The following is a 57,671-nucleotide window of genomic DNA, read 5'->3' as shown; positions in this document are numbered from 1 at the left end:
CCTCCTCTACGAGGCGGTGATGACGGCCGTGGTGGCCGCCGCCGGCCTGGTCTCCCTCTCCGTGAGCGCCCTGATCATCCTCGGGCCGTCGGCGAGCGGATACATCACCGCGTCGGTCGTGCTGCCCGTCGTCCTGGCCTACCTGGGCCTGTCCGTCCTCTACCAGCTGCTGACCCGGCTGTGGATGCTGCTGGGGCTCAGCAGGATGGCGGGCATCCTCAACGTGCTGGCCCTGTTCGCGGTGCTCGCGTACTACTTCGCGCAGATGACGCCGATGATCCGGGACGTCTCCGGCGCGTACCTCCGCAAGCGGACCGAATACACGTGGGTCACCTCGGTGTCCTGGGCGTGGAACGAACACGGGCCGTGGCTGACGACGGCCGCCGCGGCTGCAGTGTCGTCCGTGCTCGTGGCGCTGGTCTTCGCGCTCGCCCCGAACCAGCACGTACGTCAGGCCCGTTACCTGAAACTCCCCGGAAGCGTGCGGCTGCGGGCCGTTCTCGGGCCCTACGACTGGTGCCTGCTGCGCAGCGCCCAGACCGTGGCCGCCGCCGCGATGGCGCTGGCCGTGTTCGCCTACCTGCTGATGACCGGATCCCCGGTGCACCCCCTGTGGGGTCTCGCCGCCCTGTCCTTCGGCGGCCTCTACCAGTTCACCGCCACACGGCAGTTGAGGGCGCTGCCCGGCGCGGAGGAACCGGCCTGGCGGGTGTACGTGCGGCTCATCAGGGCGCAACTGGTCCTGCTCGCCGTGTTCGCCGTGCCCGCTCTCGCGATCACAGTCGCGGTCTTCCCGCACCGGTTCCTCTCCGGCGCGGTGGCGCTGGCGTCCTGCGTGGGCGGAGCGGGGGTGACCACGTGCATCAGCATCGTGTTCCCGGCGGAGAAGGACAACCCGTTCTCGGTGTTCCTGGGGCTGTCCGTCTTCATCGTCGTTCTCGGCCTGTCGGTGATCGGGCTGGGTCTGCTCAGCCTTCCGCCCTGGGCGGTGATCCTCTGCCTTGCGGGGGGCGCCGTCGCGTTCGTCTGGTACGCGATCCAAGGAATCCACACAAGCGAGTCGAGGAGAAGGAATGATCAAGGCCATGTCGGTAGTGAAGTCCGCCATAGGGGCCGCGCTGCTGACGCTGGTCACCGCAGTGGTGACCCTGCTCAGCCTTATGTTCTCAACGGGCCCTGACCAGATCGTCGAACGGAAGGCGTTCTTCGGGTCGATGGTCTTCGAGACGGCGAAGAAGGACAACGGTGCACTGGGCATCACCACCGGAGTCGACAACCCTGTCCCGCTCATCGTCCTGTTCCTGGTGCTGACCGCGTTCCTGACGGTGACCCAGGCCATCTACCGGGGGTTGAAGCAGCGCCGTGAGCAGCTCCTCAGCGCGTCCGGCAGATGACCTGAAGGTCCGCACCGTCGCCTGGGCGGTGGCCGCGCAGGTGTGGCCGCTGCTGGCGTTCGTCGGTGTCCTCTGGGCCGCGGCCCTGGTCTGGATGGCGCGCTCGGGCGACTCCGTGCCGGCCACGATGGCGTGGGTGCTGCTCGTCAAACCGGCCGCCCTGGGCCTGGTGGCCGCGTTCGCTCTGCACGAGTCGGCGCACGTCGTCGTCCTCAAGCGGATCGGCACGGTCACGCACATCGCGGTCGAGCGCACGGTGTTACGCACGTCGGTGGTCCCGGAAGGGACCATGACCGCGCGACAGGCGGCCGCGGTGGCCCTGTCCGGGCCATCCGCCTGCTTCGCGGTGGGCGCCGTCCTGTGGCTCTCCGGCCTCGACCGGTCCCTGTCCTGGTGGTACCTCGCGCACATCGTGTTCCTGCTGCCGTTCTTCGGCGACGGCCGCGCTCTCCGGCAGAGTCTGCGTGCGGACGGCAAGGCGGCGGACGGACGGTGACGGACGGGCCCGGCCCCGTACCAGACCCGGTCACGTACCAGGGGGCTCCCGCGCCACGGACTCCCGTACCACGTACTCCCCCGCCACGGGCCTCAGCAGCCGCCGAACAGCGGGCGTTGCGCGCACCCCGCCCGGTGCGCGAACTGCCTGAACCTCCCGACCGGTTCGCGAACTCCCCGAACCCCCCGGCCGGTTCGTGAACTCCCGTGCACTAAGGGGCCGTACGGGAACGGCACGCTCACGCCGGCGCTGAACCCCTGCGAGCGGACCTGGCAGAGGGGGGCTCTGCTGCCTCAGGACGGGGGACGCAGGGCTGCGAGGACCAGGTCCACGGCGTTCTCCGCCCAGCCCGGCCAACCGCCCCGGCCGGCCATGTAGTCGGCGTAGAAGGGACCCAGCAGCGCCGAGACGACGGTCTCCAGGTCGGCGTCCGCGACGATCTCCCCGCGCTCACGGGCCTGTTCCAGTACGTCGCGCAGCATCGCCCGGCGGGGCAGCACCGTACGCTCGCGCAGCAGTGCCAGCAGCTCGGGGGTGTGCGCCTCCTCGGCGAGGCAGGTGCCGATCATCGCCATGCCGCGTACCTGTTGCACCGTCGTCGCGAAGTCGTCCAGGATCGCGACGAGGTCCGAGCGGACGTCCCCGGTGAGGGGCTGGGCGCTGACCATCCGCGCCGCTTCCAGGGCCGCGGTGACCAGGTCCGCCTTGGTCTTCCAACGGAGGTGGATGGTGGACTTGCTGACGCACGCTGCCGAGGCGACCTGGTTCAGGCTCATCCGGGTGTAGCCGTGCGAGGCCAGCAGTTCCAGTGCCGCCCGCAGGATCGCCGTGTCCTTCTCCGCCGACCGCGGCCGTCCCGCGCTCCTGGCCCCACGGTCATCGCTCACGCGGGCAGGATAGGGCATAAGCGAACCGAGTGGCTCGGGACGGATAACCGCGCGGGTGGGAGGGTGCGCTTCCGGAGTGCGGGACGCGCGGCAGGACGCGCGGCGGAGCGCTCGGCCGGGCACTCGGCCGGGCACTCGGCCGGGCCTTGCCTGTCGCGACGTCGCGATGTCGCACAGTCGCCCGGTTTGACGTTCTGACATGATGAACGTATAGTGTCAGCATGTTGGACGACGAGCGAGTGGGAAAGATTCTCGATGCCGCCTACGTGTGCTTCACCAGGCACGGAGTGCGCCGCACCACCATGGACGATCTCGCACAGCAGGCAGGCATGTCCCGCCCTGCGGTCTACCAGTACGTCCGCAACAAGGAGGACGCCTTCCGGCGCCTCGTGCGGCGGATGCTGGACGAGGCGCTGACGGCCTCACGCCGGGCCGCCGCGGGAAAGCCGGACCTCACCGGGCAGCTCACCGCCGCGCTCGAGGCGAAGCTCGACCTGGTGATGACGGTGTGGCGGGACAGCCCCGCACACGCCGCCGAACTCCTCAGCATCGACGCCCGCGCGTCCGCGGACCTGATCACCGAGTACGACGAGGCGATGTACGACCTGCTCGCCGAGACCCTGGGGCAGGCCCACCCGGACATCGACTCCAGGGAGGTCGCCGAACTCCTGCTCGCGCTGACGCGCGGCCTGGAGGCCGACCTCTCCGCACCCGAAACACCGCTGCGCCGGCTGCGCCAGGGAGTGGCGCTCATCGTCGCCGGCCTCGACACCCTCAAGGATCCGTCATGACCAAGACCGTACTGATAACCGGCACGTCCTCCGGGATCGGCAGAACCACTGCCGAGCGCCTTGTCCGGCGCAAGGACCTCACCGTCTATGCCACGGCCCGGAGCACCGCGTCCCTGTCGGCTCTCGCCGATGCCGGAGCGCACACCCTCGCGCTGGACGTCACGGACGAGGCGTCCATGCAGGCCGCCGTCAAGGAGGTCGAGGACGCACACGGAGCCGTGGACGTGCTGGTCAACAACGCCGGCTACGGCGAGTACGGCACGATCGAGGAGACCGGACTGGACGGTGTGCGCCGCCAGTTCGAGACCAACGTCTTCGGACTCTCCCGCATGACCCAGCTCGTCCTGCCGGGCATGCGCGCAGCAGGCCGCGGCCGGATCGTCAACGTCGGTTCCATGGGCGGGCGTCTGGTCTTCCCCGTGGGCGGTTACTACCACGCCAGCAAGTACGCGGTGGAGGCCATCACCGACGCCCTGCGCTTCGAGGCGGCACCTTTCGGGGTCAAGGTCAGCCTGATCGAACCCGGTCTGATCCGCACCGCGTTCGGCGCCACCGCGGCCGAGACGATGGCCGCCTCGGCCACCCCGTCCGGCCCGTACGCCGCCCTCCGCACGGCCAACGAGAAGCAGATGGAGACCTCTTACAGCTCGAACCTGTTCTCGGCCACCCCCGAGACCGTCGCCAGGACGATCGAGCACGCAGCCACCGCGCGCCGTCCCCGCACCCGTTACGTCGTCACGCCTGCCGCGAAGCTCCTCGTCCACACACGCCGGCTGCTGGGCGCCGGCGTGTTCGACGCCTACCTCCGCATGCAGTTCAGGACGGGCACGTGAACACCGGGCACGGCTGGCCACGCGGTTACGAACCGGCCCGCAGCCCCGTCTTCTCGCACAACGAGATCCGTACGAGCCTGCCGCCCGAGCGGCTGTGGCCCGTCCTCATCGACGCCGCGAACTGGCCGCGCTGGTACTCCAATTCACGCAACGTCTCCATCGAGCCCGGATACGACCGGCTCGGCGACGGCAGGACGTTCCACTGGACCACCTTCGGCCTGCGCGTCACCAGCACCGTGCGGGAGTTCCTCCCGCCGGGCCGCCTGGCCTGGGACGGCAGAGCCCTCGGCTCGCGGGGATACCACCGCTGGGAGATCCGGCCCGCCGGCGACGGGGGCAGCGTCATCGTCACCGAGGAGGTCCAGCGGGGCCTGGCGGCCAGGCTCATCGCCCCGCTGATGCGCCGAGGGCTGCACCGCCAGCACCAGCGCTGGCTCGAAGGACTCGTACGGACCGCGGAGAGGGCCCCGGCATGACCGCCCTGATCTACGGCGTCACCGGTTACATGGGACGTCTCACCGCGGCGCGCGCCGCCGAAGCGGGCCTTCGTCCCGTGCTCGCCGGACGTGACCCCGACAGGACGGCCGCGATCGGGCGTGAACTCGGCCTGCCCACACGGGCGTTCGCGCTCGACGACCCGTCAGCCGTGAGGAGGGGACTCGCGGACGTCACGGTCGTCCTCAACGGCGCGGGCCCCTTCGGCCGGACCTCGCGGCCTCTGATCGAGGCCTGCATCGAGACCGGCACCCACTATCTGGACTTCGCCGGCGAGGTCCCCGAGTTCGAGATCGCCGCCGGCCTCGGCGAACGCGCCCGGCAGGCAGGGGTGATGCTCCTGCCCGGCGCCGGCTTCGGCGTCGTACCCACCGACAGTCTCGCCGTGCACCTGCACCGGCGCCTGTCCGGTGCCGACCGTCTCGAGATCGCGTTCCAGACCGTGGGCGGCCTCTCCCGCGGCACCGCCTCCACGCTGCTGCGCGATCTTCCGCGCACCGGTGTGCGCAGGCAGGGCGGTTCCTACGTCCGCCATCGCGCGGCGGCGGTCACGAAGAAGGCGGACTTCGGTGCCGGTCCCGTCACCGTGGCGTCCAACCCGTGGCGTGCCGACCTGCTCACCGCCGCGCACTCGACCGGCATCCCCACGATCGACACCTATACGGCGCTGCCCGCGCCGGTGCGGGTGCTGATGCGCCTCGCCGCGCGCCTGCCCCGGCTCTTCGGCTCGCGGGCCTGGTACCGGCTGCTCGACCCGCTGGTCCGCCGTCTTCCCGCGGGACCGGACGAAGAGGAACTCGCCAAGGGCAGCAGCCACATCTGGGGCCGGGCCACAGCTCCGGACGGACGCCGCGTGACGGCCACGATGCACGGGCCCGAGGCCTACGAGTTCACCGCGCGGACGGCCCGCCTGCTGCTCCAACGTGTCCTCGCCGGCGAATTCACTCCGGGCTTCCAGACACCGGCATCCGTCTACGGGCCGGACCTCGTCCTCGAGATCGACGGAGTCCGGCGCACGGACGTGATGTGAACCCGCGCAAGCCGGTGCGCCGCCTCATGGCGTTCCGGCACAGGGGCAGCCTGCCGGAGCCGACTCGCTCCCCGGCGGCGGTCTCCCGCTGCCGGGGCAGTAACTTCCCACTGCCGGGGTTCTCCCGCCCTACGCGCCGAGTTCGTTGATGTCGCGGGTCTCCAGTACCCGCTTGGGCGCGCCCGTCCTGGCGACGGTGACCATCGCACGCCCGACCCGGTCGCTGCTCGTCACACTGTTCGGCAGGAGCCTGCGCAGGACGGGATAGAGGGGGCGGGTCACCGCGTACACCGCTCTGTAGAGCTTCGTCCCGGACGTGACACCGCGCGGCTGGATGTAGCCGGGGCGGAACATGTACGCCGAGAACGGCAGGTCCAGCAGCGCGTTCTCCGTCGCACCCTTCACCCGTGCCCACATGCTCCGGCCGCTCTCGGTGCTGTCGGTGCCCTGCCCGGAGACGTAGACGAAGGTCATGCCCGGGTTGTGCTCAGCAAGGACGCGGGCCGCCGCCATGGTGATGTCGAAGGTGACGCGCCTGTAGGCCGCTTCGTCCATGCCGACGGCGGAGACGCCGAGGCAGAAGAGGCAGGCGTCATACCCGGAGAGTTCACCGGAGATGGCGGAGAAGTCGTGGAAGTCCCCGTGCACGAGTTCGCGGACCTTGCCGAAGTGCCGTCCGGTGGAGCGTCGTACGACCGCGAGGACGGAGTCGACGCCGGGGTCGAGCAGACATGCCTGCAACACCGCCTGCCCGACCATGCCGGTCGCTCCGAAGACGATCACCTTCACGCCGTGCCGCCTTCCTGGAGTCCCTCCGTACGCCCTGCACGGGGGCGTTCCGCTTCGCCGTCCGGGACGGCGGTGGCCTTCTCCAGCACATGCAGGACGGTGTCACGCAGCAGGCCGACCTTGTATCCGGTCTGCGGAAGCGGGGTGCATCTGCTCGTCGCCGTCGCCGCGGCGGCGAGCAGGTTCTCCGGCGTGGCCGCTGCTCCCGTCAGCGCCGCTTCGACCTCGGGCAGGCGCAGCGGGGTGTGGGCGACACCGCCGACGGCGACGGCGGCGCTGGTGACGGTGGTGCCGTCGAGAACGACCCGCGCGACGGCCTCGACCAGCGGCCACTCCGCTTCCGCCCGGCTGATGGCGCGGTGGTAGGCGGCCCGTTCGCCGGGCACCGGCGCGGGGAGGTCGACGGCGAGGAGCACGTCGGTGGGCGGGAGCAGGTGGTCGCGGGTCGGGTCCGTGCCGTCGCCGTAGAGGTCGCGCACCGGCATACGGCCCCGGTTGTGGACGTCCGCGTGCGCGTCGTAGGCGAGCAGCGCCATCGCGATCGAGGACGGGTGCGGCGCGATGCAGGGGCCCTGCTCGACGACTGCGGAGTACAGGTGAAGGCCGTCCCTGCTGGGGCAGGTGTCGCCGCCGGTCTGGAAGCACGTGAAGTGCGGATTGCGGTAGTACGCGCAGCGGTTGCGTTGCAGAAGGTTCCCGCCGAGGGTTCCGGCGGTGCGGATCTGCGGCGTGGCCAGCGCTCCGGCGGTGGCGGTCAGTGCGGGGTAGGCGGCGCGCAGCCGCGGATCGTCGGCCGTCTCCATGACGGTGGTCATTGCGCCGACGCGCGCGGAGCCGTCCGGACGCCAGGTGACGCCGCGCAGGGCAGGCACGCCCAGCAGGTCGACGAAGGGGCCGGCGGTGCGCCTGACGCGCCGACGTGCCATGACGTCGGTGCCGCCGGCGCGCAGTTCGCCGCCGCACTCGCCGATGGTGCGGACGATGTCGTCGAGGTCGGATGGCGGTTTCACTGGCCTGTCCCTTCGAGGAGCCGGTCGGGCCGTATCGGCAGGTCACGGGGGCGCCAGCCGGTCGCGGCGTGGACGGCGTTGCCCACGGAGGCGGCGACGCCGATGGTGGCGACCTCACCGAGTCCGACACCGTGGCCTGTGACGTGGTCCCAGCCGTCGTGGTGGAAGTGGATGTCTATCTCGGGGGTGTCGCCGATGCCGGGGATGCGGTAGTCCTCAAGGTTTTCGGTCAGCACGATCCCGGTCCCCGGGTCGGTGTGCCGCTGTTCGTACAGCGCGTAGCCGATGCCCTGGATGACCGCGCCCTCGCACTGGCTCCGGGCGAGCTGTTCGGCGTAGATGTGGCCCACGGCGATGCCTCCCCACACCCGGGTGGCGCGTGTCTTGCCGAGCAGGGTGTCGACCTCGACCTCCGTGACGTGCACGGCGCCGCTGAAGCCGCGGCCGAGGGCGAGGTCGTCGAGCGCGAACGGGGTGACGTAACCGCCCCGGTCCCGCGCCCGGTTGCCGACGACGCGCAGGCCGTCGGCCTCGTCGAGCAGCGGCAGCAAGGACGCGGCGTCGGAGCCGTCACCGGCGCCGGCGGTGTCGCGTGAGCTGAGGGCGGCGCGCAGCCGGCGGGCGGCGTCACGGGCCGCGGGTGCGACCGAGGTCGTGGTGCGGCTTCCGCCGGAGGCGGGGCCGTGGACGGTGCCGGTGCTCCCCACCTCGACGCGGACCCGCTCGGGCGGCAGGTTCAGTTCGGCGCGGACGACGCCGTCGATGACGGACCTGATGCCGGTGCCCATGTCCTGCGTCGTCGTACGGGCGCACACCACACCGCCGGAGACCGTGAGTTCGACGGAGGTGCCGGGGTCGAGGAAGTAGAGCCAGTTGGCGGCGGCGACCCCGACTCCCCTGCGGAACCGTCCGTGCTGCGAGCCCGGTGACGGGCGCTTCGCCCAGACGGGAAGTGCCGCCGCCCAGTCGTACAGGGCGTGCCGCTTGGGGTTGCCGTCCCACCGGCGCCGCAGGGCTATGGGGTCCTCACCGAGGCGGTGCGCCATCTCGTCGACGGCCTGCTCCAGCGCCCACGCCATCGGCGGGCCGCCGGGCCCGCGGAACGGCGTGCCCGGAGGGTGGTTGGTGACGACGTCGAAGTCGCGCAGCCGGCGCGGGGCGTTGCCGTAGATGAGCCGGGCCAGGGAGGCCACGGACGAGGCCACCGACACGCCGCCGTGGCCGTAGACGTCCATGGTCAATGCGGCGAGGTTGCCTTCACGGTCGGCGAGCATGCTCAGCTCGGTACGGGTGCCGGGCCGGTTGCCGGTCGCCGTCAGCTCCTCCGAGCGGTCCAGGACCACCCTGACCGGGGCGCCGTGGGAACGGGCGAGTTCGACGGCGGCGACGACCTCGGACGTGAGCGCGAGCTTCGCCCCGAAGCCGCCGCCGACGTGTTCGGCGACGGCGTGCACCTGTTCCGGGCGCAGGTTCCACCGCTTCGCCGCCTCCTTGGCAACGACGCCGACGGCCTGGCTGGAGACGTACAGGTGCAGGTCGCCGTCCTCGTCCCAGCGGGCGACGCAGGCGTGGGGTTCCAGTGGGGTGTGCGTCTGCACGGCGGTGGTGAACGTCCCCGAGACCAGCCGGGAATCGCCGCCCCGCCGGGCCTCGTCGACCCGGGTGGCGGCCGTGCGGCCGTGCCGGCTCATCGAGGTCGGCCCGCGCACGTTGCCGTGCCATCGCGCCGGCATGACGGGCCCCTCGGCGGACACCGGCGCGTCGCGCCTGCTCGCCTTCGACGGGTAGATGACCGGAGCGTCGGCCTGTGCCGTATCGAGCGCGGCGGGCCGTTCGTCGTACTCCACCTGTACGCGGGCGGCCGCGGACCTGGCAGCGGCGAGGGTCGGTGCGGCTACCGCGGCGACCGGCTGCCCGGCGTAGCGCACGGTGCGGTCGTCCGGCAGCAGGTCCACCACGGTCATGCCGGGGGCGCTCACCGAGCGGACCACGGCGTGGGCTGCTGTGGAGCGGACGATGACGCCCTCGAGCTGGCCGTCGAGGCGTACGTCGGTGGTGTAGCGGGCCCGGCCGGTGACCTTCTCCATCGCTTCCACCCGCGGGCCCCGGGAGCCGGGCAGTTCGAGGTCATGTGCCCCGGTGCACGCGGCCGCGACGGCGGCGTAGATGCCCTCGTAGGCGCCGCACCGGCAGAGGTGACCCGCCATCGCGTCGGCGATCTCGGCGCGGGAGGGGGCCGTGTCACCGTTGCGGGCCCGCCAGCGGTCGACGAACGCGGCGGCCTCCATGACGAAGCCGGGGGTGCAGTACCCGCACTGGAGTGCGTCGTGCGCAGCGAAGGCTCGCTGGACGGCATGGTCGCCGGCCAGACCCTCGACGGTGGTCACCGAGCGGCCGTCGACCGCGGCGCAGGGCAGCAGGCAGCTCGCCATGGGAGCCCCGTCCACCTGGACGGTGCAGGCGCCGCACACACCCGCGCCGCACACCAGCTTCGTCCCCGTCAGCCCGAGTGTGTCCCGGACCATGCCGACGACCGAGTCGTCTTCCGTCTCTCCGTCGACCGCGTGCCTGCGGCCGTTGACGGTCACTGTCACGTGGTCTTCCCTGCGCTCCTCCGACATTCTGTCACTCAAAGCTAAAAGTGTCAGACTGTCAAGGGACTTGGAATGAATCGCAGACCATTCGCACTGGGCCGGCCCCGGGGGGGGTGTCCGTGCGGGCACTCCCCCGGGGCCGGGGCGGGACAGACCTGCAGCAACCGGGTATCTCGCGCGTCCGGACCAGTCGGCCAACCGGCCACCGGGGCCGGGGACTTGCGACGGTCCGGGCGGTCAGGCGGCAGTGTGTCCGCCCTGGATGTGGAAGTTGAAGTCGGCGTGACCGACCGCGCCCCACAGGCGCAGCCAGATCGGGAGCAGCATCTCGGTGCCGCGGGCGGCGTCGATCGACCCCAGATCGAGGATGCTGCCGTGCGGCCAGCCGAAGGAGACCAGTAGTTCGCTGACCGCCTTCTTGGCATCGGCGTCGTCGCCGGCGACGAACACGGTGTGCTCCCCGGACACTCTCGCGGGGTCGACCATGACCTGGCAGTTCATGGTGTTGAGGGTCTTGACCACCTTCGCCTGCGGGAAGAGCCGCTGGATCTGTTCGCCGAGGCTGTCGGTGTTCACCGGGTTCAGCGAGGGCGGCATTCCCTGGGAGAAGTCCAGGGGGTTGGCGATGTCGACCAGTGTCTTTCCCGCCAGGTTCGCCGCGCCCGCGGCATCAAGGGCCTGCAGGCTGCCGGCGCCCGAGGTGGCGTTGACCACGCTCTCGGCCCAGGCGGCCGCGTCGGCGAAGGTCTTCAGGCGGACCTGTTCGTGGGCGGCCTTCCAGTGGGCGAACGGCGGGTTGCCGTAACCGTCGGGTTCGCTCCGGGCCAGGGTCGCCTCCGGGTCGCGGGTGCCGACGGCGACCTCGTGGCCGAGGGAGGCGAGCTTGCCGGCGATGACCTGCCCGACGACGCCGGTGCCGAGAACTGCGTAACGCATGGGGTGGCCCCTTCCAAGGGATGTGCGTGACCGTGTTGGCTAAAATCTAAACCGAGTGGTTCGGTATTGCAATCTCAACGGTGTCGCACCCACAGCAGGCATTGCGTCGTGCCCGCCGAACCGGCCGGCCCTACGGGCGCTGACGGACCGGGGCAGGGGTGAAAGCGGAACGATCACATCGGGGGGCCGGAAGCTTCCTGAACCGCGATGCCCAAGGCCGCGGCGGACGGCGAAGGGCAAAGCCACCCACGGCACGTCACGCTCACGCCGGCACTGAACACCTGCGCGCGGGTGCGCACTTGGGGTGCACGGGACTGGAGGCCACGGCGGAGCACACGGGGACGGGCGATGCCCTCGGAGCAGCGGGCGGCAAGGAAGGAAGACGAGCGGCGGCGGGCGGATGCCGGGCGCCGCTTCACCGGCTCGACGGTGCGCCGGCTGTACGGCGGGCCTTCGGGGGAAAGGCGATGCTCAGGCGTGCACCCGCCGCCGGTGCGCCCGGCGGCGGGTGCCGCTGCATCGCTGGTCGCGGAACAGGTACGTGTCAGCCTGGCAGGCCGGGGAAGGCCGGCTTCCCCGGGATGTAGTCGAAGTGCGGTGTGAGCGTGCCCAGAGGCGTGCCTCCGTCGGGAGCGTCGATGTCGCTGTGCGCCTCGATCAGGTCTTCGACCTCTTGTGTGAAGTAGAAGGGGATCTTCTCCAGTCGGAAACCGGTCGGGCTGGGGCGGGCGCCCTTCATCGCCTCGAAGTAGTCGGTGTCGGCGATCTGCGTCTCTTCGGAGAACGTCCGGCCGTTCACCTCCAGGCCCGCGGAGTACCCCGGCCGGGGCATGACACGAATCCACGTCGGCTTCAGGGTGACCGTCTGACCGGATTCGGCGTGGTGGAGCCTCAGACCGCCGGGGTAGTAGATGCGGCCCTTGGAATCGAGGCCGTCGCCGGCCGTCGATCCGATCGGCATGCTGAAGCCCTTGCCGTCGGGGTGCATTGTGAACGGGCTGATGGCCTCCAGGGCGATGCCCTCCTTCTGCAGCCACCGCTGGGCCTGCGGGGAGATCTCAACGTCCGCGCTCCCCCAGGGCGAGATGTACGCGCCGGGAATCGGCCCTTCGGCGGACGCGGTTGTCGCCGTGGCGGGCGTGACGGCGCCCGCTTGGGCGATCCCGAGCGGCAGCAGCAGCGCCGTCGCGGAGGCCAGCAGGGCAAGACGGCGACGGAGTCCGTGCTTGAACATGAACGGTGAACCCTTCCGAAATCGGGACAGGTCAGGCCGGTGCCGGGCGGCGGCGAGCCACGGCATGACGGGAACCGTGAAGCCGCCCGAACAGGCCCTCGTGGAACCGGCGTCGAGGCACCGCCGTGCAACCACCGCGGCTGCACAGCGGTCCACTCGCCGGCTGGCACAGTCCATGAGTAAGCCCCTCATGACCGCAAAGCCAGACTTGCCGGAGAAACCAGCTATTTCGGGTGTTGCTCCTGTCGTCCCGGCCTTCCTGAAGGGACCGCGGGCCCCGTCGAAACCGCAGCACAGAGGCACTCTTCGGGAGGCGACGCCCGATGACCCACCGCACGTCCGTTCTTGACGGGCCGTCAATGCGCCGCCTGCCGGGTCAGTCCTCCCGGCGCAGTAGGTACCTCACACGTGTGGTGTCGGCGGAGAACAGCTCGGCAAGATCCAGCTGCGCGACACGCTGTGGCTCCGGGATGCCGTCCTCAACACCTGGAGCACTCAATGCACTTGTTCCGCAGGCCCTGGGCCGCCGGCCCGAGCCGTCGCCGGATCGCTCTCCTCACAGGTGCGACCCTCGTGACCGGCGCCGCCCTGTCCGGTCCGCTCTTGTCCGTCAGCCAGGCCGGCGGTCACGTCGACGCCCCGTCGTCGCTGGCCGACGCACCGGCCGACATCACGGATGTCTACGCCTTCACCAGTCCCGACGACCACGACATGGTCACCTTGATCGCCAACGTCCGTCCGTTCCAGCTGCCGGGAAACGCGACCAGCTCGGTTGCCGACCACCCGTTCGCCACCGGGGCCCGGTACGAGATCGACACGGACGCCGACGGCGACGGCACTCCGGACACCACCTACCGCTGGACCTTCGCCGATGACGACCGCAGGCCGCTCAAGGCAGGCCCCAAGGTCGGGCCCGGGCAGGTCACTTCGCTCGACGACAGCTCCCTGAGAGTCCGCCAGACATACACGCTGGAGCGCGTCCGCAGCGGAGCGAAGCCCGAGACGCTCGTCGGCGACGGCGTCGCCGCCCCCACACACGCCGGCCGTGCACTCATGCCCGACTACGGCAGGCTGCGAGAGGAAGCCGTCCGGCAACTGCCCGGCGGCGGACGGACCTTGGCCGGTCAGTCGGCGGAGGCGTTCAAGGCGGATTCCCAAGTGTTCGGGCTCTACACCGTCGGCACGGCCGGACCGGTACGCGGCTGGCTGCCCGACGCGCAGCCCCTGTCGGCGCTGAACGTCAACAGCCTTGTCGTCCAGGTGCCCAAGAAGTCGATCGCGCTGCGCAACGATCCGCAGCGCAATCCGGTCGTCGGCGTGTGGGCCTCGGTCTCCCGTCCGGGCGCGGACCTCAGCAGGGGCCTGTCCTCGCAGGAGCCGGTGTTCCGTCAGGTCTCCCGGCACGGCAACCCGCACCTGGCGTTCGGCGTCTTCGGCTCGACCGTCGGGCTGGCCCGGCCCGGCGGCCCCGAGGACCGCTTCCAGCAGCGTGACCCCGAGGACGACCACCTGGAGAAGGACTTCCTCGCCGCGGTCAACGACCCGAAACCGCCGCACCGCATCGAACGGGCCCACGGGGTCGAGGCTCCGGCCGCACCGCGCAAGGACATCGAGGCACTGTTCCTGCGCGGCATCGGAGAGGACAACGGGGCGAAGTTCGGCTACGACCTCAACACGCACGCCATGAACGCCGACGCCGACCCGTCGAAGATCGTCCCGGCGGAGGAACTGCGGCTGAACCTCACCACCCCTGTGACGAGGAACCCGAATCCCGACGGCCTCATCGACGGCGACAAGCAGGGCTTCCCGAACGGGCGCCGGCTCAACGACACCATCGACGGGCCCCTGATCCGCATGCTCATGGGTGAGCCCGCAGGCCCGTCCGCCGAACACCTGTTGCCGACCCCGGACTTCAAGCTCCAGCCCGCGGACGCGCAGGACACCTTCCCCTACCTCAATCCGCCGCACGCGGCACTGTGAGGCTCATGTGAAGCGCCGGGGCGCGGCAGTCGGCGGAGCGTGCGCCGTCGCAGCATGCGTCGCGGGACTGCTGGCCATGGGGCCGGACGGTTCCAGCGACGACGTTCCGTCCCCTGCTCCGGGGCCGCGCACCGCGCACCGGGCCGGGGCCTACGATCCCCTCTCGGTGGCGCGCCGGGCGGTCGACAAGGCACCGGAAGACCCCGGCGCCTGGTCGGAGTTGGCGCACGCGGAGCTCGAAAGAGCCCGCACCACGCTGGACTCCGGACGGCTCGATGCGGCCGGGAAGGCCCTGCGCCGGTCGCTCACCCTGAAGCGCACGGCCAACTACCCGGCGGCCACGGGCATGGGGCAACTCGCCAACGCACGGCACGAGTTCACCACAGGGCGCAGATGGGGTCTGCGCAGCACGCGGATGGCACCCGACCGCGCCGAGGGTTACGGAGTGCTCGCCGACGCCGAGATCCAGCTCGGGCACTACCGCGCCGCCCGTACGGCCGTTCAGCGCATGCTCGACCTGAAGCCGGCCACCGCCGCATACAGCCGCGCCGCCTACGACCTGGAGACCCACGGCCGCAACCAGGACGCCGCCCTCGCCCTCCGACGAGCCGCCGAAAGCGCCCAGACACCCGACGAGACGGCCTTCGCCGAGTCCCGGCTCGGCGAACTGGCCTGGTCACAAGGCGAACTACCGCGTGCCGAACGGCACTTCGAGCGCGCAATCGCCACGGTGCCGGACCACCCCTACTCCACGGCCGGGCTCGCCCGGCTTCAGGCGGCACGCGGACACCGGGCGCAGGCTCTCAGGACGTACGACCGGCTCGTCGAACGGACGCCGCTGCCCCGATTCCTGCTGGAAGCCGCGGAACTGCGGCTGGCACGGCCCGGCTCACCGGACAGGGGCGCACTCGCCGGACTGAAAGCGCAGGCGCGGGTACTGCGCGCCACGGGCGGCCCCGTCGATCCCCACCTCGCCCTGTACGAGGCCGACCACGGCGACCCGGCGACCGCGGTCGCACTGCTGCGACGCGAGTGGAAACGCTCGCGGAGCGTCATCGTCGCCGACGCGCTCGGCTGGGCGCTGCACCGCACGGGACGCGACGCCGAGGCACTGACGTACGCCAGGGCCACGGCCCGCACGGGGTGGAAGAACGCGCTCTTCCACTACCACCGGGGAGTGATCGAACACCGGCTCGGGCAGGACGCCGCGGGCGACCGCCACCTTCGGCAGGCGCTCCGGCTCAACCCGCACTTCTCGCCCTACCACGCTCCCCGCGCCGCCCGGCTGCTCCACCGAGCCGGCGGCGCCACCGCCGAAGAGCACGGTGACCGCCGGTGATCCAGCATTCTGGTACCCCGCTCCGCGTCCTCATGACGACGATCTTCGCGATGCTGATCTGCCTCGGAGCTGCGCCCGGCGCGCACGCGCACCCGTTGGGCAACTTCAGCCTCAACCACCACGACGGACTGCGGCTGTCATCGGGGCACATCGAGGACACCGCCGTCGTCGACAGCGCGGAGATCCCCACCGCCCAGGACCGCGAGAAGACCGATACGGACGACGACGGAGACGTCTCCCGGGCCGAGGCCGCCACCCGCGCCCGGCAACGCTGCTCCCGGCTCGCCGGCGCCTCCCAGGTGACGGTCGACAGCCGTCGCCGCGAATGGCGTGTGCGCTCCAGCCGCCTCACATACGGCAAGGGCACAGCCGGTCTGCCGATCGCCCGGCTCACCTGCCGCCTCCGCGCCGAGGCCGATCTGTCACGGGCGGCCGTCATCACCTTCGTCTCGGGGGCGGACCGGCGCCGTACCGGCTGGAAAGAGATCACCGCCACGGCCGGAAACGGGGTGCGGCTGACCGCGTCGTCCGTCCCGGAACGGAGCGCGAGCGCGGGGCTGCGCCGCTATCCCGCGGGCGCCGCCGACGAGCCGCCGAACCAGACCACGGCAAGCCTGCGCACGCGCCCCGGCGACGGCCGGCCCTCCACCGGCACGGACGACGCCGCGCCCGGCACGGGCCCCGCAGTCGCGGCCGGCACCTCCCTCTTCCCCGCTCTGGAACGGGAGTTGACCGCGCTCACCACAAGCCGCGACCTCACTCTTCCGGTAGGGCTCCTCGGCGTCCTGCTCACCGTCCTCCTGGGCGCCGGTCACGCCGCCCTGCCCGGACACGCGAAACTCGCCGTCGCAGCTTGCCTCGCCCGCCGCACGGGCGGCGTCCGGGCCGCCTTGACCGTCGGCGCGACCGTGACCGCCACACACACCACAGGCGTGCTGGTCGTGGGCCTCGCCCTGACCCTCTCCGGAAGCCTGCTGGGAGATCGGCTGCTGGGCTGGCTGGGCACGATCAGCGGCCTGATCATCGCGACCATCGGCGCGTGGCTGGTCATCACGGCCGTACGCGCCCTCAACACCGCCCGCCCGCCGACCAGTTGGCACCACCGGCACCACCACCCGCACGATCACACCCATGCGCACGGCCACGGTCACGGTCACGGTCACGCGCATCCACGCCCCGGGAAGGAAGAGGCCCGCAAGGCCACGGGCCTGCCCTCCCTCCTCGGCGTCGGCCTCGCCGGCGGACTCGTACCAAGCCCCTCCGCCCTGGTCGTGCTGCTCGGCGCCGTCTCCCTCAGCCGCACCTTCTTCGGAGTGCTGCTCGTCCTCGGCTACGGGCTCGGCATGGCCGCCACCCTCACCGCAGCCGGACTGCTGCTCTCCGGCAGCGGCAACCGCCTCAGCACGCTCGCTGAGCGACGCCTCCCCGCATGGTCCCGCTACACCCGGTACGGCACCCTCCTCACCGCACTCGCCGTCCTGACCGTCGGCCTCGCCCTCACCCTTCGCAGCCTGTCACCGCTGTGACATGGAGCGCGGCAACGGGAACCCGCCCTTGAGCCCCTGACCGACTAGCTCGCCCGGCCGACCACTCACGTCGCCCGAGGCGAGCGACGAGGAGATCCGCGACGCACTGCAGCGGGTCTCCCGCGGTTTCGGCCAGGACTCTTGGCCGCTCGCCGCTGAGTAGCAACCCGGCTTGACGTGCCACCGATCGCTCCGCTCGGCAGAGCCCCGTGCCCATCGCGGACGGGCTCTGTCCGTTGAAATTCGTCTGTGCCCTGTTAACGAAGCAAAATGGAGATACGGACCCGACAGGTGCAGACGCCGGGCCCTGCGATAGCTCTCGAGAGGTGGAAGCGATGTCGCAGCAGGTTCTCGGCCGGGGTCACACGACGACCGCAGAGGCATTTTGGTACGTGTTCGGATGCCTGGCGTTCGGCGCGTCCTACCTCGCCAAAGTTCCCGCAAAGAAAGCGCTCAGCGAGTACGGCCTGGTCGAAAGGACGGACGCTGAGAAGTTCTGGTACGTGGTGATGAACATTGCCTTCGGCTCCGGCTACCTATCTAAGGTGATCACCAAGAAGGCTCTGTCCGAGGTGGTGCACAACGACGGTAGCGCCGCCCCCGACGATTGGCGGGCCTACAGTCCCGTCGAGCGCTCCGAGCCGGAGGTCCCGCAGAGTCACCGCCGCGAGAGGTCTGGCTCGCGGTGACTGGCGTCGCTGCTGTACTTCACTGCTGTACACCACGCAGAGGCCCCGTTCCGATCACGGAACGGGGCCTCTGACCTGCTACTTCTCCGGAGCCGCCTGTCGGATTCGAACCGACGACCTTCTGTTTACAAGCGCGTTGGTGGGAGTCGCGGGGGTCGCTCACCTGGCGTTTCTCGCTGCGTTCCACCCCATCAACTGCCCGACCTGCACCTTTATGCGCTCGACGTTGCGGAGGACCATTAGCACCTCGTTAGCAAGCCTCAAGATCACTTGGATCGTCGACCACTCGGCCGGGATGCCCCTCGACCTTCACCGAGAGCGACCGTTTCGACAGGTCTATGGACGTCGGTGTGGCACGCCCCAAAGGGAGCAGGCACTTCTTCTTCATGCCTCGTACCGGAGCCGAGCCTCGGCCACAGCCCGTCTCGCTCAGACCAAGGTCAGTCACTCTCGCGCGTGCGACAGATGCCCGCGAAGTCACAGCCAGCGCAGGACGAGCACCAGTTATCAAGGCGGGGCAGCCGGTTCGTTCGCAGGGAATCCGCGGCCTCCGTGACCCGCTTGCCGAGCGAGGTCATGACCTTGGGGTCCACCACCTCGCGGGTGTCACGTCCCGCCTTGTCGAGGTTGAGCACTTCGACGACATCCGCGTTCTCACCGGTCAACTCTTGGTAGCCAAGCACGTACAGATGCAGCTGGTCGCGGGTGAGATCCTCGGCCTGGGCGCGTTCGCTCGACTTGAAGTCGACGACTGACGTCTCATTGGTGTCCAGTCGTTTAATCAAGTCGACGCGGCCGGTCACGGTGACGCCCGGAACTGGGTGGATCTCTACAACCTGCTCGGAGTACCTCGTCTGGTGCAGGGTCGCACCATGGCGCTCCAGGTAACGCCGCACAGCTATCTCAGCAGCGGGGCGGAGTTGGTCGGCGGCCGCCTTGTTCGCAAAGGGAAGGTTCAGATGACGGTCCACGAGATCTGCCGCTTCCTCTGAAGCGGCGATGTCACCCTCGATGGCGCGCTTGTGGATCTCCGCCATGACGTCGTGCAGAGACTTGCCGAAGCCGAGTTCCTTCTGCAGGGGCGAGTCGAAGCCGTAGAGCAGACGGAGCTTGAAGGAGTACGGGCACTCGAAAAGGTACTTCAGGTCCGAGAAGGACATGACGACCTCGGGGATGCCGCGCATGGGCGCAGGCGTGAGTCGGCCGTCGGGGGACGGGGATATCTCGCGGGTCAGGAGGGTGTGGACCTGCGTGGCCTCGTTGAAGAAGCCCGAGCGCTTCTTGCCGGTGCGCTTCTTGCTGGGGGCGAAGGTGAGTGCCAAGAACTTCTGGGCACGAGTGACTGCGACGTAGAAGAGACGACGCTCGTCCGCTTCCGTGCCACGGTAGCGGGCTGCGCCTGGAACGAGGTTCTCCTCGACCACGTGAAAGACGCCGAGACCACCCCGGCCGGAGGCGGGAAAGGTGTTCTTGCGCAGGGCGGGCAGGAAGACGGCAGGCCACTGCATGCCCTTGGCCTGATGGACAGTGGCGATGACGACAGCGTTGGGCTGAGCGTAGCCGTTGTCCCCGTCGGACTCCTCGTAGTAATTGGGCGCCTGGTACTCGACCCACTTCGCGAACGCGTCGAACCGCTGCTGAGGTTCGCTGGTGAGGTGGATGCGCTCGAAGTCTCCGATCGCGGTGGAGAGCCGGCCGAGGTTGTAGTAGACGAGTTCGCCTCGCTCCTGCGGGACACGCTCCTCGCGCAGCCCCACGGCTTCTAGGAAATCAAGGAAGACGCCTTGGAGTGTGGTGGAATCCCAGGGCTTGGAGGCGTCCCACTGCATGGTCGTGGTGAGCACGGGAAGTCCGGCTCGGACGTCGGACTCCGCTAGCCCGACGCCGGCGTCGAGCCATGCGTCGATGACGTCCTGCTCATCAGCTTCTCCGGCAACGAACCGGAAGCAGGCGACGGCGGCCTGCACCTCCGGTGTTTCGAAGAGCTTAGTAAGGCCCTTGATGACGTACGGGATGTCGCGGCGGCGGAGCTCTTCGACGAGCGGGCCGGCGTCAGCCCTGACGGAGCGGAACAGGACGGCGAAGTCGGACCAGTCGAGTCCACGCGGATCGCCGCCTTCGCGGTCCTGGAACGCGACGCCGCGCAACCGCTCCATGCGATCGACGAGCCAGGCGGCTTCGGCATCCGTGTCGGGGAACTCGAGCGCCAGTAGGTCGCCGCGCTCGAATGTCTGGTGGCCTGCGGCCGTCATCGCCTTACTGAGGCGCTCGCCGAGGGGAATCTCCTCGACGATGCGGCGTGCGAGGTCGACGATGGCGGGGCTGGAGCGAAAGTTCTCATTCAGAGTGACACGTCGGACATCCTCGTAGCGGTTCTCAATCGTGAGGATGTTCTCGACGGCGCTGCCGCGCCACTGGTAGATCGTCTGGTCGTCGTCGCCGACCACGCAGAGGTTCGCCCCGTAGCGGGTGAGCCCACGGATCATCTGTTCCTGGATCGGGTTGGTGTCCTGGTATTCGTCGACGACGACGTACTTGACGGTTTCCTTGACGTGCCGCTGGAGGCTCAGCACGGACTCGTCACATTCCTCGTTGTCGTCGTTCAGCAGAACAGCGGCGTTGTGGAGAATGGCCGTGTAGTCGAAGTACGCGCGCTCGCTGAGGAGCCGCATGTACTTGTCGAGTCCATCCGCTACATCGGGGCGGAGTCTGTCCAGGTCCACATCGTCCTCCCGAAGGATCGACATGACCTGCTGGTACAGCTTGGAGTTGACCCAGCGCCGCAGGGGCTTCGAGGTGCCGTTGACGACTGCGTTTGTCGTGGTCAGTCCTGACCTGGTGCTGTACTTGTCGATGATCAGTCGGGTCTGCACGTCATTGAGGACGTTGTATTTGAATGCCTCCGGCACGTGGCTGTGCAGCAGGTCCAGTGCGTACCCGTGCATGGTGCCGATGTACATCTCAGCGAGGCCGTGCACCTCGCCGTGGAGTTCACGGATCCGCGCGTGCACACGCTCCTTCAGCTCGCCTGCGGCCTTCTCGGTGAAGGTGAAGGCGACGATGTGCCTGGGCTGAACGCCGGGCCGCCCGATCAGGCCGGCGATCCGCTGTGAGATCACCTCCGTCTTACCGGAACCTGCGCAGGCAACGATGAGAAGGTCATCGTCGTGGGTGCCGATAGCGGTGCGCTGGGCATCCGTGAACTGCATTGTTCCCCCCGGATTGGCTGAAGTTGGTGCCGTGACCTGATGCCTTCGTGCGGCGAGTGCCCGGCGGGGTGGGCGTGCTGAAGACGCCTCGCCACGCCTAACGCGACGTTAGACCTCGATGGCCTTGAGGACTTCGTCGCCGAGGTAGTTGACGACCTTGACTGCGATGCGGCCGGAGTCGGGCTTGGGGAAGGGCCGGGACTTTGTGGTGAACAGGGTGGCCAGAGCCTCGTCGTCGATCTGCCCCTTGAGCGCCTTGCCGAGCCGCTCGTACGGGTTGAGACCGGTGGACTTGCCGTTCTCGCCCGAGAAGTAGACGTGGCGCACGATGAAGGCCTCGGCGTCGTAGTCCGTGTCGATGGACCACATCATGATGTCGTCCGGGCCCTCGGCGCGTACGTCACCCGTCGTCGGGTTGTAGATGTCGAGCCCCTTGATCTCGGCGACGAGCCGGCCATCACTCGTTTCGGTCACCTCGATGTCGGGCTCGCCGAAGACCGTGAACAGGTTGCCGGTGCCGGTGTTGGCCAGCTCGTCGCCCATGGCGAGGTCAGGGTTCATGCGGACGTTGAGCACGGTCATCTTGCCGACGTTGCGCTCCTGGATGACTGAGAACTCGCCTCGCTCCTGGTTGATCTCGTTGGTCGCCTCGGTGGCATTCGCACCGAAGGCGAAGCCGAGAATGAGCAGGAGGTCGATCTCGCCAAATCTGAGGGCCTCGCGAGCAGCGTTCTTGATGAAGAGCGAGTCGACGGTTCCGTATTCGGGACCGAGCGCGATGCCCACGCGGGATGGCGTGCCCTCCTCGGCGGCCTTGCGGATGCCAACAGCGGTCAGTATCCGACCAGAGACAGGCTCGACCGATTCGAACTCCAGCCGCTCATTTCGGTAGCCGTTCTGCACTCCTGCCTTCTTGACGTGCTCAAGGATGGTCTCCTCGTAGGAGGCGCCGGACGGCATCATCTCGGCGGCCTTCTCGGAAGCGGGGACCTCCTGATCGAAGGAGATTGAGCGGTGCGGTGAGAGCGACTCGACCGTGAAGGGGCCTGCGACTCTAACCGCATTCTTATTCTCGTAGGGACGGTCGAAAAGAGTCTCGAACTCGGCATGCCTCTTGATTGCCTTGTCGATCTGATCGCGAGTCATCCCCGCTTCGATATCCGGGTTGTTCGCAATCGACTTCAGCGTGATGTGCGGGACACGCTCATAGACGAAGCCGTGGCGGACATCGTGTTTCGACGGTGAACGGTCGAGTGGCTGCTGACTGAGGCTGGCCTCTTTGGCTTTTCCTTCGGGAGAGTCTGCTAGGAAATATGCGGGGTACTTTGCACCCATGAGGCGGTGCCGTGCGACGGCGATGGCCACACGAGAGCTGTCAACTGTGATCCACCGACGGCCATACTGTTCGGCGACATAGGCGGAAGTACCCGAGCCGCAGGTGGGATCGAGCACTAGGTCACCGGGATCAGTGGACATCAGCATACACCGCTCGATTACCTTTGCGGTCGTTTGGACAACGTACACCTTGGCGTCACCAAACCCCGCAATCGTCGTGTCGTCCCAAAAATTACTGAACGTCGACACCGGGAAATCTTCATAGTAGCGAATATAGTAGAGGGTCTTCCCGGCCCCGGTCAGACGGTTGGCCCATTTGAGCTTTTGCATGCCTGCTTTATTAGTCTTCCATCCTCCCTTGCTGGGCCTAAAAACACCTTCAGGGATCTCCACAGGGAAGACCGTAGTCTGGCCAACGCGAGTCGTTTGGGAAGTAGTGGGGCCCTTCCGAAAGATCCGACCAACCACCTCTCCCGTGTCCCGCTCAGTTCGAGTCATCCTACGGCGAGTCCCATCAGGCTCCTCCACATAAACATATGCGTCGTCACCTACGGTCGTTTTACGCCGATAGATAGGTCGATACTTAGCTTGTTGCAAGTCTTTTGCATACCATAGAATGTAATTTGCGACAGACGGGAGCGTATTAGTTCCACCCGAAAAGCTTCCCGCCCCAGAAGTAGTCTTATAAGTAATCAATGAGGCAAAATTCTCTTCTCCGAATACCTCATCAAGTAGGCATCGAACCAGGTGAACGTTCTCGTCGCCGATCTGCACGAAAACAGATCCCGACGATGACAGCAGATCGCGGGCAACAAAGAGGCGATCGCGCAAGTAGGCGAGATACGAGTTGATTCCCATATCCCATGTATCGCGAAATGCTTTGATCTGCTCAACTTCTCGACTTGCATCCCCCAGGTTTCCATCTCGCACACGCGAGATATCAACTCGCGCCTGCCAATTGGACCCAAACTTAATCCCATAAGGCGGATCGATGTATACCATCTGAACTTTGCCTCGCAGATTCTCCCGTTCCGCGAGACTTGCCATCACCTGGAGTGAGTCGCCCAGGACCATTCGGTTGGTCCAATTCATCTGATGTTTGTACCAGTCAACTTTGTCCAGCTCATCCGGGATGCCATCTTCGAAGAAATCAGCACCGAAAAGTGAAAATTCCTCCTCTGCGTCCTCGCTTCCCCCGCTCTCCCGCCTCTTCGTCTCATCCATCAGCTGTTTGATGAGATACCGCGGCTCGATCTGCTCCTGGCGGAAGATCGGCGGGGCCGGAACCTCAAGGGCCTGGCGGTCCTGCTCGTCCTTGCCCTTCCAGACGAGCTGGGGGTCCTTGGCGAAGTCACGCTTGCCGCGCCATGTCATGGCAGCCTCGACTGCCTCTGTGACAAGGTCGATCGCGTCCGCCGTCGGGTTGTTCACTCGGGTGTCCTCATGCCTTGTGGCCTGCACGGCCTTGGTGCTGTTCGCGGTGCTTCTGCGGGGAGCGGCCATCGTATTTACTACCCTTTCTGGTCGTCGTTGCCGTGCTGCTGTCGCCGCTGCTCGATCTCCGCCTCGCGGGCCGCGCTGAACAGGTCGTTCCAGGGGTAATCGTCTGCGCCCCAGTCCATGTCGTCGCTTCTGAGCCTCTCCTCGCTCTTGAGGCCCTCCTCGTGTAGACCTGTCAGAATCCCGTCGCCGTAGAGGGCCTCGATCGCCGCGTTCAAACGCGACTTGAAACCGGTGGGGTCCTCCGACAACTCGATGTAGCCCCACCTGCCGTATGCACCGTGGTTGTTCACGGCCGCGCACCACATGCGCGCGGTCTCCGCCTTCATGGCCCGCTTGCCGGCCGATTTGCGGGAGCCCGATACCTCCACGATGAGGTGGCGCGCCTCGACGTCCTCCTCGTCGAGTGGCTTCAACCGGACGATGAAGTCAGGCAGGTACCGGTGCGTGCGCCCCGCGTACAGGTACGGGATCGCAAACTCCAGGTGGTCGTTCTTGACGTACGACTGCACGTTCTTGTTGCCGTCGAGCAGTCTCGCCAGGGTCTGCTCCCACGTGTTGCCGCCTATGCCGTCGAGGACCACATAATTCACCGGAGACTTGTCGGGGTCGGCCTCGTAGACCGCCTTGGTCGTGTAGAAGTCCACATCATCCGTGGAGCCCTCGGGCGCATAGCGCGCGAAGATGGGAAGCACCCTGGATGAGTTGTTGCCCTCCTGGCGGTTCAGCGCGGCGAAGAACTGCTGGGCAGCCCGCTGCCGTTCTTCGGAGACCCGGGAGATGATCGCCAGACTTCGCCGGTTGTCCGTACCGACACAGTGGGTGGTCCACTCCTTCGCGAGCTGCACCAGGTTTGGGAACATCCACGGTTTGCGTCCCCGCGTCGGATCCTCAAGCAGTTCAAGGGCCAGCCCGGCCAGCTGGAAGGCGACCTGCTGAACGCGTACACCCCTGGCGTCGACCAGGGTGTGCCTGGCACTCTCACCGATGAAGCCTTCCACATCGGCCCTTGTCGCGACGCCCTGGTTCACCTCGAACGGTTCCGCATGCGTGAAGTCCGCGTAGAACCGTGCCTCTTCGATCTCTACGCGGTACCCCTCCAGACGCGGGAAGGTGATGCGCAGCTCGTCCCGGTCCCTCATGGAGCGGACGTGCTTTGGCTCCGGTCTCGGCTTGGACTTCAGCTCTCTATTCGGGTCGGTCTGGATGAACTGGAACGGGATGCCGTACACGTCTGCGTATTCGGGCTCGAGCAGCCCCGCGTCATTCACGGCGTACGAGATACGGCGCAAACCGCGGCCCACGACCTGCTCGCACAATAGGTGACTGCCGAAGGCACGGACCCCCAGAATGTGAGTGACCGTGTTGGCGTCCCAGCCCTCCGTGAGCATGGACACGGAGACAACGCAGCGCACGTCCTGCCCGAGCTTGCCCTTCTTACCGACCGTGTTCAGGACCTCGCGCAGCAGGTCAGCGTCCGTCAGCGCCTCCACATCCCGGTCCGGGAACCGGTTGCGGTACTCCTCTTTGAACGCTTCCAGCTCCTCGGCCGCCGCGGCCTTGAACTGGGCGTCCAACTGCGGGTTGTCGGACTCCAGCTGCGCCGAGTCGACCAGGATGGTACGCGGCACCGGGTAACGGCGGCCTGTCTCGTCGTAGTTGGAGAAGTGCGGCAGCATGCCACGCTTCCCCTGGCCGCCCCCGCCAGGCGGTTCATGCCCGGCAATCTGGTCGTACACCCACTTCGACACCGTCGTGTTGTTGCAGACGACGATGAACACCGGCGGGGTGGAGCCGGTACCCCGGGTCTCTTCCTGCCATCGCGCGAAGGCTTGCGTGTAATTCCGGTACAGGCTGTGGGCAGCTCCGTCCAGGACACCGGGTAGCGACTTGTCCGCGAGCGTCTCCGTTTTTTGGGAGCGCTTGGGCATCTCGTCCCTGATGTGCTCCCACAGGTTCAGATAGGAGACGTCCTTGTGCTCCGCGTCGTCGTCCACCGGCACGCGCGGGATCTTGACCAAGCCGGACTCGATGGCGTCCAGGAGCCCGAAGTCGCTCACCACCCATGGGAAGAGCGTGCCCTCCGGGTAACCCGAACCGTTCAAGTAGAAGGGGGTCGCGGAGAGGTCGTAGACCGTCTTGATGCCGCTCTTGCGCATTACGTGGTTCAGGCCGTCGAACCACTGGCGCGCGTGCTTGTTCTCCTCTTCGGCCTGCTTCTTCTCCTCACCCTTCAGGTCCTCGACGGTAAGGGCCCCCTCCAGGGCAGCGCCGCGGGTCTGGTAGCAGTGATGCGCCTCATCGTTGAAGACGATGATCTCGCCCTTACTTCCGCCCAGATCACGCAGCACCCGGTTGACCATCATGTCGGGCGTCTCGACGAAGGGGTCGTCCTTCGACTTGGCCAGCAGCAGCTTTTTGGTCTTGGAAGCGAGCCCCTGACCTTCCCGCGTCGTCCTGAGCATGAACGCGTGGTAGTTGGTGATCGCCACCTGCGCCTGGCCAAGCGCACCCCACAGGTCCGCAGGGACAACGTCCCGCTCCTTGTAGTAGTTGTTCGGGTCGGAGGGCATCAGCACGCGCAGCCGATCCCGGATGGTGATGCCGGGAGCGACCAGGAGGAAGCGCTTGGCGAACCGAGGATCCTGCGGGCTGGCGACCTTGTTGAGGGAGTTCCAGGCGATCAGCATCGCCATCACGACGGTCTTCCCCGAACCCGTCGCCATCTTCAAAGCCACCCGGGGCAGTCCTGCGTTGTGCTCCTGGTTGGCCTCTTCCAGGTGGCCCCTTATCCAGGCTCTGCCAAGCTTCGTGCCCACCTCCGTCAGGTAGACGGCGGTCTCCACCGCTTCCACCTGAGCGAAGAAGAGCTTCCGCTCCCGGGTCGAGTCGGTCCAGTACTCCAGGAGACGGCGGGTCGTTGGCGTGATGTTGGGGTATCCCGCCTTGCGCCAGCGGGCGACCTCGCTTCGGATGTTGCCGATGACGTCCTGGCCCTTACGCTCCTCCAGGATGCCGTCGAAGGACAGCTCGTGCTGGACGCCGGCGGACGTCTTACGTCCCTTCCTGGCGCGCGGGACGGGCATCCAGGTTTCGCTCGGGCGACGGCCGGGAGCCTTGTCCCCGGTTGGCTGCCCCCGCTCATCCAGTTCCCAGTGCTCGGCTGGCTCTTTGTAGGGCGAGTTGATGATCGGGTTCTCGATCACTGCTGCCATGCCTTAGCTATCTCCCTCACGCTGCGTACGCGCCAACCGTACGGCCTGTCACTGGCAATGACCCCACTCGTCCGTGATCACCGAACTGCCCCCCGTGCTTCCGCAGCTCTAGTTGCCCTATGGCTACATGATGCACCCGCCATCCGTCCGGGAGTTCGGTGATACGCCCAGGACAAGGGCTGCTCCGCGGATGTTGCGTGAAGCACCACGACCGGAGCAATGACGGGACAGCGGCACGCTCAAAGTGGCCGTTTTTGCATAGAAGACGGGCCGCCCCCTGCCGGGCCACGGCGGGCACCGAAGTGTGGCGGTGTCGCGTCTCCTTGTGCGAAACAGACATCGGTTGAGGCGGACAGCACGGACACGGCCAGAGAGCGCAGGCCCGGCAGCGAGCCGTGCCGCACGAACCGAGCTTTCTTGATGAAGCAGAGGACTTCGCCCGCACCAGCCTCAGAAGGTGGCGGTAGGCAACTGCCCGTGCTCGAGGTAGGCGACATCACCGCGCGTGCGGGCAGTGACGGCCTCAGTGATGCGGCGGGTCAGGCGGGGGATGGCCAGGGAGGCGAGTTCGTCGACCGAGCGAAACTCGAAGGCCTTGAGCTCGTCGGCCCGGAGTTGGATGGAGTGGAGGAAAGCGTCTGTCAGCAGGCCGCCGTCGAAGAGATAGAGGACCTTGTCGCCCTCGCGTTTAGCCGGGGCCCAGTCGACGGCGAGCAGGCGGCCGATCGGTGGTGTGATGCCCAGCTCCTCGCGGACCTCGCGGATGCATGCCTGGCGGGGGGATTCGCCGTGCTCGACGTAGCCGCCAGGGATGTCCCAGTAGTCCTTGTACGCGGGCTCGACCATGAGGACTCGGTCGTGCTCGTCGAAGAAGAGCGCGCCCGCTGCCATGCGCGGGCGCGCCATTTTGGCTTCGTGCTCGTTCTGGGCTCGGTGCTCGCTCACACCACCGACCCTAACCGGCTCACACGACGCGGAGCCGGTGCGCCAGGTCTGCGACCGAGCGGGAGGGCTGGCCCTTGGTGCCGCGGACCCAGCCGACGACAAGTTCGCGGCTCAAGTAGTGGTGGCGAACCTGTTCGGGGGCGTCCTGCTCGGCTTCGAGGATCTTGTCGAGCGCTTCGTCCGTACGGTTCCAGGCGTTGAGGGCTCGGGCGACCTCGAGGTGGTGCCGCACGCGACGCTCCACTGGCAGCGCCGTCACGTCGAGGTCCTGGCCGAGCTCGACCGCGACCTGCATGTCCCCGAACTCCCCCGCTGTGGCCACGCGATGGATGCCGACGTTCGTCGGGCCGAAGGCCGTCCACATGTGGTTCGCGTCGGCGCCGAGCCGACGGGCGGCATTCTCCGCCTCCCCCAGGTACGTCTGCGTGGTCGATCGGTCCTCGGCGCGGGCCGCGGCCATCGAGCCGGCGAGGAAGAGCGTCCCGTACACGGACAAGTAGCCGGGTGAGGCGTCGGTGAGTTCTGGTTCGAGCACGGTTGAGGCGTCGTCGACGAGCTGGACCGCGTTCTTGAAGCGGCCGGTGGTGAGCAGGCAGTGCACCACCGAGCGGAAGAGGGAGCCGGTGACCGAGCGGTTTCCGCTCTGCTGGGCCGCGGCAAGGCCGCGGTCGGCGGCCATCCACGCCAGCTCGGTCTCCCCCACCTTGCCCAGTACCTGGGCCGCGCCCTGGTACGTCATAGCCAGGTGTGCGTTGGCTTCCTCGCCCTCGCGGCCGCTGTACGAGCGGGCGGCGAGCAGTGCGTCCGCCAGGAGCAGCGGGAGCCGGCGAGTGGCGTAGCCGTAGCGGGACGCCTGGTACGCGTCAAGGACGTCGGCGACGTTCGCCCGAAGCTCCGGAAGCGCGGGCGGCTCGCCCTCTGTCGGGATGCCGAGCAGCGGCGTCAACTGCCGGTAGTCCATGAGGGCTTCGCGTAGCGCGGGGACGGTGCGCCGGCCACTGTCGGCCGTCCAGTCCATGAGCGTCGGCTCGGCGAGCAGGTCCCCCAGCGACACGTCGAGCGCGTCGGCAAGGGACTTGATGACCGAGAGCCGGTCGAGGTCGATGCGGTTGTTCTCCGCCTTGCTCAGCCAGTCCGTCGTACGCCCGATGAGGCCCGCCAGTGCTTCCTGGGGGATTCCGCGTCGCCGGCGGTACCAAGCGACGCGCTCACCGATGGTCAGGTTCTCCGTCATTCCTCGCATGGACAGAGCTTCACCCCGCGGGCCGGTCGGACCCCGGAAGGTTTTTCCGGGGTACTTCGGTGCGTCCTCCCTACCGTCATTGCCACTGGATCAACTGATCGAACCGCAGCGGGGCTTGGAGCTCGGACATGGCACTGACGGAAAGCGAGCGCGCTGAATTGACGGTAGTCCTACGGGAGATGGCTGAGGAAGCCCACGATCTGTCGGACCGGGTGAACCAGCTGTTCAGCCGCGTTACTGAGGACCGACCGCATCTTCGAGCTGCCCGAGCCGACGAGCGAGGCTCTGCATCTCGCCCCTCAACGCGCGGATCTCGCCCATGATCGCCTCGTACTCCGGAGTGTGGGCAGATGGCGAGTCGCTCGGCTTCGCCAGCACGTACACGGCCTTTCCGGGCTGGCCGCGTAGCAGGCCCTCGCCTTTGAGCTCGGCGACTGCGCGCCGTACGACCGTGACCGAGACGCCGTACTCCTCCATGAGGTCCGCGGTAGACGGGATGGACTCCCCCAGCGGGAGGACGTCGTTCGCGATCTGGCGCCGCAGGTCGTTCATGACCCGTTGGTACTCAGGCAGCCCCGTCTGCTCGCCCACTCCGGATCCTCCTATGTGCACCTGGTCGTCGCCGTACCTAGTTGAGCACATCGCAGATGACCGGGGAACGAGCAGGTTCTCGCCGAGAAAGGCAACGCGATCGCTTGACAACTATGTGCACATAGCTCAACCATGTACACACGGCAAAGCAAGGTGGTGCGTGCGAAAGCAGCGCCCCTTGCGACCTACTCAGGAGGTTCAACTTGTCCGAGCCGACGACCGACCAGCGGCCACTGAAAGTGAAGGACGTCGCCGCACTTCTCGACGTTCACGTGGCCACTGTCTACCGCGAGATCGAGGCCGGTCGGCTGCATGCCATCCGTGTGGGTGCCGGCCGCGGCACTCTGCGGATCCCGCGGCCCGCGTACGACGCGTACGTGAGCTCGGCGGGCACGGCGCCGGCGGCCGAGGCCGCCTGACGGAGAACAGCAAGAGGCCCCGGCGAGAACGGCCGAACGGGAGCTGCCACTCCTGGTCGACCTCACCGAGGCCCGACATCGCGAGTGAACTGAGGAGTTCAACGATGCTCAACGAGCGTACCGCCGATGTGGCGGTCGATGCCCGGCCGGAACGGCTGAGCACGTCCAGCACAGTCGCGAGTCTGCGGCTGATTGCGGACTTCCTGGAGGGCTTTCCTGGCCTTCCTGATCTGTACGTGGTGGTCCATACCGACGGCTCGATCGGCGTACAGGTCTCCGAGTTCGACGGTGAGCCGGGGGAGCGGTGCAAGGCGGTCGCGCGAATCGCACAGGAGGCCGGCGGTATCGCCCTGGTGAAGCCCCTCAACGACCGCACGTGGTCGTTCGAGACCCAGGTGTTGGTCAGCGGCCGGCAGGTGCAGGTCTACGCCCCGGTCGAGGGCCCCGCGACAGGCCGCGGTGGTGATGCGGCGTGATGTCGACGCGTCCGTTCTACGACCAGCGTCCTGCCTGCGCGACGGCTCGCTGCCCGCGCTGCCAGAGTGCGACGTCCGTCTCGCGTTGCCGTACGGCTGCACGTGAGGTGTGCGGGAGCTGCGGCCACATGTGGACGCCCGGCCCGCAGCTTGAGCGTGAGGGGGCGCGCTGAGATGACTGTTCGTCCCGTGACTATCCGCGTGGTGGGCTCCTCCCGCCCGCACCTTCGCCAGGCCAAGCGGCCGTACGTGCACCCCAACCGGCGCGGCCCCGGTGGCCCGCCGGTGCCCGGTGCCGACCCGGACGTAGAGGCCGGTGCCGCGTGCGTCGAGGTGGAGACCGAGCTGTTCTTCACCGACCGGCCCGCCGACATCGAACTGGCCAAGAGCATCTGCGAGTCCTGCCCCGTGCGGACGGCGTGCCTGGAGCGTGCGCTGGAAAACAACGAGCAGTTCGGCGTCTTCGGCGGTCTGACCGCCAACCAGCGCCGGGCCCTGCGGCGCAAGCGGGCACGGCAGGTCGGCGGTGAGGCCGCATGACTGAGCACACGAACTCGCAGACCAGCCAGGCGTACGTGCTCACGGACGCTTCCGGGCGGCAGTTCGCCTCGCTGGCGCCGGCGGCCCAGTCGCCAGCCGAGCATGCGGTCACCGTCGGCCCGCACGGGAATGCGGCGCCGAGCTGCTGCTTGCCTCACGGCCACGATCAACAGGTCCCTAGCCGACGGCAGTTCAAGCCTTCGGCTGTGGGTGTCGGCACCGTCGGCGCGCTGGTGGTGGGTGTCGTCCTGGTCTCGCTGCTGCTGTCGGTCGCCGTGGTCGCCGTCGCTGTCGGCATCTCGGCTGTCGCGATCACGTGCTGCGTGCTGGTGATGCGCAGCCTCACCAGCTACCGCTGACCCGCTCTCTGCTCTCTCGCTCGTCCTGACGCCGCCGGGCCGCAGGCCCGTCGCCTTGGCCGCGTGCGGCCCGGCGGCGCCCTACTTGTGGAGGTTCCTCCTCACATGTCGACCCCGACACGTTCCGAACTGGCCCGCAGCAACACGTACCTGCGCCGGCAGCTGGCCGCGCTGCGCCACGACCACACCGAGCTGCTGGGCGCGTCCCGCGCCGCGGTCGTCGCGCACTACGACGGCCACGCGCTGCCGCTGTCCGTCCTTATCGACACCCTCGACCAGCTCGGTCAGCTACCCGAGTACGAGCCGCAACTGGCCGAGGAGTTGCTCCTCGGGGATCTGCCGCTGGCTGGGAGGCGGATCGCATGAGTGCCAAGACCCGCTGCCCGGACTGCGGTTGGCGCTGTACGTACCGCAACCAGAAGGCCGCCCGCCGCGCTGCCCGCGCCCACAGCTGCCAGCTCGCGCGTACGGGGAGGGCTGCATGAGCACTCTGATAGCCGCGACCACCGCCGCCGTGCCGCTGGCCTGTTGGGGCTTCCACACGGTGTGGATGCGTCGCCAGCTCGACCGTGCACGCCGCGACCCGCTCACGGGTCTCCCCGGACGTGTTGCCTTCGAGCGGCATGCCGCGCGGATGCTGCGTGGCGGCCCGTGTGCCGTAGTCCTCATCGACCTGGACGGCTTCAAGGCCGTCAACGACACCTACGGCCACGCCGCCGGCGATGAGGCGATCCGTGCCAGCGGCGCCCGGCTGACCGAGTGGCTGGATGGCCGGCTGGCCGACGGCGCCGCTGCTCGCCTGGGTGGTGACGAGTTCGCGCTCGCCGTGCGAACTGGCGATCCGGAGGCGTTTCACCGGTCGCTGGCCACGCTGCACCAAGGGCTGTGCGTCCCCGTCGACTACGGCCGCGACCGCTTTCAGCTGGGCGCCTCGATCGGAGCCTGCTGGAACGGCGAACTGCCGCGCCCCGATCTGGCGCTGGCTCTGCGGCGTGCTGACGAGGCGATGTACGTCGTCAAGCGCGGCGGTGGCGGTTGGCTGACCGCCGACGGGCCCGCCAGCACCCAGAGCACGGTCAACGGGCGTCGCGCCGGCCGACTCGGCGCCTCCCGCGCTCACGAGGGGAGGGCCGCATGATGACCACGCACGTCAACTCCCCGTGGGCGCAAAGCCGGATGGTGGCCTTCGACACCGAGACCACCGGCGTGGACGCGGAGAACGACCGCGTCGTGACCGCGGCCGTGGTCGCCGTCGGCGGTGGTCAGGCCTCCGACAGCCGTACGTGGATTGCTGATCCGGGCGTCGAGATTCCCGAGCAGGCCACTGCAGTTCACGGAGTCACGACCGACCAGGCGCGTGTCGAGGGTTCCGATGCGGCCGAGGTCGTCGAGGACATCACCGCGGTTCTGGCTGAGCAGTTGGGCGCCGGCTTTCCGGTGGTGGTCTTCAACGCCCCCTACGACCTGACCCTGCTCGACCGCGAGGCGCGTCGGCACGGCGTGCTCCCCCTCGTCGAGCGCCTGGCGGGGCTGGACGTGGCGCCGGTCATCGACCCGCTGGTGCTCGACCGGCAGATCGACCGCTACCGGCGCGGCTCCCGGAAGTTGTCGGCACTCGCCGCGCACTACCGCGTACGCCACGAGTCGGCGCACACCGCCGAGGCCGACGCCCTGGCCGCGGCCCGTATCGCCTGGCGGATCGGCACCGGCCACGCCCGGATCGGCGGCGCCGATCTCCTCAAGCTGCACGATGCCCAGGTCAGTTGGGCCGCGCAGCAGGCAGCGGGCCTGGAGGAGTACCTGCGCCGTACCGATCCCGAGGCGTACGTCGAGCCCGCCTGGCCCTACCTGCCCCACTCCCTCGTCGGCGCGCGCAGGGAGGGGTGAGTGGCCATGCGATTCCCCGCCCTGCTCGGGCTTCCCGTCGAGGCCGGTGTGCTGGACGGCTACACGGTCGCGCTGACCGTCGAGCGCTTCTTCGGCCGGCCCTCGCTGTGGTGGCACGCCTGGGCGCCCGACGGCTCCTACGCGGGCCAGACCAACAACGGCCGCTGGCTGGTGCTGCTCATCGCCCAGCACCGCCAGACCACCTCCTGACCCCCGAACGCTGCTGATCCTCCCTGGAGTTGACCGTGTCGCACCCTGTGCTCATCCCCGTCAACGGCACCGAGCCGCCCGCCCGCGGCGGCCTGGTCGCCGCGGACGGCCGTCCCCTCACACCCGTCCCTCCCGAGCCCACGCCTCGGAGCGAATCCCCCGCCGAAGAGCCGACTGCCGACGAGTCGCCGGCATCCGACGAGGACAGCCAGGACGACCGGCCGCGGCAGACCGCGGGCCCGTCGAAGGTGCGCTGGCTGCTGATCACCGTCGTGGTGCTCGGAGCGCTGGTGATCGCCGCGATCGGCTTCACCGGCTCCTACAGCGCCGTACGAGACCTGGCCGCACGGAAGGGCTTCGGTGCCTTCGCGCCGTACTTCCCGATCGGCATCGACGCCGGGATCGTCGTCCTGCTCGCGCTGGATCTGCTGCTGACGTGGCTGCGCATCGCCTTCCCGCTGCTGCGTCAGACGGCGTGGCTGCTGACGGCCGCGACGGTCGCGTTCAACGCGGCGGCGGCGTGGCCGGATGCGCTCGGCGTCGGGATGCACGCCGTCATCCCGGTGCTGTTCATCGTCGCCGTGGAGGCAGCCCGGCACGCGGTGGGACGCGTCGCCGACATCACTGCCGACAAGCACATGGAGGGCGTACGGCTGGCCCGCTGGCTGCTGGCTTTCCCCTCCACGTTCGGGCTGTGGCGGCGCATGAAGCTGTGGGAGCTGCGCAGCTACGAGACCGCAGTGGCCATCGAGCAGGACTGGGCCGTCTACCGCGAGCAGCTGCGCGCCCGCTACGGCCGCAACTGGCGCCGTACCGCGCCTGAGCAGATGCGGCTGCCGCTGCGGCTGGCCCGCTACGGCGTCCCGCTCGCTGAAGCCATCGACCGCACCCGCCCGGCACCGGACGCACCCGAGCCCGGACGCATCCCGTCCGCACCGGATGCACCCGCCTCGCGTCCGGACGCGCCTCATTCGGCTGCGTCCCGCCAGGGGACCGGACGCACCCACCGGGCCACCGGTCGGACGCAGAAGGCGGCGACCAAGCCGGGGGCCGAGAAGCCGAACACCGACGACGTGCGCCGCGCGGAACTGCGGAGCCTGGCCGCCGTCGGCAAGGCCCCCGCCTCGATCCGCCAGGCCGCCGAACTCCTCGGCTGCCGCCAGTCCAAGGCCAAGGCACTCATGGCCGCCGAAGGCCTGCTCGACCCCACCACCCACGGCACCCCCAGCAACGACCGCACCACCAACCAGAAATGAGGTACCGCACCGTGTCCGACGAGATCATCCGCTACAGCCGCTGGCACACCCCGCGCGTATTCGTCGCCAACGCACTCGACGTCCTCGCCGACTGGCGGACATCGTCTGCGCACTGCCCGGTCTCTACGCGGGCGTCCTCGCCGCGTCCGCAGCGATCGGTGACTCACCCACCCACGCGCCGTCGGATGCACCCGGCCTGGCGCTGGCGGCGCTCGCCTGCTTCGGCGCCGGACGCATCGTCCGCTTCGTGCTGACAGCACCGGCTAAGCAGCTGCATCCCGACTACGGCCACCTGCCCGGCTGGGCCGTCCCCGCCCGCATCCGTACACGGGTGCACCAGCACCTCGACGAGCACGGCGAGTCCCGTACGGGCGAGATCGCCGACGAGCTCGACCTGCCCCGCAGCACCGTCAGCTCGGCTCTGCGGTACCTCACCGCCGACGGGATGGCCGTGAAGAGCCGCTGGGGCGTGTGGACTTCCACCCCTCGCACCCAGCACCGCGGGCCGCAGGTCCCGCTCAGCGGTGGTGAGGCGCGATGAGCCGCCGGCAGAAGGCCCGCCGCCAGCGCGAAGCCGCGCACTTCGCGGCGAAGCGTGCCGCGGCGCCAACCTCCGCTGCTCTGGCCGCCGTTGCCTTCGACGAGCTGCGGGCCCGGCTCGCCGACCTCCCCGCGCAGGAGCGCGAGTGGGCCTGGCAGCAGGTCGCCGACGACCTCGACGCCTGGACGCGCCACTTCGACCGTACTCACGCAGCGTGAGCGGGCGCGTGAAATTCACGGGGACATTCACACGCCCGCCCACGCCAACGCGGAGGCGCGCGCAGGCGCGCGCGAACCCACGGTCACCAATAGTCACAAAAGTTGATCTTGAAGGGAGTTGATTTCATGTCGTTCCTCGACGCCTCGATCTCCGTAACCGTCGGCGTGCTGTGCCTCATCGCCGCAGTGCTGCTTCGGACGGTTGGCCGCCGGACGGCCCCGCGGCTGACGGTCCTGCTCGTCCTCGCCGGCGTGGTGGGGATCGTCGGCACGCCCGTCGGCGACTGGCTGCGTACCGCGGTCGGCTGGGCGGACACGGCGGTGAACACGGTCATCGGCCGCTACACCGGCGCCGCGGCCGTCGGGCTCATCGGCCTGGTGGCGTTCCTCGTCATCGCCTTCGACCTCGTCAACAGGGCCATCACCAACCGCACGCTCGCCTGCGCCGCCGTGCTGCCGGTCGCCGGGGTGGCGATCCCCGGAACCGCTGGCGCCGTGGTCATGGGCGTCGTCGGCGCGATCGCCGGTGCCTTCGGCGCCATCGGCGGCTTCCTCTTCTGACCCGCTCCACCCATCAACCCAACTCCCTTTGGAGGTGAGGCCCTATGGGTCTCGTCATCATCATCCTGGCGCTGTGCTGGGCCGTCGGCGACGGCGTCAGCAACGCCACCAGCAGCGTGCGCGAGAACTACCGCACCGGACGCGACCGCCGGCACGCCAAGGCGGACAGGCGCCGCAAGCTCGCCGCCCGCGGAGGCGGCCCAGCACCGCGCAGCGCGAGCACCGGCGTCAAGGTCGCCTCCGGCGCCGTCACGATCGGCCTGGGCAGCTTCCTCGTCGCCCGCGGCTTCATCGACGGCTTCCGCGCCGGGTGGCCCAAGGGCAAGGAACGCGCCCGGCGTTGGGCCGACACCCGTAAGAAGGGCTCGGCCGCCAAGGACGGCGACGGCACGCCGCCGGACGACCCCGGCTCTGCGCCTGCCGCGAAGTCGAGCTCCAAGGGCGAAGGCGCCAAGAAGGCGACCGTCCACGTGATCACCAGCGCTCCCTCGGCCAGCGCGCCCAATACCCCCGCCGTCGCACCGAGCGGCGGGCCTGTCCCCAACCCCTCATCCACTTCAGGAGGTTCTGCACCCGTGTCCATCAACACCGTCACCGGCGGCGAGGTCCACAGCTACGAGCAGCTGCTCGCCGAACTCAACTCCATCGCCGTCGAGGCACACGCCGAGCTGGAGGACGCCCAGGCCGACGCCGAGCGCGCACGCCAGGACGCCGAGCGCATCGACACCATGGTCGGTTCCCTGACCGATCTCGAACTCGACCGCGAAACCCTCGGCAAGGTCAGCGCCTTGACCGAGTCCGCGAGCGCACGGCTGGAGGTGGCCAACGCCCGCGCTGTCGCCGCGGAGACGCGCGCCAGCGGCGCGATGGAGACCGCGCAGCACGTCCAGCAGACCCACCAGGCCCTCGCCGAGGCCTACGCCTCGGCACCCGAGGGCGGCGCGAAGAAGGAGTTCTACACCGCCTGACCCAGCCGACGGGTCCGGCCCGGTAGCCAGCCGGGCCGGCCCTCCGGCCCCACCTCGCGCCCCATCTCCCCTCTTCCGCAGGCCTGTTCAAGGAGCCCCGCGTCATGCTGCGTCGCCGCCCTCGCATCGTCATCCGCCGCTCGAAGCTGGAGACCGCCGTTCTCACCGCCCGCGCGCTCTTCCGCACCGGCCGCGGCATCGTGCGCTTCTCCTGGCGGCACCGCCGACCTCTCGCGCCCGTCCACGCCGCCATCACGCTCGGCACGCTCGGAGCGGCCTGCGGCGCCGCAGCCGACGGATGGAAGACCGCTCTGCTCCTCGACGCCTCGCTCGCCGCCGGCACCGCATGGTGGCTACGCCGCCGCAGGCTCAAAGACCGGCCGCTGCGGCCCCGCGAGCACGCCTACGCACTGACCTCGGCCGGTACGGCCGGTGTCCTGCTGCTGGCCATGGCCGCCCACGGCGGCATCGCACCGCCCATGCCCGGCCTGCTGCTGATCTGGCTCCTGGCCGCCGGTATCCCGTGGTGGTGGCATCACCGCATCCGCGACGTCGACGGCGCCCTCGGTGAGGAGATCGAGCTGTGGGAACAGCGCGTCGCCCACGACCGCGGCGCCCTGACCGGCTCCTGGCTGACCAACCTCGTCGGCCGCGCGGACGGCAACGGCGTCTCGGCGCTGATCAACCTCCCGCCCGGGGAGCTGACCACCGAGCAGGCCGTCGCCGCCACCGGCCGCATTGCGTCCGCCTTCGGCGTCCCGCCCTCCTCCGTGGTCATCGAGGCCACCGCCGAGGGCGCCAACAACCAAGCCGAGTTGGCCGTCTACAAGCGCAACCCGCTCCAGGCCGTCCACCCCTGGCCCGGCCCCCACCTGCTCGACCACGAAGCCGGCATCGCGCCGATCGGCGTCTACCCAGACGGCGGCCACGCCCTCTACCGCTTCTGGCGCCCCGGCTCCGGGCCCGTCCACGACCTCATCGCCGGCACCACCGACGCCGGCAAGTCCCGCCTGCTCGACCAGCTCCTCGCCTACGAGCGGCACTCACCCCTGATGGTCTCCTGGGTCATCGACCCCCAGCGCGGCCAGTCCCTGCCGGACTGGCAGGACGCCGTCGACTGGTTCGCCGACTCCGTCACCGAGGGCAAGAAGCTGCTGAAGGCCGCGCAGCGGGAGATGTACCGCCGCAACAAGCTGCTCGCCCGCATGGAATGGGTCGACGAGAAGGGCCGACTGCGCCGCGGCAAGGCCTCATTCACGCCCACCGAAGACCTTCCCCTGCTGTGCCTGACCATCGAAGAGGCGCACGCCGTCCTCGCAGACCCGGCGAACGTCAAGATCGTCGAGGACCTGGCGAAGATGGCCCGCAAGTGCGGCATCAAGCTCCGCCTCGTCACTCAAGTCCCGCTGCTGGCCCAGCTCGGCAACTCCATGACCCTTCGGGACATGGTCGCCGCCGGCAACGTCGTCGTCCTGCGCACCGCCAACCGCCTCTCCGGCCAGGTCGCCTTCAACGGCACCATCCCCGCCGACCCACACGCCCTGCCGCGCGAGTTCCCCGACGGCTCCTCAAGCTCCGGGCTCGGCTACAGCCTCGGCCCGCAGGCCCGTTCGTCCGTGATGCGTACGCACTTCGTCGAGGACCCCTTCGAGTGGGCCACCACCGGCGAGACCACCACCCTGTGCGCCGAGGGCATAGCCACGGCCGGCACCGACTACGCCACCTGGCGCCAGCGCCGCGACGAGGCATGGGGCACGCCCGAACCCGCCGACGACCCCGCCGCTGTCTCCCTCACCAAGGACGCCGCGGCCGCGGACGCCGACGCCGACGAGCTCGCGCCCGTCGTCCCGGCCGACGACAGCGCCAAGAGCGCCATCTGCACTTACCTCGCCGAGCGCGACCAGGCCCGCACCGGGGTCATCGCCCACGACCTCGACATCCCGCTGCCCACCGTCAGCCAGTCCCTGCGACGCCTCGCCGCCGAAGGCCGCGTCTCCCGCGTCCGGCACGGCGTCTGGGCCGCTGCGGACACCGGCGCCACCGAGCGCGACGACGCAGCCGCCTGACCCCTCGACTTCCCTCGCCCGCACGTCACGTCACTTGTGGAAGGCCCGTACGTGAGCCAGCCAACCCAGCACGACCACTCAGACAACATCCGCCCCTTGCGCCCCAGAGACGGCGACACCGGCGGCCTCGACACGTCCATGCCGCACGACCTGGACGCCGAACAGGCCGCCCTCGGCGCCATGCTCCTGCAATCGCCCGGCCTCGACCCGATCGCCGACGTCACCGCGCTCGTCGACGCCGGCGACTACTACCGGCCCGCCCACGCCACCATCCACACCGCCATCGTCGGCATGCACGGACGCGGCGAGCCCGTCGACCCCATCACCATCACCAACTACCTGCGCACAAGCGGCGACCTCGACCGCGTGGGCGGCCCCGGCTACCTCCACAGCCTCGTGCAGAAGGTCCCCACCGCAGCCAACGGCGCCCACTATGCCGAGATCGTCGCCGAGAAGGCCGTCGAGCGGCGCATCATCGAGACCACCACCCGCACGGCCAGCCGCGTCCGCACCGCAGGCGAGGCCGGCGTCGACATCGCCGCCGACGCCGAGCGCGAACTCGCCGCCCTGCGCACCGCCGAGCGCTGGCCTCCGCCCGTCCCCCTCGGCACTCACGCCGCGCTTCCCGTCTTCCCCGTCGATGCGCTGCCGCAGTGGGTCGGCGAACACGTCGCCGCTGTCGCCGAACTCACCCAGACCCCGCCCGACATGGCCGCCACCATGGCCCTCGCCGCCCTATCGACCGCGGCCGGCGGACGCGTCCACATCCAGATCCGCCCCGGCTGGGTCGAGCAGTCCAACCTCTACCTCGTCTGCGCCATGCCGCCGGCCTCCCGCAAGTCCGACGTCTTCGCGCTGATGACCGCGCCCATCTACGAGATGGAGAAGCAACTCCAGGACGCATCCCGCGCCGCCCGCGTCGAAGCCCAGACCGCCAAGGACGCCGCCGAGGCCGAAGCCGAAGCCCTCATGGCCAAGGCCCGCAAGCCCGACCAGGCATCCGAGCACCTGGTCGCCGAAGCCTCTGCCGCCCGCATGCTCGCCGAGGACATCGTCGTCCCGCCCAAGCCGCGGCTGACCGCCGCCGGCGACATCACCCCCGAACCGCTCACCCACCAACTCGCCCTGCACCGCTGCCTCGCCGTGCTCTCCCCCGAAGGCGACCTCTTCGACATCATCGCCGGCCGCTACAGCGCCCGCCCCAACCTCGGCGTCTTCCTCAAGGGACACAAGGGCGAACGCCTGGAGACCGACCGCATCACCCGCGAACAGCCCTCCATCGACAAGCCAGCGCTGACCATCGGCATCACCCCGCAGCCCTCCGTGCTGCAGGACCTCGGCGACGCACACGGCGCCCGCGACCGCGGCCTGCTCGCCCGCTTCCTCTACGCCCTCCCCGCCTCCAACCTCGGCTACCGCAAAACCCGCACCACACCCGTGCCTGAGGCCGTCGCCAACACCTACGCCTCCCGCCTCGACGCACTGCTGCGAACGCTGACCGACCTCCCCGAACCGGTCACCCTCACCATGGACGCGCTCGCCGACCATGCTGTCGAAGAGCTCCAGGCCCAACTCGAAGTCCAACTACGGCCCGGACAGCCCCTGGAACATCTCCAGGACTGGGCCGGAAAGCTCGTCGGCACCACCGCCCGCGTCGCCTGCCTGCTCCACCTCGCCGACCACCTCACCAGCGGCTGGGGCCAACCGCTCACCGCCGAGACCGTGCACCGGGCCGCCGACATCACCGGCTACTACACCGAACACGCCCTGGCCGTCTTCGACCTCATCGGCTCCGACCCCGCCACCGAAGACGCCCGCACCATCCTCGACTGGCTCAGCCGCACCAAAGCCGACGGCACCTATCGCCGCACCATCAAACGCCGCGACGCCGTCGCTGCCTCCCGCCGCTTCCGCACCGTCAGCCAGGTCGACCCCGCCCTCCAACTCCTGGAAGCCCACGGCTATCTCAAGGGCGAAGAACCGTCGAGAACCGGCCAGCGAGGGCAACCCGCCTCGATTACGTACCGCGTTCACCCCTCCCTCCACACACCTGCGGACGGCACCGATGCCCGCTAACCGTCAGCAACGTCAGCAGAAAGCGTTGACCAGTAAGAACGGGTGTCAGCAGCCCGTCAGCAGATGTCAGCAACGTCAGCAGAAACCTCGAATACTGCTGACGTTGCTGACGGTTGCTGACACCCGTCAGCACATCGAATCCGCAGGTAGACGAATTCTGCTGACGTTGCTGACGGTCTACGCCCTCCGACCGCGTCCACCATCCCTGCGCTCACCCTCCGCAACCACGCCTGCACGGCCGAAAACCACCGGAGATCCCGCCATGCGAATCCGCCTCCACGGCACCGAAGACGAATGCCGCCCCACCGCCGACCACCTCGCCGAGCACCTGGACGTGCTCGACATCAGCCGGCCCTACCCCGACCGCCCACCCAGCCGCCTCGTACGCCTCTACCTCACCGCCAACCCGCCCACCGATGCCGCCACTTCGAGGGAGATCGACACTCCATGACCAAAAAGACCCTCGCCGAGCTCCCCGAGGACGACGACCGCAACGACGGACGGCAAGAGGTGACACCCCAGAAGAAGCGCCCGTACCGGCGCAACATGCGTGACGGCATCGTGAAGCGCGGCGCCACGTGGTCCTACGTCGTGAACGTCTATGACCCCAAGTTGGGGAAGTCGAAGCCCACTTGGGTCGGTGGCTTCGACTCGGAAGACGAGGCGAAGGCTGCCCGCGACAAGGCACGCGTGCAGGCCCGGGAGGGCAGCTATGTGCGCCGCAACCGGATCACCGTCGCCGAGTACCTGAGCGAGTGGATCGATCTGCACGCAGTGGAGGTCAAGCCGCGAACGCTCAGCGGCTATCGCTGGATCATCAAGCAGTACGTCGTACCGAACATAGGCGGCCTGCCGATTCAGGACGTGCGCCCTGCGACGATCACGCGCCTCTACACGAAGCTGCGGGAGCAGGGCGGCCGGAACGGCCGACCGCTCTCGCCTGGCACCATCAACCACGTCCACACAGTGCTCCGCAAGGCTTTCCGGGACGCCGTCGATGTCGAGGAATTGCTGTCGCGAAATCCCGTTGAGCGTGCCAAGCGACCGCGACGCGACGATCTGGAGCCCGGCGAGGTCTGGACGAAGGCTCAGCTCCGGGCGTTCCTACGGCACGCCTCGCATCACAGACTCGGAGCCTTCTTCCACCTGGCCGCATACACCGGAGCTCGCCGCGGCGAGCTGCTGTTCCTCCGCTGGAACGCGGTCGATGTCGACCAGCGCGAGGTCACGTTCCGCGGCTCCACCGGCTACGTCAGCGGCGAGCGGATCGAAGGCACCACGAAGACCGGACGAAGCCGCACCATCAGCATCGACCAGGCCACCACCGCGGTCCTGAAGGGCCACCGCGCCATGCAGGACGCCGAACGCGCCAAGTTCGGCATGGCCCCCGTCGGCACGGATGACCACGTCTTCGCGAACGAAGTCGGCGAGCAGATCCACCCCGACACCGTCTCCTCGCTCATGACGAAGCTCATTGCCAGTTACAACAGCCCCGAGGATGGCACCCGGCCGAAGCCCCCGCTCCAGAGGGCCAGACTGCACGACCTCCGGCACCTGCACGCGACCATGCTGCTGCTGGCCAAGGTCCCGGTTCACGTCGTCGCCGCGCGGCTCGGCCACCGAGATCCCTCAGTGACGCTCCGTGTCTACGCGCACGTCATCAAAGACATAGCCTCCGACGTGGCAGAGACTTTTGCAGCAGCTTTGAAAAAGGATCTCTAGCCTCGATCTTTCGAGGCTAGCCGCATGGGAGATCACTCCTGACGGACGTGGGCGTACAACTCGTCGAGGGACAGCCCCAATTCGGTGGCCAGAGCAGCAACGGTGAAGAATTCCGGCGTGGACGTGCGGCCCTTCTCAATGCTGCGCACAGTCTCGACGGAGAGTCCCGCACTGCGGGCGATGGCCTCGGCCGAGCGTCCGGAGGCGCGCCGGGCGTGCGTCAGGCGGGAGGCCAACATCCGCCCTCGCCGCTGCGCGGCGGGATCAAGCCTCCTTCGTGACATGGGTGTAACCATACCTGTATAGTTACACCCATGACAGTAACCGCAGCGGCCTCTCCCTCTAATTGGCCTGAAGACGCACTGCGGTTAAATGCCATCTGCCCGTACTACACGATGTTCCCGCTGGACTTCCCACTTCAGCAGCTTGCCGCCCACTCGACGGCTACCCGGGTGTTGGACCCGTTCTGCGGGAGGGGCACCACGCTGTACGCCGCGCGCCTGGCTGGACTGCCGTCGGTGGGCATCGACATCAACCCGGTAGCAGCCGCCATCGCCCAGGCCAAGCTCATTCAACTCACCCCTGGCGCCGTTGTCCGGCTGGCCCGGCAGATTCTTGAGGGCGGCATGCGGGGTGAGATACCGGAGGGTGAGTTCTGGCAGCGGTGCTTCGAGCAGCAGACGCTGCTTGAGTTGGTAACCCTGCGCGAGGCCTTGCTGGAGTTGTCCACACCGGCTTCGGCCATGCTGCGGGCGGTGATGCTGGGCATCCTGCACGGCCCACGGAACAAGCACCTGCCGTCGTACCTGTCTAACCAGATGCCGCGCACATACGCCTCCAAGCCGGGCTATGCGGTTAGGTTCTGGGCCAAGCGCGGCATGGAACCGGTGCGCGTCCCGACTCTGGAGGTCATCGAGCGACGCGCGAAGCGTCTGCTGGAAGCGGCCCCGCTCGCTCACGGTGGGAAGGTCTACCTGGGCGACACCGTCGAGACTCTGAGCAGTCTGCGGCAGAAATTCGATCTCGTGGTCACGTCACCCCCGTACTACGCCATGCGCACCTACGTGGCCGACCAGTGGCTGCGCTCATGGTTCCTCGGCGGCCCCCCTGAGGTCCCCTACGGCACGCACGGGCAGATCGCCCGCCAGCCAACTCAGGAGGCCTTCATCCAGGCCTTGGCCGAGGTATGGGCAGCCACGGCTCGTCGCTGCCGCCAAGGCGCCCGACTGGCGATCCGCTTCGGCGCCTTGCCCTCGTCCCGCACCGATCCGGAGCAGATGCTGCTGGCCTCTGTGAAGGAGTCGAAAGCCGGATGGGTCGTCAAGGAGGTCCGTCCGGCCGGCACTCCGATCAAGCGCAAGAGGCAGGCCGAGCAGTTCGGCAAGGCCGGCTCGGCCATCGACGAGATCGACCTCGTTGCGGAGCTCGTCGGGCTGCGTCGCTGATCGGGTAACCCGGTTACTTTCTAGAACTTCGTGACGGAGTGTCAGTACCCCATGTCATGCTTTGTGGTCCGGACGAGTGAACAACTCGCCTGTGACAGAACGAGCGTGGGGTGGGCAGAGGCATGTTCGACCAGGACCAGATCAGGCAGCTTAAACAGCTGATCGGTGATCAGGTCGAAGCCGGTCGCACGGAGCTAGAGAAGCTAGTCGAGCAGGCCTGTGCCATCCGCTCCGAGGTCCGGGTGATCAAGCCGCGGGCTGCGACCTCGGTCGCACTGATGGCATCCGACGGGGGCAACAACAAGGTCGCCTTCAACCCCTTCTACCTTCAGGTCGTCCGCGTCGTGGACTCCAACGGCAAAGAGCTGTGCATGGAGGTGGTCTCCCCGATCTCCGACATCGACGCCTTGAGCCGCCGCCAGTTCCACGAGGACGGCAGCCCGCGAACTGCCCTGGGCAGGATGATGGACGGCCTGGGTGTCGGCACGCTCCAGGATCTGTCGCCGATGATGTCCGGCAAGTCGCCAAGCTGGGTGCAGGTCTTTCGGGATCTGTGCGAGTGGGCGACTCTCTATGACCTGATCTGTCACCGCGACTACGCGACCGACACATTGATCGTCCGCGACGGCCTGTTGCGCAGCAAGATCTTCCACGGCGAGCTCTTCGTGAAGATGGGCGAGTTGATGCACGAGGCCATCGAGCGAATCCGACGCCGCGACCGATGCAAAGTGTGGCTGGTGGGACTGGCGAAGAAGACCCAGGTCCTGGAGTACTACCGGCTGGCGATCTCGCTGTCCGGCGTGTTCGACAACGGCGCAGCCTGCTTCGCCAAGGTCCCTGCGAAGATGCTCGACGAGGTCTACCTCTGGGACGAGTACACGAGGGACATCGAAGACGATTCCACGGGCGAGAAACCGAAGTTCAACTTCGGCTCGATGTACTTCGTGCGCTTCGGCCCGCACTCCGGTGACCCCATCTGGACCGTGGACGTGATGTCCCGCCAGGACAAGGAAGTCCAGGCGATCTTCGGTTACCTGCAGGCAGATGCGGTGGTCGGCTTCCCGATCCCGCTCTATCCGAACTGCATCCAGCAGGCCGACAGCTTCTCCCGCGTCGCCGACCTGGACATGGACATCATCGAAGACCAGCTTGTCGACGCCGTCCGCGACCAGGTCGGCGAGGACAAAGCCCCGGTTATCGACGCCCTGCGGCTCGCTTCCGACGTGGCCGCCCGCCGCTACGAGTAACACCCATTTCTCTGTCCGCCCCGCATCCTGTGGAGCATGAACCATCATGAGCCTGTTCGAGCGCGACAAGGTCGTCGGCACCTTCCGCGGCTTCTCCGAAAGCGGCATGGAATTCCACGCCGACCTCGTGCTGCCGCACCACGACGACTTCCAGACCATGGCTATGCACGGCCAGTTCGTGCTCGTCCAGCTCGAACACGAGCGTGAGGCCATCCTCGGGAGGATCACCACCATCTCCTCCCAGGGCCGCCTGGTATCCCCCATCGGCGAGGACTACGCCACCCGCGCGGTGCGCGACCAGCGGCCTATCCCCGACGAGCTGCGAGAGCGCTACCTGAAGTACAAGGTCGACATCCGCATCCTCGGCGTCCTCCGCATGGAGGGCGACAAGCACATCTTCGTCCCCAGCCACCGCCGCCTCCCGCACGTTGGCGCCCAGGTTGCGCTCCTGAGCGACGACCTGCTGGCAGAGGTGGTCAACGCCAAGGACACCGACGACGGGGCCGTTCCCATCGGCTACCTCGCCTTCGGCGAATTCGTCTACGCCGGCAACGACAAACGCGTAGGCGACACCTCCTGGATGCAGATCCAGCAGCCCGCCATCATGCCGACCTTCCAAATCGACAAGCTCGTAGCACGCCGCAGCTTCGTCTTTGCCCGCGCCGGCTTCGGCAAGTCGAACCTGGTCAAGCTGCTCTTCTCCGACCTGTACAACGACCAGCCCACCGTCCCGCGCCGCTCTGGTGAAGCTCCCGTCGGTACGGTCATCTTCGACCCGGACGGCGAATACTTCTGGCCCGACTTCAAGGGCCGCCCCGCCCTGTGCGACGTGCCGCACCTGCGCGACAAGCTCGTCGTCTTCACCAACCGCCAGGGCCCCAGCGACTTCTACCAGTCCTTCGTCGTCAATGGCGTCAAGCTGAACATCAAGGAACTCCAGGCATCGCGCGTGCTGGGTATCGCACTGACGCCGGAGAAGCAGGACCAGCAGAACGTCGTCAAGCTCAAGTCCCTCGACGGACCCAAGTGGAGCCGCCTCGTCGACCTGATCCACCGCGAGAAGTATGGTGCCGACCGCTCCCAGGTCCAGGAGATCCTGAATCTCGACCCGGGCGAAGAAGCCCAGACCAACGCAGCGATCGGCAACATGACCCGCGTCGTCAATGCACTGCACGACCCCGACAGCCAGCTCCTGAGTGCCCTGAAGGACTGCCTGGCCCAGGGCAAGCTGTGTGTCGTCGACATCTCCCAGATGCGCGGCTCCCAGGGGCTCCAGCTTGCCGGCGTGATCCTCGGCGACATCTTCGAGCACAACCAAAACCAGTTCACCGAGGCCGACCCGAAGTCCATCCCCACAATCGCCGTCATCGAAGAAGCTCAGTCCGTCCTCGGCGGCTCCAGCCAGAGCGAAGACGGCCCCTTCGTCTCCTGGGTAAAGGAAGGCCGCAAGTACGACCTCGGCGCCCTGCTGATCACCCAGCAGCCCGGCAGCCTTCCGCAGGAACTTCTCAGCCAGGGCGACAACTTCTTCGTCTTCCACCTGCTCTCCCAGGGCGACCTGATCTCCCTGAAAAAGGCCAACGCCCACTTCTCCGAAGACCTGCTCGCCACCCTGCTCAACGAACCGCTCGTCGGCAACGGCATCTACTGGTCCAGCGCACCCAACACCGACCGCCACGCACGCCCCTACCCCATCTCCGTGCGCGTCCTCAGCTTCGAAGACTCGTACAAGATGGCCGACCCCGACTACTCACTCGCTGCCCCCGACAGCTTCGCTGCCCGGGCCCGGACCACCGTCGAAGAGCGCCGTTCGGAAGCGCGTGCTGCTTCCGCCAGCCTCGCCGCCAGTCACCCCCAGGGCAACACCAGCGAGGCGCCGGGGGAAGACCTCGCGGCGGACGACAGCTCGATCGCGATCGTCCACCTGCGGGACAACAAGCCCGAGTTCCACAAGATGATCAACACCCCCCGCGGCATCAAGTGGGGACGTGTATCCCACATGCTCGCCGAAAAGGCGCCCGCACACGCGCAGCGCGACGGGTCTGCCTTCGACTGGGGCAAGGAACTGGTGAAGCAGGCACTTGACCAGCTGTACCCGGACCAGTGGGTCTCGGTAGCCCGAGAAGATGACAAGAACCCGGGCACATTCCCCAAGTTCATCATGCTCAAGGAGCACGACCCGAAGTCAGCGCCGCAAACGAAGCAGAAAACGGACAAGCAGCAGAGCGACTCCTCGTTCGACACTGCCCAGGCCGAAGAAGAGCCCCCCTTCTAAGCTCGTGCCACCACCGAGGGAGGAGGGCCATGCCCGGCAGCACTCGCAGCGCCCCGCTCACTCGGGCCGAGAGCGATCTTCTTCAGGCTCTGTCGGCCCGATGGACGATGCACATCTTGCTGGCTCTTTATGCCTCCGACCGTTCACGGCGATTCGGTGAGATCCAGAAAACCGTCTCCGGAATCTCCAACCGCGTGCTCTCCAACCGCCTTGCCGACCTGGAAAACAGCGGACTGGTTTCCAGGAACGTGACGGCGACCCGGCCCATCACCATTACTTACCGACTCACCGGCATCGGTCAGCGAGTCGCTGCCGCCTTGACTCGACTGCGCGAGGTAGCAAGCACCTGCGGTGACATGTGACTCCCATGACGCGTCTACCCCGGCTGGGGGTTCGGCGCACTGGGCGCGGGGAGAGATGGACGTAAGGACGGGGGTCCAACTGCGGGCCTGGATACATCCCTGCGGCTGCAGCCCCCATTCGGAAGCTGGGAAAGTCTTCTGTTCGCTCAGAGACCCTCCGTTGCTCGGTGCGTATGCGTGGGAGACGCCTCGAGGGCGGTGGTCCAAGAGGAACGCCCTAGTTCCGGTTCAGGGTTGTGCCCACCAAGCCGACGTTTAATAGATGCGGGCACACGACCTGGTGCACGGCTATCCCACCTGCGTTCGCCTGCGCTGGCACCCGCTCGAGTTCGCGCCAATCCACCCTAGTTACCGTCAGTGATAAAACGTCGACGCCTTGGCGCCGCGAAACCCCCTGGCCGATTCGAGAACATCTCCTACTTCGTCTGCACCGCGACGCCGAACTCGGAACTTAGCGCAGTGCGGCCTACTCCAGGCCCTGATGACGTCGCTCTGCCTCTTGGTCCTCCCGCCGGGCGTCAGCTTCGTACGACTCCGCAAGCTCTTTGAATACCTTCCTGGTTCGCGGCCACTCGCGCGCACGTTCGGCCTGCTCTCTGAAGGAGCGAGCCAGCTCCGACTCCTGAACGCCGCCATCCAGGAGTCCCCGGCTGGTCACACCTCGTTTGTTGTAGATACCGATGCTGAGACCTCGTTCAAGATCGCCACTGTTGATCTCTTCGAGTAGGTCTCGGACAGCCTCTGGGACCTGCAAGTCGTCGGGGTCGCATGGGGCGAAGGCAAGCACCTGACCGATCTGCTGGTCACCGATCCTGGCGCGATCTCTGGAAGCCAGTTCCGCCCGTGCCGCCATCACCCATGTGCGCAGTGCAACCGGGTCGAGGTTCCCGTCGGCCGTAAGGCCTGGACATGTACGCAATGCGCGAAGGACGTCGTAGGCGCGGCTCGCGATATTGCGTCTATTCTCCTGCTCGACGGGATCTTCCACGTCCTCTTCGGCATTGGTGCTAGGGCGGAAGGACCGGGTCACCAAGTCTACGAACGCCCCAGGGTCCTCAACTAGCGTCTTGTGGAGGATTGGAGCCTCAGCCTCGAACCCGAGCGCAGGGAAAAGTTGCCACTCCAGGTTGAGGATGCGTTCACGCCCTACGTGCTCGTGATGCCGGGCCAGCAGCGCGAATAGATTCTGGAAGCCTGAACTGAGTCGCCCGATCTCAGGATCGCTCAACCTAGCCGCGATGAGGTCTTCAAGCCCGGTGACGACAACCTCAGCGGCCTCTGCGCTGTCCCCTTCTCTGTCGTACATGAGGATCAGGTCCAGCGCTGCTGCGGGACGACCTGCGCTCAACAGCGACCGGGCCGCATCAAGAGCTCGCGGAAAGTCGGAGCCGAGCCCGAAGTAGGAGAAAGCACGCCAATAATGCTCTGAGACTTCCGGACTGAGTTCGGGGAGCTTGGACCAAGCAATGGCTGGTTCCGGGGCGAGCTGCAGGATCACTGCCTGAGTCTGTGGAACTTCTGTGAGGGAAAGAAGCCTGTCGCGAAGATCATTCCCCTGGGCCGCCCACATGCGTCGGCGTAGGTACCCTGTCGCAACCTCCTTGGCTGGTGAGGCGTCCTCCTCGAGCCAGGACAGCAACTCTTGGTCATGGTCCACGGAGTGTTCTGCCAAAGCGATGCCCACCAGGAGCGGGAACTCCGTTGCGGAGGCCAGCGCCGCGACGGCCCTCAATCCACCGCTCGCGACTACCTCCCCGATTGCTGCGGCCCGACGGGTGAGGATTTCCGCGTCATAGGCGGCGAAGTTGTCACGACGTCTGATGTCGCCGAGCGTGATCAAGTGGGATTGGAACAGCCAGGCATGTTTCTGCACCGGATCGCGAGGCTCCAGCGCTTCATACGCGGCTTGGAGGGGGCGAAGCTCGTCGTCGGGAAGGGCCCATGCGGTGTCCGAATACTCCTGGTGCCGGGAGATCTGATCGCGCAGCGCGTGGTGCAGAACCGCACGCTGATTGTCATCTTCCAAGCCATCGGCCAGCTCGGTCAGCCGCTGCGCGACCTCATTGCGATGCAGGGGAGGGAGATCGTCGATCTTGCCGATCAGGTCCACATACAGCTCGGGCGCGGCATTGAGTTCGTCGAGTAGCAGGTCGACAACGACGTTGGTAACACTCCGTCGATCATCGGGGGTGACGGCCGTCTCCCTTTTCCAGTCACGGAAACGCGGGCCAGGATGAACCATCTGCATCGCGTGACTGTCAGGAATGAGCTGGACGAGCAACTTGCGGCCGACGACCGGGTGCTTCCGCGCCAAGCGTTGGATCACGCTGATGCGGTCCTCAACGGGGGCACTCGTGTTGGGAGCCCATGCGCTGAGTATCCCCACCAGACTTGCGAGGGGGCGATTCGAGAGCCGGCCGCCCGGATCCACGACGGACAGCCCAGTCAGTACGTTGACTGCGTCATCGAGATGCTCCGGAGACCAGGCCAGGATCTCCAAGGACCACAGGAACATTGTGTGGGGAGAACTGGCTCCCAGCCCGATGCTGTCAGGCTGGTCGTCGGTGAACATGGCAGCGTGAAGAGGCGTGGTGCCACTAAGGCCCTCGTTCATCGCCTCGATGAACTCCTCCGGGGCGGCTTCAGCCACCAGAGTGAGCACGTCGCCCAGGGAACGCCACAGGCTGTACGTGTCATCAGCGTTGGCCTGCTTCAGCAGATCACGGACCACCAGCCGTGCCCATCGATCCCCCGCGACGCCTTGGGGGCCCCGTAGGTCCGCACCCAGGGTGCCCAGGAGGGCGAGCGACTGGGCGAGTCCTGCGCGAAGGGTGTCTGAGAAACGCCGTCTCACGCCCATCACCCCGGCCCTCCACCGCTCGCTCGGGTCGAGGTCGAGAACCGGATCCGTCTCAGTCAGTACTTCCAAGACTGCCCTTCGGAAGACGTGGAGATCGTCGCTGGTTAGGGATGTACCGAACAAGGTCCAGGCATCCTCGGCTGCAAGCACATGCCAGCTCTCCTGCAGCTCACCGAGGAAGGGAATGTCGGTCCCGGCGGCGAGCTCCCGGGCTCGTTCCTGCACCTTCTCGTACTCAAGTCCCAAGCACTGTCCAACCACACGCCGGTCTTCTCGATTGTCCCCGTGCCAGGAGTTCAGCAGGAGCAGCCGTCGGCGGACCACATCGGGCGTGGAGGCCCGTTCTGGTGTGAGTGACTCCGGGTGGTGGGCCAATGCTCGCCTCAGTGCGAGCAGGCTGCGACGACCGAGCTTGCCGAATCGGGCCGCACGCTCGTGCGACATGCCGGCTGACTGCAGCATTGACTCGATGGCCTGGCTGTGGAGCCTGGGCACCGTCACGTCGCAGGGACCACCGGGCATCGCCGCCCACACGAGCTGGTGAGGGTGCTGCTGCGGAATGTCCCGTGCAAGCGCCGGGTCTGCGAGGACCAAGATCAAAGACTGCGGCTGCTCGACCAGTTGCTCGAGACTGTCCCTGTTGGATACGAACAGCACCCGCGTCCCCACCTGGCTGGGGCCAAGGATGCCTTCCTGCTCTAGAGCAGCGGCAACGAAAGCACACAGCTCGTCGGGGCGCAGATCACTACCTAACGCGATCACCGACCGCTTAGTGGCGAGTACGGCACTGAAGTCGGCGGCGGCCTTCTCTCTCCCGGCCAGTACCACAGTCCGGTCCAGTGGGACGCGCGTCGAACGAAGCCAACTGTCAGTCCACCAGGTTCCCAGAGATCGCACGCCCGGCAGTGCTTTCCCCAGTCGGGCGGCAAGCCATGCCGTGGTGGCGGGCGCCTGTTCCAGCCAGAGGTCGATCTTGTCGAGGTTGTACCCGCGTACCTCCCGCCACCGACCATCCTCGGTGCGGCGGGCGGCCCAGGTTCGAGCATCTCTCCACGTGTCGAGGATGACTTCCACGTAGGTGACGTCTTTGGTCGCGAGCCCGTTCGGCCCTTCCGTCCTTTTCTCGTAGTCTTCCTCGGCCTTGCTGTTGCCGCCGCCAACAGACAATTCCCACACCGAGGTTCCCTCCGGCACGAACGTCGACGGTCCCGACGCTGTGGCAATGCCGTCGAAACCTCCGACCGCAGTGCCGGAGCCTCCCGGCATGTCCAAGGATTCCAGCCCGCTTGCGGTCTCGGCTATCAAGCGCCTGATGAGCAGCGGGAGCACGGTATCGAAGCCCGCGTCACCACGTGCCCTGCGAAGATCGTCACGATCGATTGGCGGCCATGCAGTCATGCCCTGACGGTACTGCTACCCACCGACATTCATTTCTGACTCAACTTCGTCGACGCCATCATTGCCGGCGTCGTGATCGCCTAAGGCTCAACTCTGTCCCCTGCGGTGAGAAAGCCTTGCCGGGCCTGGATATTCGGGCCGCACTCGCGCACTCGCCCCCATCGACTTGCGGGCCAAGCGTCCTTGCCGGCCGGGTGGATGGCGGAGCCATGATTCGGCAGCGGAACCCCTGCCGACGCGATCCCTCGTAGATGCAGCACCGAGAGCCACCGACTGGGACTACCCTGCGTGACCGCAGCCCGCCGCGAGTGAGCCCTCAGCTAACCCAGCACGGTTAGCAGGGGACCGTGGCCGGCGCCTCGAATTAGCAACGAAATTAGCAACCAAGATCAAAGAGGCCGGTTCCAAGATCGGAACCGGCCTCTGACCTGTTGCTTCTCCGGAGCCGCCTGTCGGATTCGAACCGACGACCTTCTGTTTACAAGACAGATGCTCTAACCAGCTGAGCTAAGGCGGCGTGCTGTGCGCACCGTGCAGTGTACCCACCCCATGACGGGGGGCCGCGATGCGGTTTCGTTGCTGCTGGAGTGCTGACAAGACGCACACCGGCGGGTTAGCGTCACCGCACGTTCACATGAGTGAAACGTACTCCCTTTACGACGGATCGTCCGGCACGTACCTGCCGGTGAAGGAGACAGCATCATGGCTACGGTCACGTACGACTCGGCTACCCGGATCTACCCCGGCGGCGACAAGCCCGCGGTCGACAAGCTGAACATCGACATCGAGGACGGCGAGTTCCTCGTTCTGGTCGGCCCCTCCGGCTGCGGCAAGTCCACCTCCCTGCGCATGCTCGCGGGTCTCGAGGACGTCAACGAGGGTTCCATACGCATCGGCGACCGCGACGTCACGCACCTGCCGCCCAAGGACCGGGACATCGCCATGGTGTTCCAGAACTACGCGCTCTACCCGCACATGTCCGTCGCGGACAACATGGGCTTCGCGCTCAAGATCGCGGGCGTGAACAAGTCCGAGATCCGCAAGAAGGTCGAGGACGCGGCGAAGATCCTCGACCTGACCGACTACCTGCACCGCAAGCCCAAGGCGCTCTCCGGCGGTCAGCGTCAGCGTGTGGCGATGGGCCGCGCGATCGTGCGTGAGCCGCAGGTGTTCCTCATGGACGAGCCGCTGTCGAACCTCGACGCGAAGCTCCGTGTGCAGACCCGTACGCAGATCGCCGGCCTCCAGCGGCGTCTGGGCATCACGACCGTGTACGTCACCCACGACCAGGTCGAGGCCATGACCATGGGCGACCGGGTGGCCGTCCTGAAGGACGGGCTGCTGCAGCAGGTCGACACCCCGCGGCACATGTACGACCGCCCCGCGAACCTCTTCGTCGCCGGCTTCATCGGCTCCCCCGCCATGAACCTGGTCGAGGTGCCGATCACCGACGGCGGCGTGAAGTTCGGCAACAGCGTGGTGCCCGTCGAGCGTGAGGCGCTGACGGCCGCCGTCGACAAGGGCGACAAGACCGTCACGGTCGGCGTCCGTCCCGAGCACTTCGAGGTCGTCAACGGCGACGGCTCCTCGACGGCCGTCTCCAAGGACGAGCCCGCCGGTGTCGCGGTCACGGTCAACGTCGTCGAGGAACTCGGCGCGGACGGCTACATCTACGGCACGGCCAACGTCGGCGGCGAGGACTGCGACCTGGTCGTCCGTGTCTCCGGCCGGCAGGTGCCCGAGAAGGGTGCCGTCGTGAACGTGGTGCCGCGCGGTGGCGAGACGCACGTCTTCTCGAGCTCCAGCGGTGAGCGTCTCAGCGACTGACGCTCCATCTGCCCGACGCAGCCCGAAGGGGCCGTACACCTCCGCAACAGGCGGATGTGCGGCCCCTTTTGGGGTCTTTCCGGGCATTTCCGCTCCGCACGTCAACACCCGTGCGGAACGCGCCCGTGCGCCGTCGCTCGGCAGGGTGACCGAATGTCGCCAAATCGCCACTCTTCGCTACGATCACTGCCGTGAACCACGCAGCACGCCGAATCGGCCGATCTCTAGCTCTCGTCCTCCCCGTCGTCCTCGTCCTGTCCGGGACGCTGGCCGTGGCCCGCGTCCCGTGGAGTTCGTCCTCCGGCACGCAGATGCTCACGGCGTCCGAGCACAAGGCGTCCACGAAGGCGACCTCGCGTGCCCCTCAGGACCTGCTTCGCGACCGCCTCGTCGCCGAACTGCAGGAGAAGGACCCGGGAGTGGCGCTGACCGGCCTGCAGGCGGAGATGGCGGAACGCCCCTCCCTGGCCAGGCACTGCGCGTCGATCGCGCGGGCGCTGGGCCGTGCGGCCGTGCAGAAGTACGGCAGCGTGCAGCGCGCCAACCGCTACTCGCGTCCTGTCTGCGACACGTCCTTCGCCGCCGGAGTGTCCCGGACCCACTGAGACGGGCACGGCCACCGGCACCGGCCCTCTGATGTGCCGACGGCCCGCCTGCCGACGGCGGCAGGGCGGGCGTCCCGCATAGGGTGCGCTGCATGATGCAGCTCCCCACGCAAGCCGTGATCCTCGCCGGTGGACAGGGGACGCGGCTGCGTCCCTACACCGACGACCGCCCCAAGCCGATGGTCGAGATCCCCGGCACCGGACTCCCCATCATCGGGCACCAGTTGGCCTGGCTGGCCGCCGAGGGTGTCACCGATGTCGTCGTCTCCTGCGGCCACTTGGCCGATGTACTGGACGACTGGCTCGCCAAGGCCGAGATTCCGGTGCCCGAGGGGCGAACTCCTCCCCGGACGCGGGTCGTTGTGGAGGACAAGCCCCTGGGCCGCGGTGGCGGACTCAAGTACGCGGCCGCCTCACTGCCCCGGCCCGACGAGACCTGGTACGCGACCAACGGGGACATCTGGACACGCTTCGCGCTGCGGGAGATGGCCGCGTTCCACGGGGAACGGGACGCCGTCGCGACGCTCGCGCTGGCCCGTCCGCGCATCCCGTGGGGGGCGGTGGAGACCGATCCCTTCGGTCATGTCCTCGACTTCATCGAGGCTCCGCCGTCCCCTTACCTCGTCAACGCCGGGGTGTACGTGTTCTCTTCGTCCTTCGCCGGAATGCTGCCGGAGCGTGGCGACCACGAGCGCACGACGTTCCCGCGGCTCGCCCGCGAGCGCCTGCTCGCGGGCTTCCAGCTTCCGCAGGGGGCCTACTGGCGGGCCATCGACACCGCCAAGGATCTGGAGGAGGCGGCAAAGGAGCTGAGGGAGGCGCAGGGAGTCCCCCGGAGGCCGTGAGGGCTCCCCGCGATGCCCGCCCTCTTCACGCGGCGATGCCCGCCCTCTTCACGCGGCGCCGGTTCTCCCGCGACTTCGGGCACTTCTCACGCGCCCTCCGTCCGGCACGGGCCCGGTGGTTGCGCAAGTCAGCCCAGAAGACCGCCCAGGCCTCCACCGCTGCCACCCGAGTACGAGCTGCCGCCGCCGTCGTCGGACGACGAACCCCCGCCGCCGCCACCGGAGTTGGAGCCGCCGTCCGAACCGCCGGCGCTACTGCCCGAACTGGCGCCGCCGCCCTGCGTGGCCTGGGCTCCGGGCGCCGACTGCCGCGGTGGCTGCGCGCCGGGCACGGCCTCCCGCGGTACCTGCACGGTCTCGCGCTGGCTGGGACTTGACGTGCCCCCCTGCCGTTCACCGGGCGTGGCCGACGAGGACGGGCCGCCGGAGCGGCCGTCGTCCGCGTCCGCGCCGCGTGTGTGCCCGCCGGCGGGACTCCCGCTGTCGGTGCGGTCGTCCGGGTCCTCGGGGAGAGGCGATCCGGGCAGCTGGTTCACGGGCGGGCCACCGGGCTCGGGCACCTTGGCCGTGTGCGCGGACCGTACGGCCCCGCCCAGCACCGAGCCTGTCAGCATCGCGATCCCGGTGACGACGGACGCGATCACGGCGCCGCGGCGCAGCACCCGCAGGCGCAGGTCCCGCAGTTCGGCTCGCGGGCCGAGCTTGCGCCACGCGTCGGCCGCGAGCCTGCCGTCGACGGAGTAGACGGGTGCACCCGCGATGAGCAGCGGGCTCCAGGCGGCAAGCAGGATGATGTCCGGCGCCTCGTAGGCCGGGCCCGAACTCCAGCTCACCGTCATCAGCAGCGCCGCCGACAGCAGCGCACCGACGGCGGCGGCGACCCGCTGCCAGAGGCCGCACACCGTCAGCACGCCGATGATGATCTGGAGGAAGGCGACCGTCAGCCCGGACCCGACGGGGTGCGCCAGGGCGAAGTCCCGCAGCGGGGAGGCGATGGTCCAGGGTTCGAGCGAGCGCAGCCACGTCACCATGGAGCCGCGTGCGGCGCCGTCGAAGTAGACCGGGTCGCACAGCTTGCCCATTCCGGCGTAGACCGAGATGAAGCCGAGGAAGATCCGCATGGGCAGCAGCACGACGCCGAGGTTCATGCGGCGGCCCGGGTAGTACGCCTGACGGCGCGCTCCTGCGGCTGCCGGGACCGGGGCGCCGGAGCGGCCCTCGGCCTCCTCGGGGCCCCCGGGCGCGAGGGGCTGCCCACGACGGAGGTACGCGCCGCTTTCCCCGTGCTCGGCGAAGTCGGCGTACTCGCCGAAGTCGTCCGTGTCGCCGGAGTCGCGGGGCTCGCGGACGTCGCCGATCTCGCCGTAGTCGCCGTACGGGTCGTAGGCGCCGGGCTCCGGGCCGTCGAAGGCTCCGTGCGTGGGACGCACCCCGTGCAGCAGGGACT

The 57,671-nt window shown here is 68.1% G+C and carries 49 protein-coding genes, 1 tRNA gene and 1 pseudogene (2 of these 51 cut by a window edge); 35 read left to right on the top strand and 16 right to left on the bottom strand.

Annotation, left to right across the window (positions count from 1 at the left end; all coding sequences use genetic code 11):
• The 3 genes in view from H180DRAFT_RS28885 to H180DRAFT_RS00770 are tightly spaced (each overlapping or abutting the next) and all read left to right on the top strand, a layout consistent with a single transcriptional unit that may run on beyond the window.
• Positions 1–1,180, top strand: partial view of a DUF4175 domain-containing protein gene (locus tag H180DRAFT_RS28885; protein ID WP_139151332.1) — the 3' portion only. 344 nt of this gene lie to the left of the window's left edge; the window shows 1,180 of its 1,524 coding nt (coding positions 345–1,524); its start codon lies off the left edge, out of view; it ends in the stop codon at positions 1,178–1,180.
• Positions 1,161–1,394 (top strand): hypothetical protein, encoded by a 234-nt coding sequence (locus H180DRAFT_RS00775; protein ID WP_055484005.1) that lies wholly within the window; start codon positions 1,161–1,163, stop codon positions 1,392–1,394. Before H180DRAFT_RS28885 ends, H180DRAFT_RS00775 begins: the two co-directional genes overlap by 20 nt.
• Entirely contained in the window at positions 1,363–1,890 is a 528-nt protein-coding gene (locus H180DRAFT_RS00770) for a hypothetical protein (RefSeq protein WP_055484004.1), read from the top strand. The genes H180DRAFT_RS00775 and H180DRAFT_RS00770 overlap by 32 nt, the downstream gene beginning before the upstream one ends.
• 293 nt (positions 1,891–2,183) lie before the next feature.
• Here the strand turns inward: H180DRAFT_RS00770 and H180DRAFT_RS00765 are convergent, their stop codons facing one another.
• A complete protein-coding gene (locus H180DRAFT_RS00765; RefSeq protein ID WP_254665813.1) occupies positions 2,184–2,777 on the bottom strand; it encodes a TetR/AcrR family transcriptional regulator in 594 nt (197 codons plus the stop codon).
• 221 nt (positions 2,778–2,998) lie between these two features.
• Here H180DRAFT_RS00765 and H180DRAFT_RS00760 point away from each other — a divergent pair, with 221 nt between their 5' ends.
• The 4 genes from H180DRAFT_RS00760 to H180DRAFT_RS00745 are packed head-to-tail and all read left to right on the top strand — an operon-like array spanning position 2,999 to position 5,926.
• The gene (locus H180DRAFT_RS00760) at positions 2,999–3,568 is read left to right on the top strand and encodes a TetR/AcrR family transcriptional regulator (protein WP_055484002.1); all 570 of its coding nucleotides are present in this window, start codon (positions 2,999–3,001) and stop codon (positions 3,566–3,568) included.
• Positions 3,565–4,401, top strand: a complete 837-nt coding sequence (locus tag H180DRAFT_RS00755) for an oxidoreductase (RefSeq protein WP_055484001.1) — start codon at positions 3,565–3,567, stop codon at positions 4,399–4,401. The genes H180DRAFT_RS00760 and H180DRAFT_RS00755 overlap by 4 nt, the downstream gene beginning before the upstream one ends.
• On the top strand, positions 4,398–4,877 hold the full coding sequence (locus tag H180DRAFT_RS00750; RefSeq protein WP_055484000.1) for an SRPBCC domain-containing protein: 480 nt from the start codon (positions 4,398–4,400) through the stop codon (positions 4,875–4,877). The genes H180DRAFT_RS00755 and H180DRAFT_RS00750 overlap by 4 nt, the downstream gene beginning before the upstream one ends.
• Positions 4,874–5,926, top strand: a complete 1,053-nt coding sequence (locus H180DRAFT_RS00745; RefSeq protein WP_055483999.1) for a saccharopine dehydrogenase family protein — start codon at positions 4,874–4,876, stop codon at positions 5,924–5,926. Before H180DRAFT_RS00750 ends, H180DRAFT_RS00745 begins: the two co-directional genes overlap by 4 nt.
• A 129-nt stretch (positions 5,927–6,055) precedes the next feature.
• Here H180DRAFT_RS00745 and H180DRAFT_RS00740 read toward each other — a convergent pair whose 3' ends face one another.
• The 5 genes from H180DRAFT_RS00740 to H180DRAFT_RS00720 all read right to left on the bottom strand — a co-directional run bounded on the left by H180DRAFT_RS00740 (position 6,056) and on the right by H180DRAFT_RS00720 (position 12,489).
• Entirely contained in the window at positions 6,056–6,715 is a 660-nt protein-coding gene (locus H180DRAFT_RS00740) for an NAD-dependent epimerase/dehydratase family protein (protein ID WP_055483998.1), read from the bottom strand.
• The gene (locus tag H180DRAFT_RS00735) at positions 6,712–7,725 is read right to left on the bottom strand and encodes an FAD binding domain-containing protein (protein WP_055483997.1); all 1,014 of its coding nucleotides are present in this window, start codon (positions 7,723–7,725) and stop codon (positions 6,712–6,714) included. The genes H180DRAFT_RS00740 and H180DRAFT_RS00735 overlap by 4 nt, the downstream gene beginning before the upstream one ends.
• Positions 7,722–10,319, bottom strand: coding sequence for a molybdopterin-dependent oxidoreductase (locus tag H180DRAFT_RS00730; protein WP_199822458.1), 2,598 nt, complete (start codon positions 10,317–10,319; stop codon positions 7,722–7,724). The genes H180DRAFT_RS00735 and H180DRAFT_RS00730 overlap by 4 nt, the downstream gene beginning before the upstream one ends.
• A 237-nt stretch (positions 10,320–10,556) precedes the next feature.
• Positions 10,557–11,255: an NADPH-dependent F420 reductase gene (locus H180DRAFT_RS00725; protein ID WP_055483996.1), complete on the bottom strand. Its 699-nt coding sequence runs from the start codon at positions 11,253–11,255 to the stop codon at positions 10,557–10,559.
• 544 nt (positions 11,256–11,799) lie between these two features.
• Entirely contained in the window at positions 11,800–12,489 is a 690-nt protein-coding gene (locus H180DRAFT_RS00720) for a hypothetical protein (RefSeq protein ID WP_055484425.1), read from the bottom strand.
• Between the two features lie 573 nt (positions 12,490–13,062).
• On the opposite strand from H180DRAFT_RS00720, the gene H180DRAFT_RS00715 reads away from it, so the two are divergent.
• The 4 genes from H180DRAFT_RS00715 to H180DRAFT_RS00700 all read left to right on the top strand — a co-directional run bounded on the left by H180DRAFT_RS00715 (position 13,063) and on the right by H180DRAFT_RS00700 (position 18,023).
• A complete protein-coding gene (locus H180DRAFT_RS00715) occupies positions 13,063–14,469 on the top strand; it encodes a DUF4331 domain-containing protein (protein ID WP_254665812.1) in 1,407 nt (468 codons plus the stop codon).
• 7 nt (positions 14,470–14,476) lie between these two features.
• Complete coding sequence (locus H180DRAFT_RS00710) at positions 14,477–15,808, top strand: tetratricopeptide repeat protein (RefSeq protein WP_079099739.1); 1,332 nt, start codon at positions 14,477–14,479, stop codon at positions 15,806–15,808.
• The gene (locus H180DRAFT_RS00705; protein ID WP_139151330.1) at positions 15,805–17,334 is read left to right on the top strand and encodes a High-affinity nickel-transporter; all 1,530 of its coding nucleotides are present in this window, start codon (positions 15,805–15,807) and stop codon (positions 17,332–17,334) included. Before H180DRAFT_RS00710 ends, H180DRAFT_RS00705 begins: the two co-directional genes overlap by 4 nt.
• A 335-nt stretch (positions 17,335–17,669) precedes the next feature.
• Positions 17,670–18,023 carry a hypothetical protein gene (locus H180DRAFT_RS00700; RefSeq protein ID WP_055483993.1) on the top strand — a complete coding sequence of 118 codons (354 nt, stop codon included), beginning with the start codon at positions 17,670–17,672 and terminating at the stop codon, positions 18,021–18,023.
• A 440-nt stretch (positions 18,024–18,463) separates the two neighbouring features.
• Here the strand turns inward: H180DRAFT_RS00700 and H180DRAFT_RS00695 are convergent, their stop codons facing one another.
• The 6 genes from H180DRAFT_RS00695 to H180DRAFT_RS00670 form a co-directional block, all read right to left on the bottom strand.
• A complete protein-coding gene (locus H180DRAFT_RS00695) occupies positions 18,464–21,232 on the bottom strand; it encodes an ATP-dependent helicase (RefSeq protein WP_055483992.1) in 2,769 nt (922 codons plus the stop codon).
• 108 nt (positions 21,233–21,340) lie between these two features.
• Positions 21,341–23,998: a site-specific DNA-methyltransferase gene (locus H180DRAFT_RS00690; protein WP_254665811.1), complete on the bottom strand. Its 2,658-nt coding sequence runs from the start codon at positions 23,996–23,998 to the stop codon at positions 21,341–21,343.
• A gap of 80 nt (positions 23,999–24,078) precedes the next feature.
• Positions 24,079–27,282: a BPTD_3080 family restriction endonuclease gene (locus H180DRAFT_RS00685; RefSeq protein ID WP_254665810.1), complete on the bottom strand. Its 3,204-nt coding sequence runs from the start codon at positions 27,280–27,282 to the stop codon at positions 24,079–24,081.
• Positions 27,283–27,732: 450 nt separating this feature from the next.
• A complete protein-coding gene (locus H180DRAFT_RS00680; RefSeq protein WP_055483990.1) occupies positions 27,733–28,188 on the bottom strand; it encodes an NUDIX domain-containing protein in 456 nt (151 codons plus the stop codon).
• A 58-nt stretch (positions 28,189–28,246) separates the two neighbouring features.
• A complete protein-coding gene (locus tag H180DRAFT_RS00675; RefSeq protein ID WP_254665809.1) occupies positions 28,247–29,470 on the bottom strand; it encodes a helix-turn-helix domain-containing protein in 1,224 nt (407 codons plus the stop codon).
• Between the two features lie 234 nt (positions 29,471–29,704).
• Positions 29,705–30,061 carry a GntR family transcriptional regulator gene (locus H180DRAFT_RS00670; RefSeq protein ID WP_055483988.1) on the bottom strand — a complete coding sequence of 119 codons (357 nt, stop codon included), beginning with the start codon at positions 30,059–30,061 and terminating at the stop codon, positions 29,705–29,707.
• 203 nt (positions 30,062–30,264) lie between these two features.
• On the opposite strand from H180DRAFT_RS00670, the gene H180DRAFT_RS00665 reads away from it, so the two are divergent.
• The 17 genes and pseudogenes from H180DRAFT_RS00665 (at position 30,265) to H180DRAFT_RS00585 (ending at position 43,360) form a co-directional block, all read left to right on the top strand.
• A complete protein-coding gene (locus H180DRAFT_RS00665) occupies positions 30,265–30,480 on the top strand; it encodes a helix-turn-helix domain-containing protein (protein ID WP_055483987.1) in 216 nt (71 codons plus the stop codon).
• Positions 30,481–30,584: 104 nt separating this feature from the next.
• A complete protein-coding gene (locus H180DRAFT_RS00660; protein WP_055483986.1) occupies positions 30,585–30,956 on the top strand; it encodes a hypothetical protein in 372 nt (123 codons plus the stop codon).
• 189 nt (positions 30,957–31,145) lie between these two features.
• Positions 31,146–31,496, top strand: coding sequence for a WhiB family transcriptional regulator (locus tag H180DRAFT_RS30150; protein WP_175437698.1), 351 nt, complete (start codon positions 31,146–31,148; stop codon positions 31,494–31,496).
• Complete coding sequence (locus H180DRAFT_RS00650; protein WP_055483984.1) at positions 31,493–31,855, top strand: hypothetical protein; 363 nt, start codon at positions 31,493–31,495, stop codon at positions 31,853–31,855. The genes H180DRAFT_RS30150 and H180DRAFT_RS00650 overlap by 4 nt, the downstream gene beginning before the upstream one ends.
• Positions 31,856–31,960: 105 nt before the next feature.
• The gene (locus H180DRAFT_RS00645; RefSeq protein ID WP_055483983.1) at positions 31,961–32,221 is read left to right on the top strand and encodes a hypothetical protein; all 261 of its coding nucleotides are present in this window, start codon (positions 31,961–31,963) and stop codon (positions 32,219–32,221) included.
• A gap of 115 nt (positions 32,222–32,336) precedes the next feature.
• Positions 32,337–32,993 (top strand): GGDEF domain-containing protein, encoded by a 657-nt coding sequence (locus H180DRAFT_RS00640; RefSeq protein ID WP_055483982.1) that lies wholly within the window; start codon positions 32,337–32,339, stop codon positions 32,991–32,993.
• Positions 32,990–33,742, top strand: a complete 753-nt coding sequence (locus H180DRAFT_RS00635; protein ID WP_254665808.1) for an exonuclease domain-containing protein — start codon at positions 32,990–32,992, stop codon at positions 33,740–33,742. Before H180DRAFT_RS00640 ends, H180DRAFT_RS00635 begins: the two co-directional genes overlap by 4 nt.
• The gene (locus H180DRAFT_RS00630) at positions 33,743–33,952 is read left to right on the top strand and encodes a hypothetical protein (protein WP_055483981.1); all 210 of its coding nucleotides are present in this window, start codon (positions 33,743–33,745) and stop codon (positions 33,950–33,952) included. It begins immediately after the preceding gene.
• A 248-nt stretch (positions 33,953–34,200) separates the two neighbouring features.
• Positions 34,201–34,827 (top strand): annotated as a pseudogene (locus H180DRAFT_RS28880) (DUF2637 domain-containing protein); the annotation flags it as partial.
• Between the two features lie 628 nt (positions 34,828–35,455).
• A complete protein-coding gene (locus H180DRAFT_RS00620; protein WP_055483980.1) occupies positions 35,456–35,749 on the top strand; it encodes a helix-turn-helix domain-containing protein in 294 nt (97 codons plus the stop codon).
• Positions 35,746–35,967: a hypothetical protein gene (locus H180DRAFT_RS00615; protein ID WP_055483979.1), complete on the top strand. Its 222-nt coding sequence runs from the start codon at positions 35,746–35,748 to the stop codon at positions 35,965–35,967. The genes H180DRAFT_RS00620 and H180DRAFT_RS00615 overlap by 4 nt, the downstream gene beginning before the upstream one ends.
• A gap of 126 nt (positions 35,968–36,093) precedes the next feature.
• Complete coding sequence (locus H180DRAFT_RS00610; RefSeq protein ID WP_055483978.1) at positions 36,094–36,528, top strand: hypothetical protein; 435 nt, start codon at positions 36,094–36,096, stop codon at positions 36,526–36,528.
• Positions 36,529–36,572: 44 nt separating this feature from the next.
• A complete protein-coding gene (locus H180DRAFT_RS00605; protein ID WP_055483977.1) occupies positions 36,573–37,496 on the top strand; it encodes an efflux RND transporter periplasmic adaptor subunit in 924 nt (307 codons plus the stop codon).
• Positions 37,497–37,600: 104 nt separating this feature from the next.
• On the top strand, positions 37,601–39,562 hold the full coding sequence (locus tag H180DRAFT_RS00600; RefSeq protein WP_055483976.1) for a helix-turn-helix domain-containing protein: 1,962 nt from the start codon (positions 37,601–37,603) through the stop codon (positions 39,560–39,562).
• A 96-nt stretch (positions 39,563–39,658) separates the two neighbouring features.
• On the top strand, positions 39,659–41,638 hold the full coding sequence (locus H180DRAFT_RS00595; RefSeq protein WP_139151329.1) for a DUF3987 domain-containing protein: 1,980 nt from the start codon (positions 39,659–39,661) through the stop codon (positions 41,636–41,638).
• A gap of 262 nt (positions 41,639–41,900) precedes the next feature.
• Positions 41,901–42,089 (top strand): hypothetical protein, encoded by a 189-nt coding sequence (locus H180DRAFT_RS00590; RefSeq protein WP_055483974.1) that lies wholly within the window; start codon positions 41,901–41,903, stop codon positions 42,087–42,089.
• Entirely contained in the window at positions 42,086–43,360 is a 1,275-nt protein-coding gene (locus tag H180DRAFT_RS00585) for a tyrosine-type recombinase/integrase (protein ID WP_199822457.1), read from the top strand. The genes H180DRAFT_RS00590 and H180DRAFT_RS00585 overlap by 4 nt, the downstream gene beginning before the upstream one ends.
• A gap of 32 nt (positions 43,361–43,392) precedes the next feature.
• Here H180DRAFT_RS00585 and H180DRAFT_RS00580 read toward each other — a convergent pair whose 3' ends face one another.
• Positions 43,393–43,599, bottom strand: a complete 207-nt coding sequence (locus tag H180DRAFT_RS00580) for a helix-turn-helix domain-containing protein (protein WP_254665842.1) — start codon at positions 43,597–43,599, stop codon at positions 43,393–43,395.
• 75 nt (positions 43,600–43,674) lie between these two features.
• Between H180DRAFT_RS00580 and H180DRAFT_RS00575 the strand changes: the two genes are divergently transcribed.
• The 4 genes from H180DRAFT_RS00575 (at position 43,675) to H180DRAFT_RS00560 (ending at position 48,689) form a co-directional block, all read left to right on the top strand.
• Positions 43,675–44,805 carry a site-specific DNA-methyltransferase gene (locus H180DRAFT_RS00575; RefSeq protein ID WP_199822456.1) on the top strand — a complete coding sequence of 377 codons (1,131 nt, stop codon included), beginning with the start codon at positions 43,675–43,677 and terminating at the stop codon, positions 44,803–44,805.
• A gap of 122 nt (positions 44,806–44,927) precedes the next feature.
• Complete coding sequence (locus H180DRAFT_RS00570; protein WP_055483971.1) at positions 44,928–46,052, top strand: hypothetical protein; 1,125 nt, start codon at positions 44,928–44,930, stop codon at positions 46,050–46,052.
• Positions 46,053–46,098: 46 nt separating this feature from the next.
• The gene (locus tag H180DRAFT_RS00565; protein WP_055483970.1) at positions 46,099–48,327 is read left to right on the top strand and encodes an ATP-binding protein; all 2,229 of its coding nucleotides are present in this window, start codon (positions 46,099–46,101) and stop codon (positions 48,325–48,327) included.
• 29 nt (positions 48,328–48,356) lie between these two features.
• Positions 48,357–48,689, top strand: a complete 333-nt coding sequence (locus H180DRAFT_RS00560; protein WP_055483969.1) for a winged helix-turn-helix transcriptional regulator — start codon at positions 48,357–48,359, stop codon at positions 48,687–48,689.
• Positions 48,690–49,155: 466 nt separating this feature from the next.
• Here the strand turns inward: H180DRAFT_RS00560 and H180DRAFT_RS00555 are convergent, their stop codons facing one another.
• Positions 49,156–52,947, bottom strand: a complete 3,792-nt coding sequence (locus tag H180DRAFT_RS00555) for a hypothetical protein (RefSeq protein WP_055483968.1) — start codon at positions 52,945–52,947, stop codon at positions 49,156–49,158.
• Between the two features lie 443 nt (positions 52,948–53,390).
• Positions 53,391–53,464 (bottom strand) — tRNA-Thr (locus tag H180DRAFT_RS00550).
• 185 nt (positions 53,465–53,649) lie between these two features.
• Here H180DRAFT_RS00550 and H180DRAFT_RS00545 point away from each other — a divergent pair.
• The 3 genes from H180DRAFT_RS00545 to H180DRAFT_RS00535 all read left to right on the top strand — a co-directional run bounded on the left by H180DRAFT_RS00545 (position 53,650) and on the right by H180DRAFT_RS00535 (position 56,224).
• A complete protein-coding gene (locus H180DRAFT_RS00545; RefSeq protein WP_055483967.1) occupies positions 53,650–54,774 on the top strand; it encodes an ABC transporter ATP-binding protein in 1,125 nt (374 codons plus the stop codon).
• A gap of 191 nt (positions 54,775–54,965) precedes the next feature.
• Positions 54,966–55,379, top strand: coding sequence for a hypothetical protein (locus tag H180DRAFT_RS00540; protein ID WP_055483966.1), 414 nt, complete (start codon positions 54,966–54,968; stop codon positions 55,377–55,379).
• A 92-nt stretch (positions 55,380–55,471) separates the two neighbouring features.
• Positions 55,472–56,224 carry a nucleotidyltransferase family protein gene (locus H180DRAFT_RS00535; protein ID WP_055483965.1) on the top strand — a complete coding sequence of 251 codons (753 nt, stop codon included), beginning with the start codon at positions 55,472–55,474 and terminating at the stop codon, positions 56,222–56,224.
• Positions 56,225–56,352: 128 nt separating this feature from the next.
• On the opposite strand, the gene H180DRAFT_RS00530 is transcribed toward H180DRAFT_RS00535, so the two are convergent.
• On the bottom strand, positions 56,353–57,671 hold the 3' portion of the coding sequence (locus H180DRAFT_RS00530; RefSeq protein WP_055483964.1) for a DoxX family protein. It continues 526 nt past the right edge of the window; the window shows 1,319 of its 1,845 coding nt (coding positions 527–1,845); its start codon lies off the right edge, out of view; its stop codon occupies positions 56,353–56,355.

The organism is Streptomyces sp. WMMB 322 (assembly GCF_900090145.1).
Lineage (GTDB): Bacteria > Actinomycetota > Actinomycetes > Streptomycetales > Streptomycetaceae > Streptomyces.
This window is presented reverse-complemented; position numbering and strand designations above follow the sequence as displayed.

Excerpts from the sequence above, each read along its gene's own strand:
- H180DRAFT_RS00775 (WP_055484005.1), top strand. The coding sequence starts at position 1,161 with ATGTTCTCAACGGGCCCTGACCAGATCGTCGAACGGAAGGCGTTCTTC.
- H180DRAFT_RS00760 (WP_055484002.1), top strand. The coding sequence starts at position 2,999 with ATGTTGGACGACGAGCGAGTGGGAAAGATTCTCGATGCCGCCTACGTG.
- H180DRAFT_RS00755 (WP_055484001.1), top strand. The coding sequence starts at position 3,565 with ATGACCAAGACCGTACTGATAACCGGCACGTCCTCCGGGATCGGCAGA.
- H180DRAFT_RS00745 (WP_055483999.1), top strand. The coding sequence starts at position 4,874 with ATGACCGCCCTGATCTACGGCGTCACCGGTTACATGGGACGTCTCACC.
- H180DRAFT_RS00725 (WP_055483996.1), bottom strand. The coding sequence starts at position 11,255 with ATGCGTTACGCAGTTCTCGGCACCGGCGTCGTCGGGCAGGTCATCGCC.
- H180DRAFT_RS00720 (WP_055484425.1), bottom strand. The coding sequence starts at position 12,489 with ATGTTCAAGCACGGACTCCGTCGCCGTCTTGCCCTGCTGGCCTCCGCG.
- H180DRAFT_RS00700 (WP_055483993.1), top strand. The coding sequence starts at position 17,670 with ATGTCGCAGCAGGTTCTCGGCCGGGGTCACACGACGACCGCAGAGGCA.
- H180DRAFT_RS00695 (WP_055483992.1), bottom strand. The coding sequence starts at position 21,232 with ATGCAGTTCACGGATGCCCAGCGCACCGCTATCGGCACCCACGACGAT.
- H180DRAFT_RS00685 (WP_254665810.1), bottom strand. The coding sequence starts at position 27,282 with ATGGCAGCAGTGATCGAGAACCCGATCATCAACTCGCCCTACAAAGAG.
- H180DRAFT_RS00680 (WP_055483990.1), bottom strand. The coding sequence starts at position 28,188 with ATGGCGCGCCCGCGCATGGCAGCGGGCGCGCTCTTCTTCGACGAGCAC.
- H180DRAFT_RS00675 (WP_254665809.1), bottom strand. The coding sequence starts at position 29,470 with ATGCGAGGAATGACGGAGAACCTGACCATCGGTGAGCGCGTCGCTTGG.
- H180DRAFT_RS00660 (WP_055483986.1), top strand. The coding sequence starts at position 30,585 with ATGCTCAACGAGCGTACCGCCGATGTGGCGGTCGATGCCCGGCCGGAA.
- H180DRAFT_RS00650 (WP_055483984.1), top strand. The coding sequence starts at position 31,493 with ATGACTGAGCACACGAACTCGCAGACCAGCCAGGCGTACGTGCTCACG.
- H180DRAFT_RS00645 (WP_055483983.1), top strand. The coding sequence starts at position 31,961 with ATGTCGACCCCGACACGTTCCGAACTGGCCCGCAGCAACACGTACCTG.
- H180DRAFT_RS00640 (WP_055483982.1), top strand. The coding sequence starts at position 32,337 with ATGAGCACTCTGATAGCCGCGACCACCGCCGCCGTGCCGCTGGCCTGT.
- H180DRAFT_RS00635 (WP_254665808.1), top strand. The coding sequence starts at position 32,990 with ATGATGACCACGCACGTCAACTCCCCGTGGGCGCAAAGCCGGATGGTG.
- H180DRAFT_RS00615 (WP_055483979.1), top strand. The coding sequence starts at position 35,746 with ATGAGCCGCCGGCAGAAGGCCCGCCGCCAGCGCGAAGCCGCGCACTTC.
- H180DRAFT_RS00610 (WP_055483978.1), top strand. The coding sequence starts at position 36,094 with ATGTCGTTCCTCGACGCCTCGATCTCCGTAACCGTCGGCGTGCTGTGC.
- H180DRAFT_RS00605 (WP_055483977.1), top strand. The coding sequence starts at position 36,573 with ATGGGTCTCGTCATCATCATCCTGGCGCTGTGCTGGGCCGTCGGCGAC.
- H180DRAFT_RS00600 (WP_055483976.1), top strand. The coding sequence starts at position 37,601 with ATGCTGCGTCGCCGCCCTCGCATCGTCATCCGCCGCTCGAAGCTGGAG.
- H180DRAFT_RS00590 (WP_055483974.1), top strand. The coding sequence starts at position 41,901 with ATGCGAATCCGCCTCCACGGCACCGAAGACGAATGCCGCCCCACCGCC.
- H180DRAFT_RS00585 (WP_199822457.1), top strand. The coding sequence starts at position 42,086 with ATGACCAAAAAGACCCTCGCCGAGCTCCCCGAGGACGACGACCGCAAC.
- H180DRAFT_RS00580 (WP_254665842.1), bottom strand. The coding sequence starts at position 43,599 with ATGTTGGCCTCCCGCCTGACGCACGCCCGGCGCGCCTCCGGACGCTCG.
- H180DRAFT_RS00575 (WP_199822456.1), top strand. The coding sequence starts at position 43,675 with ATGACAGTAACCGCAGCGGCCTCTCCCTCTAATTGGCCTGAAGACGCA.
- H180DRAFT_RS00570 (WP_055483971.1), top strand. The coding sequence starts at position 44,928 with ATGTTCGACCAGGACCAGATCAGGCAGCTTAAACAGCTGATCGGTGAT.
- H180DRAFT_RS00565 (WP_055483970.1), top strand. The coding sequence starts at position 46,099 with ATGAGCCTGTTCGAGCGCGACAAGGTCGTCGGCACCTTCCGCGGCTTC.
- H180DRAFT_RS00560 (WP_055483969.1), top strand. The coding sequence starts at position 48,357 with ATGCCCGGCAGCACTCGCAGCGCCCCGCTCACTCGGGCCGAGAGCGAT.
- H180DRAFT_RS00555 (WP_055483968.1), bottom strand. The coding sequence starts at position 52,947 with ATGACTGCATGGCCGCCAATCGATCGTGACGATCTTCGCAGGGCACGT.
- H180DRAFT_RS00545 (WP_055483967.1), top strand. The coding sequence starts at position 53,650 with ATGGCTACGGTCACGTACGACTCGGCTACCCGGATCTACCCCGGCGGC.
- H180DRAFT_RS00535 (WP_055483965.1), top strand. The coding sequence starts at position 55,472 with ATGATGCAGCTCCCCACGCAAGCCGTGATCCTCGCCGGTGGACAGGGG.